General features: G+C 57.8%; 33 protein-coding genes and 5 tRNA genes. 14 read left to right on the top strand and 24 right to left on the bottom strand.

Annotated features, from left to right (window positions below; genetic code table 11):
* Positions 1-720: 720 nt before the first annotated feature.
* The 11 genes from AB5Z14_RS08470 to AB5Z14_RS08420 all read right to left on the bottom strand — a co-directional run bounded on the left by AB5Z14_RS08470 (position 721) and on the right by AB5Z14_RS08420 (position 10,664).
* Positions 721-1,518 (bottom strand): TraX family protein, encoded by a 798-nt coding sequence (locus AB5Z14_RS08470; protein WP_368131046.1) that lies wholly within the window; start codon positions 1,516-1,518, stop codon positions 721-723.
* A gap of 194 nt (positions 1,519-1,712) precedes the next feature.
* A tRNA-Lys gene (locus AB5Z14_RS08465) sits at positions 1,713-1,788 on the bottom strand.
* 28 nt (positions 1,789-1,816) lie between these two features.
* Positions 1,817-3,097: an aminopeptidase gene (locus AB5Z14_RS08460; RefSeq protein ID WP_368131045.1), complete on the bottom strand. Its 1,281-nt coding sequence runs from the start codon at positions 3,095-3,097 to the stop codon at positions 1,817-1,819.
* Positions 3,098-3,190: 93 nt separating this feature from the next.
* Complete coding sequence (locus AB5Z14_RS08455; protein WP_368131044.1) at positions 3,191-3,766, bottom strand: ABC-2 transporter permease; 576 nt, start codon at positions 3,764-3,766, stop codon at positions 3,191-3,193.
* Positions 3,767-4,645 (bottom strand): phosphoribosylaminoimidazolesuccinocarboxamide synthase, encoded by an 879-nt coding sequence (locus tag AB5Z14_RS08450; RefSeq protein WP_035136481.1) that lies wholly within the window; start codon positions 4,643-4,645, stop codon positions 3,767-3,769.
* Between the two features lie 117 nt (positions 4,646-4,762).
* Positions 4,763-6,328, bottom strand: coding sequence for a sensor histidine kinase (locus tag AB5Z14_RS08445; RefSeq protein ID WP_368131043.1), 1,566 nt, complete (start codon positions 6,326-6,328; stop codon positions 4,763-4,765).
* Positions 6,329-6,339: 11 nt separating this feature from the next.
* A complete protein-coding gene (locus AB5Z14_RS08440; protein ID WP_118079985.1) occupies positions 6,340-7,062 on the bottom strand; it encodes a response regulator in 723 nt (240 codons plus the stop codon).
* A 153-nt stretch (positions 7,063-7,215) separates the two neighbouring features.
* Positions 7,216-8,427 (bottom strand): hypothetical protein, encoded by a 1,212-nt coding sequence (locus AB5Z14_RS08435; RefSeq protein ID WP_368131042.1) that lies wholly within the window; start codon positions 8,425-8,427, stop codon positions 7,216-7,218.
* Complete coding sequence (locus tag AB5Z14_RS08430; protein ID WP_055251303.1) at positions 8,427-8,690, bottom strand: TIGR03905 family TSCPD domain-containing protein; 264 nt, start codon at positions 8,688-8,690, stop codon at positions 8,427-8,429. The genes AB5Z14_RS08435 and AB5Z14_RS08430 overlap by 1 nt, the downstream gene beginning before the upstream one ends.
* Before the next feature lie 128 nt (positions 8,691-8,818).
* Positions 8,819-10,165 carry an adenylosuccinate lyase gene (gene purB, locus AB5Z14_RS08425; protein ID WP_055251306.1) on the bottom strand — a complete coding sequence of 449 codons (1,347 nt, stop codon included), beginning with the start codon at positions 10,163-10,165 and terminating at the stop codon, positions 8,819-8,821.
* A gap of 424 nt (positions 10,166-10,589) precedes the next feature.
* A tRNA-Gly gene (locus tag AB5Z14_RS08420) sits at positions 10,590-10,664 on the bottom strand.
* 297 nt (positions 10,665-10,961) lie between these two features.
* Here AB5Z14_RS08420 and AB5Z14_RS08415 point away from each other — a divergent pair.
* Positions 10,962-14,393, top strand: a complete 3,432-nt coding sequence (locus tag AB5Z14_RS08415; protein WP_368131041.1) for a SpaA isopeptide-forming pilin-related protein — start codon at positions 10,962-10,964, stop codon at positions 14,391-14,393.
* Positions 14,394-14,459: 66 nt separating this feature from the next.
* Here the strand turns inward: AB5Z14_RS08415 and AB5Z14_RS08410 are convergent, their stop codons facing one another.
* Together AB5Z14_RS08410 and AB5Z14_RS08405 are read right to left on the bottom strand one after the other, a co-directional pair.
* Positions 14,460-14,678 (bottom strand): hypothetical protein, encoded by a 219-nt coding sequence (locus AB5Z14_RS08410; protein WP_022094153.1) that lies wholly within the window; start codon positions 14,676-14,678, stop codon positions 14,460-14,462.
* Between the two features lie 21 nt (positions 14,679-14,699).
* The gene (locus tag AB5Z14_RS08405) at positions 14,700-17,897 is read right to left on the bottom strand and encodes a hypothetical protein (RefSeq protein WP_368131040.1); all 3,198 of its coding nucleotides are present in this window, start codon (positions 17,895-17,897) and stop codon (positions 14,700-14,702) included.
* Between the two features lie 198 nt (positions 17,898-18,095).
* Here AB5Z14_RS08405 and AB5Z14_RS08400 point away from each other — a divergent pair, with 198 nt between their 5' ends.
* Positions 18,096-19,118 carry a helix-turn-helix transcriptional regulator gene (locus AB5Z14_RS08400; RefSeq protein WP_368131039.1) on the top strand — a complete coding sequence of 341 codons (1,023 nt, stop codon included), beginning with the start codon at positions 18,096-18,098 and terminating at the stop codon, positions 19,116-19,118.
* Entirely contained in the window at positions 19,105-20,022 is a 918-nt protein-coding gene (locus AB5Z14_RS08395; protein ID WP_099432401.1) for a helix-turn-helix transcriptional regulator, read from the top strand. Before AB5Z14_RS08400 ends, AB5Z14_RS08395 begins: the two co-directional genes overlap by 14 nt.
* Here the strand turns inward: AB5Z14_RS08395 and AB5Z14_RS08390 are convergent.
* Positions 20,019-22,913, bottom strand: coding sequence for a helicase C-terminal domain-containing protein (locus AB5Z14_RS08390; RefSeq protein ID WP_368131038.1), 2,895 nt, complete (start codon positions 22,911-22,913; stop codon positions 20,019-20,021). The two genes, AB5Z14_RS08395 and AB5Z14_RS08390, sit on opposite strands and share 4 nt — an antisense overlap.
* Positions 22,907-23,872 (bottom strand): D-alanine--D-alanine ligase family protein, encoded by a 966-nt coding sequence (locus AB5Z14_RS08385; RefSeq protein WP_368131037.1) that lies wholly within the window; start codon positions 23,870-23,872, stop codon positions 22,907-22,909. Before AB5Z14_RS08385 ends, AB5Z14_RS08390 begins: the two co-directional genes overlap by 7 nt.
* Positions 23,873-23,957: 85 nt before the next feature.
* On the opposite strand from AB5Z14_RS08385, the gene rlmN reads away from it, so the two are divergent.
* Positions 23,958-25,010, top strand: coding sequence for a dual-specificity RNA methyltransferase RlmN (rlmN, locus tag AB5Z14_RS08380; protein WP_368131036.1), 1,053 nt, complete (start codon positions 23,958-23,960; stop codon positions 25,008-25,010).
* Positions 25,011-25,209: 199 nt separating this feature from the next.
* On the opposite strand, the gene AB5Z14_RS08375 is transcribed toward rlmN, so the two are convergent.
* The 9 genes from AB5Z14_RS08375 to rpmH form a co-directional block, all read right to left on the bottom strand.
* Positions 25,210-25,464 carry a hypothetical protein gene (locus AB5Z14_RS08375; RefSeq protein ID WP_117817403.1) on the bottom strand — a complete coding sequence of 85 codons (255 nt, stop codon included), beginning with the start codon at positions 25,462-25,464 and terminating at the stop codon, positions 25,210-25,212.
* Positions 25,454-26,359, bottom strand: a complete 906-nt coding sequence (locus tag AB5Z14_RS08370; RefSeq protein ID WP_199408188.1) for a ParB/RepB/Spo0J family partition protein — start codon at positions 26,357-26,359, stop codon at positions 25,454-25,456. The genes AB5Z14_RS08375 and AB5Z14_RS08370 overlap by 11 nt, the downstream gene beginning before the upstream one ends.
* Positions 26,352-27,152: a ParA family protein gene (locus AB5Z14_RS08365; RefSeq protein ID WP_022093800.1), complete on the bottom strand. Its 801-nt coding sequence runs from the start codon at positions 27,150-27,152 to the stop codon at positions 26,352-26,354. Before AB5Z14_RS08365 ends, AB5Z14_RS08370 begins: the two co-directional genes overlap by 8 nt.
* A 134-nt stretch (positions 27,153-27,286) precedes the next feature.
* On the bottom strand, positions 27,287-27,952 hold the full coding sequence (rsmG, locus tag AB5Z14_RS08360) for a 16S rRNA (guanine(527)-N(7))-methyltransferase RsmG (protein ID WP_368131035.1): 666 nt from the start codon (positions 27,950-27,952) through the stop codon (positions 27,287-27,289).
* A 168-nt stretch (positions 27,953-28,120) separates the two neighbouring features.
* Complete coding sequence (locus AB5Z14_RS08355) at positions 28,121-28,690, bottom strand: Jag family protein (RefSeq protein ID WP_022093802.1); 570 nt, start codon at positions 28,688-28,690, stop codon at positions 28,121-28,123.
* Positions 28,691-28,734: 44 nt separating this feature from the next.
* Entirely contained in the window at positions 28,735-29,505 is a 771-nt protein-coding gene (locus AB5Z14_RS08350) for a YidC/Oxa1 family membrane protein insertase (RefSeq protein ID WP_055251326.1), read from the bottom strand.
* Positions 29,506-29,534: 29 nt separating this feature from the next.
* On the bottom strand, positions 29,535-29,759 hold the full coding sequence (yidD, locus tag AB5Z14_RS08345) for a membrane protein insertion efficiency factor YidD (protein ID WP_022093804.1): 225 nt from the start codon (positions 29,757-29,759) through the stop codon (positions 29,535-29,537).
* Positions 29,756-30,094: a ribonuclease P protein component gene (gene rnpA, locus AB5Z14_RS08340; RefSeq protein ID WP_082435526.1), complete on the bottom strand. Its 339-nt coding sequence runs from the start codon at positions 30,092-30,094 to the stop codon at positions 29,756-29,758. Before rnpA ends, yidD begins: the two co-directional genes overlap by 4 nt.
* A 20-nt stretch (positions 30,095-30,114) precedes the next feature.
* Positions 30,115-30,249 (bottom strand): 50S ribosomal protein L34, encoded by a 135-nt coding sequence (gene rpmH, locus AB5Z14_RS08335; RefSeq protein ID WP_019127408.1) that lies wholly within the window; start codon positions 30,247-30,249, stop codon positions 30,115-30,117.
* A 345-nt stretch (positions 30,250-30,594) separates the two neighbouring features.
* Here rpmH and AB5Z14_RS08330 point away from each other — a divergent pair, with 345 nt between their 5' ends.
* The 10 genes from AB5Z14_RS08330 to AB5Z14_RS08285 all read left to right on the top strand — a co-directional run bounded on the left by AB5Z14_RS08330 (position 30,595) and on the right by AB5Z14_RS08285 (position 42,323).
* Entirely contained in the window at positions 30,595-31,947 is a 1,353-nt protein-coding gene (locus tag AB5Z14_RS08330) for an ATP-binding protein (RefSeq protein ID WP_368131034.1), read from the top strand.
* Positions 31,948-31,962: 15 nt separating this feature from the next.
* Positions 31,963-33,687 (top strand): DnaA ATPase domain-containing protein, encoded by a 1,725-nt coding sequence (locus AB5Z14_RS08325; RefSeq protein WP_368131033.1) that lies wholly within the window; start codon positions 31,963-31,965, stop codon positions 33,685-33,687.
* Positions 33,688-33,925: 238 nt separating this feature from the next.
* Positions 33,926-35,029 (top strand): DNA polymerase III subunit beta, encoded by a 1,104-nt coding sequence (gene dnaN / locus AB5Z14_RS08320; protein ID WP_099432409.1) that lies wholly within the window; start codon positions 33,926-33,928, stop codon positions 35,027-35,029.
* Positions 35,030-35,038: 9 nt separating this feature from the next.
* A complete protein-coding gene (recF, locus tag AB5Z14_RS08315; protein ID WP_368131032.1) occupies positions 35,039-36,145 on the top strand; it encodes a DNA replication/repair protein RecF in 1,107 nt (368 codons plus the stop codon).
* Complete coding sequence (locus tag AB5Z14_RS08310; protein WP_368131031.1) at positions 36,132-36,695, top strand: DciA family protein; 564 nt, start codon at positions 36,132-36,134, stop codon at positions 36,693-36,695. Before recF ends, AB5Z14_RS08310 begins: the two co-directional genes overlap by 14 nt.
* 103 nt (positions 36,696-36,798) lie before the next feature.
* The gene (gene gyrB / locus AB5Z14_RS08305; RefSeq protein WP_117769723.1) at positions 36,799-38,829 is read left to right on the top strand and encodes a DNA topoisomerase (ATP-hydrolyzing) subunit B; all 2,031 of its coding nucleotides are present in this window, start codon (positions 36,799-36,801) and stop codon (positions 38,827-38,829) included.
* A gap of 185 nt (positions 38,830-39,014) precedes the next feature.
* Positions 39,015-41,726: a DNA gyrase subunit A gene (gyrA, locus tag AB5Z14_RS08300; RefSeq protein ID WP_368131047.1), complete on the top strand. Its 2,712-nt coding sequence runs from the start codon at positions 39,015-39,017 to the stop codon at positions 41,724-41,726.
* Positions 41,727-42,025: 299 nt separating this feature from the next.
* Positions 42,026-42,102: transfer RNA gene (locus tag AB5Z14_RS08295), tRNA-Ile, on the top strand.
* Between the two features lie 67 nt (positions 42,103-42,169).
* A tRNA-Ala gene (locus AB5Z14_RS08290) sits at positions 42,170-42,245 on the top strand.
* Between the two features lie 4 nt (positions 42,246-42,249).
* Positions 42,250-42,323, top strand: a tRNA-Ile gene (locus AB5Z14_RS08285).

Below are 42,323 nucleotides of genomic sequence, written 5' to 3'. Positions count from 1 at the left end.
GGATGCGACACATCTGGTGTGTCCATCCTCGCAGTATCCGGTTCTCAAGGTGCACGCCCTCGCGGCTCATCCGGTTCGACCGGGCCGCGCGGCAAGGAGATATATTGCCAGACCGGAGGGGCGCCGGGGGCGGGAATCCAGCACTCCATATTTTGTTCACAAATAAATAGAACCCTCAGTTGCTTCACTGAGGCCGTATTCGAAGCAGCAGCTTCTGATATTGGCGATGACCAGCTGGTTTAAAGGTGTTAAGGCATCGGTCATCTCTGGAGCGCCACTTTACTCCAAAAGCATCAGCTATTTGTTTCCCGTCGGTAAAAGGCAGATTTTGTTCGCCAAGCGTTCTTATATATAGAGAAGTTCGGGTTCGAACCCGTGCCGCGGCAACAAAAAAGCGACCAACCGGAGTCGATCGCTTTCTATTCTATGGTGGAGCATCCAGAAGATGCTTCCGAACTCGTTTTCTCGGTGCCATTCATGCTTTCGAAGCATCGTTCGACCTTCGCAGCCTCATGTTTTGAGGATCTGCCGTGTTTATCACTGTTATTAATGAGTGTGCGGAAGTGATCCTCATACAGATACGTGCGATCCGCCAGAGAACTGAGAAGCATCTTTCTGCAGCCCTCGTTGTCTATCCTCGCATCTCTCAGGTCTTCCGGAAATTCACAAGCAGTCTTAGGGTCAGTTTGTTTCTGCTTTCATAGACTTGTTTGAGAGTTATTAAAGACAGTTCAAAACAATAAGTGAGACACCATAAAGCAGAGCAAGATGTGCCGGATAGAAAATGTAGAAGAAGTATTTCAGCTTCAGCCCTCGCTTGCCATTATAAAGATTGATAAGCAGCAACGAAACGACCGCGGCAGCAACATCAGGATTAAATACATTAGCTGTAGCAAACTCAAATCCGCCGCCAACTATATGGCATGACGAAAGGAGCACTGCGCATACTGCAGCAAAGAACATCTTGGCCTTGCTGTCGTGGAATAAATAGAATGCAGCCACAAGCAGAATGCCATACACGCCGCCATCTAGTTTAGTGTATTCAGCTGCCAGTGCTGTCAAAACAATCAGAGCAATTTCTGCGATGTGCCTCTTCCATTTTGAAAGACTTTGTATCTTTTCCAGAATAATCAAAAAGACCAAGGAAAGCAGGAGCTCGCACATAACATTTTGTTGCCGAAGGTCAAAGAGTTGCCCGGTTTGAACGAAATCGTATATGGGCTCCGCAATGATTGCGAAGACAAGCATATTTCGCAGGTACTTCTTTATGTCATGAGTATGCAAAAATCCCTCAACTATCAAAAAGCAAAATAAGGGAAATGCAATTCTGCCAAGAACATGAAGCACATCCGAAGCCTCGCTTAGAATCGCCCACTGCTCGTCTGATATCTGATTGTACGATGCGTGAGTCATGATTCCATTGGTCAGGACGATCCTGCTTACATGATCGAGAACCATCGAAATGGCCGCTATTATCTTTAATGTGCTGCCGCTAATTCCGTATCTATCTGTTTTCATTTCGTTTTCCTTTCTTTGGGTGGGCCGTCAGGGGTTCAGCCTGCTTCGCAGGCGGCCGCTGCGTTGCTTTCGCGCCTTGCGCGCTGCGCTGGCAAACGCTCACGCGTTTACTCAGCTCCGCGCCCCGACGGGTTCGAACCCGTGCACCGGCAACAAAAAAAGCGACCAACCGGAGTCGATCGCTTTCTATTCTATGGTGGGCCGTCAGGGGTTCGAACCCTGGACCTTGGGATTAAAAGTCCCCTGCTCTGCCAGCTGAGCTAACGGCCCGCGGGTGGCATTGTACCACGGTCTGGGACTATTCCCAACTCCATTGGCCGTTCTGGAAAATCACAACTTCACGTCCATCAGGCGTAATGCCCTTAATATCGATGTCGTCCGTGCCGATCATAAAATCGACGTGCGCGCTCGAGACGTTAACGCCATGCTCCAGGAGCTCTTCCTTGGACATGTCGTACCCACCCTCGATGCATTCGGGGAAACCGACACCTAGCGCGAGATGGCAGCTAGCGTTCTCGTCATAGAGCGTGTCATAGAACAGAACGCCGCTTTCGCGGATCGGAGTGTTCTTGGAAATGAGCGCGACCTCGCCCAGATGAGCGGCACCTTCATCGGTGTCAATAATGCTCGCAAGCGTCGCCTTGCCCACACGGGCATCGTAGTCCACTACGCGGCCGGCCTCGAACTTAATCCAAAAATCGTCGACCTTGTTGCCGTGATGGATGAGCGGCATTGCGGAATAGACGATTCCGTCAGCACGCATGCGGTCGGGCGAGGTGAAGACCTCCTCGGTGGGGATGTTGGGGAAGAAGGGATGACCGTCGGGAGTCTCACCCTTACCGCCGGCCCACTCATGCCCCTTCGTCATACCAATTACCAGGTCGGTTCCATTCGAAGCGGTATAGCGCAGGCAGTCAAAACGATTTTCGTTCAGAAAGCGCAGGTTCTTTTCAAACGCCGCATCGTGAAGCTCCCAGTCACTCTCCGGATCTTGACCGTCAGCACGGGCGGTATGCAGGATCGCATTCCACAGCTTGTAGACTGCAACCTCATCCGGATCACCCGAGAATACCTCGCGCGCCCAGGCAACAACCGGCGCACCGGCAATGCACCACGGGTTGATGTTGTAATCCAGTCCGCGGCGGAAAATCTTGCACTGCGTGTTCCTCGCCTTGGATGCCGCGGCAGGCTTAGCGGGGTCAATACCCTTCAAAGCAGCAGGGTCAGCACCCTCGATAAAGATAAAGCAGGCACCGTCCTGGGCCAACGAATCCAGCTGCATGCGCTTCCACTCGGGAGTCTGCTCAAAATAGCTTTTCTCGACATGCTCGTACGTAAGCCTCGTCACGGCGTCGTCGGCCCAGATGACCGTCACGTGGCCGGCGCCGGCGTCATAAGCCTCCGCAACCACCACGCGCGCAAACGAGGCGCACTCGACGGGAGACTGAACGACGACTTCCTGGCCGGGCTTAACGTTTACGCCCTTGCGGACAACCAGGCGCGCATAGTTTTTAATCTTAGGCTCAAGGGACTTCATACCCTCCAGAGCCTCTTCGACCGTCAGGGCAGCTCGAATCATGTGCCACTCCATCTATCTATAGGACAGTAAAAAGGCGCGCCGCAAAAAACGACGCGCCTTATATCTTAGCGATATCTATAGGTTGTAACGCTGCTACTTCTTCTTGGAGGCCTTCTTGTCCTCTTCGGCAGCCGAGCGCTCGATAACAGCGTTGAGCTTGTTATCGGACATGCCCTCGGCCTGCGTGCGATACATATTACGCAGGGGACGGATGCGCACGAAGTCATAGATGAAGTCACCCAGAATGACGACGTAGGACAAAACAATGCCGACCATCTGGACGGGGCTGGACACCATGCCAGCGGGAGCGAAGTACAGCGAAGCCCAAATGGCCACGACGAGCACCATGCCGATAGCGAGCACGGCCCACCAGATGCGGCGGCGCTTGGTGTAGTCCTCATCCTGCTTGAGGAGGATATTCGACACCGTGTAGATGCGATCCTCCTTGGCGCGCTGCTTAGCCTTGCGGGCGCGCTTCTCCTCTTTAGAAAGGCCTTCGAGGCTCTCGCCCTTCTCGAGCTCCTTGCGGCGTGCCTTGGATGATGCTGGCACGACGTGAACAGAGCTCGCTGCCTGACGAGCGGGCTTGGCGGATGCGGCGGACTTGCGCGCAACCCCGGTAACCTCGTGGGATTGCGTGCGCTTGTTCGTGGCGCTGCGGGTACTCACTTACGCGTTCTCCTTCATGCTTGTGAACTGGGAGCCCGTGATGATCTGGAAGGCCTCGCGATAGCGCTCGGATGTGCCATCGATGACCTCGGCGGGCAGATGCGGGGTCTCCCCCGTCATATCCCAGTTGGCCTTGAGCCAATTGCGGACAAATTGTTTGTCGTAGCTAGGCTGGATCTTGCCCTCCTCGTAGCTGGCGGCGGGCCAGAAACGGCTGGAGTCGGGCGTGAGGCACTCATCGATCAGCGTGACCTTGCCATCGATAACACCAAACTCAAACTTGGTGTCGGCAATGATAATGCCACGGGTCGCTGCATACTCGGCGGCAGCCTTGTAGATCTTAAGAGACAGATCGCGGATCTGCGTGGCGATGTCCTCGCCAACGATCTCGCAGCAACGCTCAAACGAGATGTTCTCGTCGTGATCACCGATCTCGGCCTTCGTGGACGGGGTGAACAGCGGCTCGGGGAGCTTGGAGGCCTCGGTTAGGCCCTCAGGCAGCTGAATGCCGCAGACGGTTCCGTTCTCGTCGTAGGTCTTCTTACCCGAACCGGTCAGATAACCGCGGACGATGCACTCGATAGGAATCGTCTGGGCCTTCTTAACCAGCATGGCGCGGCCTGCGAGATAGTCACGATACTCGGCAAACTCCTCGGGAAAATCCGCCGGATCGATGGAAACGAGGTGGTTAGGAACAATGTCGGCAAACTTGTCGAACCAGAACGCCGAGATGCGATTGAGCACCTCTCCCTTAAACGGAATCTCGTCGGGAAGAATAAAGTCGAACGCAGAAATGCGATCGGTGGCGACCATTAACAGGTTTTCGCCGGCATCGTAGATATCACGAACCTTGCCACGGGAATCCGGACGACGCTCCATCGTTGTCACGTGAGTCACTCCTTACCTAAATACGACAGAAATGCGGGTTTTTCCCGCACGTTTTCGCAAACGCGGAGCGGCAGGGACGAGGCCCCTCCTTCACCGAATAGCGAAAAGCTAGTGCTCCATTGTAGTAGATGCCGCGTCCGCCGTGTGCTCGCGGGGCAGATGAATCGTAAAAGTCGTACCCTTTCCAAGCTCCGACTCCACGGATATGTAGCCATGGTGACGCTCGACGATCTGCTTGGTCACGGCGAGGCCAACACCCAGGCCGCCGGCTTCGCGGGCGCGACTGGCATCGGCGCGCCAAAATCGTCCGAAGATGCGCGACAGATCGTCCTTGGCAATGCCGATACCGGTATCCGAAACGGCAATACTGACATGTTTGCGGTCACTGAGTACCGACACCACGACCCAACCGCCCTCGGGGGTGTAGCGCATGGCGTTGCTCATGAGGTTGATGACGCACTGCGTGATCATGTCGGGATCGGCCTCGACGACATCGTCGTGACCTTGGGTTTCATCTGCAAAGCGAAGGCGAAGGTCGCGGTCGGCAAACAGACGCTCCTGGCCGTTCACAATCGATCGCACAAACGGAACCATGTCCACCGGTTCGAGATTGAGCGGAGCCGTGCTGTTTTCCATACGCGATAGGTCGAGCATCTGCTGTACTAAACGAGCCAGGCGACGCGTCTCGGAAGCGACCGTCTCCAGATGCTCGTCGTCGGTGGGGTACACGCCGTCTTGCATGGCCTCGACCGTTGCAAGCATTGCCATGAGCGGCGTGCGCAGCTCATGAGCCACATCGGAAGTCAGGCGCTTTTCGTGCTTCATATCCTTCTCGAGCGAGGTGGCCATCTCGTCAAAGGTCTCGCCCAGCTGATCGATCTCATCGTCGCCGCGCAAGCCGGTACGAGCGGACAGATCGCCGTCGCGAATTTGCTTGGCCGTGCTGGTAATACGATGAATCGGTCTGGTAAGCATGCGCGACACGAACGATCCGATAACAACCGAGATGCAGACCGCAACAACCGCGGCAAGAGCCATGGCGTTAAAGGTCTTCTCCCTAAACGCAGAATCTGCCTTGGTGAGCAGGGCATCGGAGCCGATGGCCCATAGCTTTACCTGTCCGACATGCTCGCCGGAAGACGTTATGATTTCGACGTTGGCAACGCTGTCGGAGTCGGTGGGCGCCGACGAGACCGGACTATGCGATGCTTTTTTCCCACTCGAGCTGCTAGACGCCGATTCGCTCTCGCGCACATCGGCGGTCGCGCTTGCCGAAGGCCATGAGTCGTCATAAACGACAACGCCTTTCTTGTTGACGACCTGCATACTCAGGTCGTCGGACACCAAACTCGATGTCGCGACCGTGCGCAGCTCGCCCGCAGTCCAATTGCCGTTTTCCTCATACGACGTCGCAAGCTTTTCGGCAGCAGAATTGGCGATCTCGACGATATTGGAGCGCGTGTAATCCGAAAAGACGGTGCCCCACACAACGGAGACAACGCCCACCAGCACCAATACCGTCATGAGCGACGTCAGGGCAAAAGCCAATGCCATGCGCGAGGGATAGCTCATCGCTGGCCGTGAATCGGAACGAGGCGTGTTCCAACTTGCCTTGGAACCCGCCTCGTTCTCCTGCTTGTGCTTTTGTCCGATTTCAAAGCGCGCAGGTGTCATATGTGATTTCCCTATTTCTCGTCCGACTTATCGGTCTTGGCCGGAGCCTCGAAGCGATAGCCGACACCGTGAACGGTGTAGAGCCACTTAGGCTTCTTGGGGTCATCGCCCAGCTTGGCGCGAAGGTTCTTCACGTGGCTGTCGATGGTGCGCTCGTAGCCCTCAAAGTCGTAGCCGAGCACCTTCTCGACCAGCTCCATACGGTTATAGACGCGACCAGGATGGCGAGCAAGCGTGGTGAGCAGCTTAAACTCGGAGGCAGTCAGGTCTACTTCCTTGTCCTCGACCAAGATCTTGTGGCCCGAGATATCAATGACCAGATCGCCAAAGTCGAGCACCTCAACGGCAGGCTCGTCTGCCTGGTGAGCACGACGGAACAGGGCGCGTACGCGGGCGACAAGCTCGCGCGGCGAGAACGGCTTAATCAGGTAGTCGTCGGCGCCGAGCTCAAGACCGATAATACGGTCCTCGATCTCGCCCTTGGCAGTCAGCATGATGATGGGAACATCCGAGGTATCGCGAATGGTGCGGCAAACGCGCTCGCCGGGGATCTTGGGGAGCATAAGGTCGAGCACGACCAGGTCGAACTGATGCTTCTCGAACTCCTCGATCGCGGACTGACCGTCGCCGACGCCCACAACCCAGTAGCCTTCGCGCTCGAGATAGGCAGCGACGGCGTCACGGATTGCCTTCTCATCCTCGACCAGCAGAATCTTTTTTGCATCTGAAGCCATAACACGGCCCCCCTGTCTCAATTAGCTAAGAACAAGCCCATTTTAACGCACCTGAGCCCGCCGGATGCCGCTATGACGTGGCAGCTCGGCGGGCGGTACTCACAATTACAACGCGTTTATTCCCCTGTTGGCGCCTTTTTAACCCCTCTAAGCTTAAAGAGAGAATAGGCGTGCGGTGACCGTCTCGGGTATACCCTGGCTGTTGCGCACCGTGGCGTACGTAAGGAATGAGTCCGATTTTCCCGCCGTAGCTGGATAATCGCCATACTCCAAAGCGCGGTCGGGCGACAGCAGCGAGCCATAGGTCTTGGCAGAGGTGTCGATGAGAAAATGCGATGCTTGCACCTTAACGAGATATTTATTCTTCTTGCCGGCAGCACATGCGAGCGGCTCGCGTGACAGAAAGAGGTACGGCCCTCCCTCATTACCGATATACGTGCCCATGTTGCCCAGACTGCCCACGCCACTATAGGTCGCCTCGATAGAAAACACGAAGGTATCGCCCATATATACGGCCTCGAAAGGCGAGACTGACGAGGGAAGGACTAGCTGGGCACGTTTGGTGTTGTTGCCATCGGTCAGATCGATTGCCGTTATGCCGTAGTAGACGCCCTCGTCGTTGCGGACACGCGGCGAGATGGTCAAAATGCCGTCGCTCGCGCGTGGGGCCGACGCAAAGCGGCCCGTCGATTTCCAAATTGTCTCGGCCTTAGATTCATCAAGCGAGCGACGATAGCAAAACGAATCGTTACTCGTTTTATTGCCGCCTGCCGAAGGCATTTTATACCAGATGACTGATGACCCGAACGCCGTAAACAGTGGCGGATCGTAGTCCTTGCCACCTCGATCGAGCTCAACCACGTCGCCAGAGAGCGAAGCGCCCGACAGATTTTGAGCGTAGAGCTTCCACGATGAATTGGCGAAGTTCATCTCAACCCACGCAAACACGCCATCGCCGGCACGAACATCGTAAAAAGCATATCCCGTGCCCTCGATAGGATCCTCAATTAATGTGGTAAGTGAGCCATCGCCCAGGTTGAGCACACCGAGTGTGTTGGCGTGCAGTGCCGATGCGGGCGCCATCATTGCCGCAGCATAGTCACCCTCGCAGTAGTACAGCAATGTGCCCAGCGGCAGCGTCCACGATGCCACCGGCTCAAGATCGATGTCGACTGCCTCGTACTCATCCGTAATCGAGATGATCTTGGAATCGTCCTTGATAACCTGCGGCTCGCCAGCGGCATCATCACTGGTGCCTGTTTTTTTCGAACATCCGGCAAGCACCGTGGCAGCGCCCGCGGCAGCTCCACCGAGTACAAAACCGCGGCGCGATATTCCGTTCTTGATGTGGTCGACGATACCCATTAGGCGATCTCGGCGCGGGCGGCCTCGATAGCGCGCGTAAGCTGATCGGCGCAAGAGGTCTTCTTCATGCCGCAGGTATTGCCGGCAAGAACCTCGATCACACGGTCGGCAGGAGCGCCCTCGACCAGTTTGGAGATGGCCTTGAGGTTGCCATCGCAGCCGCCGGTAAACTCAACGCCCAGCACCTTGCTGCCGTCATCGGAAAGGTCAAGGTGAATATTGCGAGCACACACGCCCTGAGGCTTGTAATCAAACGAAATCATGCGATCCCCTCTCAGAATGTTATTCGAGACGACTATTATCCCCGTCTTTCCCTAAATGCAACGAGGCGCTTTGCCGGCAACACACATTACCAGCAAAGCGCCCTAAAAAGCTAACGTTATGCCCGAACCTACTCGAAGCTCAGCTGCTCCAGACGATCAAAGACCGTGTCGATACGGGTGAGGAAGTCCCACGGATCAAAGATCTCGTCGAGCTTCTCCTGACTGACGGTGCAGCGCGGGTCGGCCTCGAGACGTTCCTTAAAGGTGGGGCCGGAGACACAATCCTGCACCTCGTGCCAAGTTGCCATGGCGTTCTCCTGCACAATGGCGTACGCGTCCTCGCGGGTGATACCCGTGTCGACGAGGGCCAGCAGCACCTTGGAGGAGAAGATGAGGCCGCGGGTCTTATTGAGGTTGGCCATCATGCGGGCAGGGTACAGCTGCAGGCCGTCGATAACGCGGATGAGGCACTGGAACATGTGGTCGAGGGCGATGAAGCTGTCGGCCTGGGCGACACGCTCGGCAGAGGAGTGCGAAATGTCACGCTCGTGCCACAGGGCGACGTTATCGAAGGCAACCTGGGCGTTGGACTTCACGACGCGCGACAGACCGCAGACCTTCTCCATGGTGATGGGGTTGCGCTTGTGCGGCATGGCGGAGCTGCCCTTTTGGCCCTTACGGAACGGCTCCTCGGCCTCGAGCGTATCGGTCTTCTGTAGATTGCGAACCTCGGTAGCGATGCGCTCGCAGGTGGCCGCGGTGGTGGCGAGAACGCCGGCGAGATAGGCGTGATGGTCGCGGCTGATAACCTGCGTGGACAGCGGGTCGTGAACCAGACCCAGGTGCTCGCAGACATACTCCTCGACAAACGGCTCAATGGAGCTGTACGTGCCAACAGCGCCCGAGATGGCACCGAAGGCAACGTTCTTGCGGGCGTCCTCAAGACGATCCAGATCGCGCTTGAGTTCCCAGGCCCAAGAGCCGAACTTCATGCCGAAGGTCATCGGCTCGGCGTGGATGCCATGAGTGCGGCCGGCACAGAGCGTGTTGCGCTCCTCAAAGGCGCGACGCTTGCAAATCTCGCCGAGCTTCTTGACGTCCTCGATGATCAGGTCGCAGGCCTGGGTGAGCTGGTAGCACAGAGCCGTGTCGCCCAGATCGGAGCTGGTCATGCCATAGTGAACCCAGCGGCTGGGCTTGGGGTCGCCCTCGGGAACATCGGCGTCGATGTACTCCTTCATGTTGGTCAGGAAGGCGATGACGTCGTGGCGCGTGACCTCCTCGATCTCGTCGACCTTTGCCTTCTCAAAGTTGGCATGGTCGCGGATCCACTGGGCTTCGTCTTTAGAAATGCCGATCTTGCCGAGCTCCGCCTGGGCCTCGCAGGCCAGGACCTCGATCTCCTGCCAAATGGCGTACTTGTTCTCGAGGGAGAAAATGTGTCCCATCTCCGGGCGGGTATAGCGATCGATCATAGCGGCTCCTTTTTGGTTATTGGCACGTTGGTCGTAACCCAACCATTGTACCGTGCGCGCGTGCCAGTATGGGCAGCAGGCATTAACCTAACATTTTGGAATTGGAGCAAGCAACGGGACGTCTGCGCATTTGCTTCGCAAATCCGCACCGGCTGCGGTCGATCTCCTCGGATTCACGGAGACGATGGGGAAGACTTTGTTGAATTGGCCGCCCCAAAGTCTCCCGCGCTCGATGGAGCGGGCAACGGGACGTCCGCGTATTTGCTTCGCAAATCCGTACCGGCTTCAGGCGCCTGCCGGCGCCTTCGCCTGCTCGCTACAAACGCTTCGCGTTTGTTTTACGCTCGCACCCTGGCGGGTTCGAGTCCCGGCGCTTTATTGAAAAAAGCACGGCACCGGAACGGTGTCGTGCTTTTACTTTTTCTGGAGCGGGCAACGGGACTCGAACCCGCGAGTGTCAGCTTGGGAAGCTGATGCCTTACCACTTGGCGATGCCCGCTTGTGTGTTGGCTAGTATAACGCGGTTGTCTTGTTCGATACAAGGGTGGCGATACTTGTTTTAGCTGTGGAGATTCGTTTGAAAATCGCATCAATTGTGGAGACGAGGACCTTTGGCCTCCTGTTCTCCTTATCTTCTACCTGCGCTTTTGCCTGATTGTTGTATTTGAGCTCATTTTGTCAGGAATTGGGCAAGCTTTTGGTCAGGCTCCGGTACTTACCCGCATGAACCTCGGGGGTAGCCTCATCCTACGCGTCGCAACCTCCCCATGCGGCGCATGAGGGATAAGGAGCAGCCATGTCCAACGCACCCACGCACTCTGTCCACAGCGCAATCGCAACAGGTCCGCTGCTCCTGCTCCTCTTCCTGCTGTTCGGCTGCCTGGCACCGGGAGCCGCATTTGCCGTCGATGGCTACGACCAGCTCGGCTTCCGTACTATTAGCGATGATTGTGGGCCCTTCTTCATCGGCAAATATGAAGCTCAAGACGCCTCGATTGCCTATTGCATGAACCAGGAACGCCCCGGGCCCACCAAGCCGGGCGGCCCATGGCTCAACTTTGATCAAGGCTGGGTGTGGCTCGACGACGAGTTCGCGGCAATCGTTTGTCACGGATATCCTACCGCCACGTCGTTTGGCGGTTACCATCTTTCACCCGATCGCGCCCGCGCCGCCACCCAGCTTGCCGTATGGATGCTCAACGGCACTACCCATGTCGACGGCACCTACTCCTACACGACCGCTCAGGGCAAAACCAAGAGTGGGCACTTTACCGCCGACAATGAAGTCGTGGCGGCTGCGCGATGGCTCCACGACAGCGCAAAATCAGGAAGCATCAAAGCCGCTCCGCACCGCGCGCGGCGCTATCTAGGAACCGTATCGGGCGGCAGCAAACGTCAAGACATGCTCTATGTACTACCGGCGGTCTCTGTTTCCTTCCAAAAGCAGTCTGCAAACGCTGCCATTACCAGCGGAAACAATACTTATCAGTTTGATGGGGCAACATTCGATGTTTTTGAGAGCGCCAGCGGCGCGCGTGTCGGCACCGTCCAGATGGACAGCAACGGTCGAGCGCAGGCAACACTCCTACCCAACACGGCATACTACCTAGTTGAGACAACAGCGCCAGCTGGTTATATCCCCCGGCACGATCGCATTGCCTTTACCACGACGGATAACGGCGGATACGTCACCATTGATGAACAACCCGGCACCATTACCTTGCGCATTGTAAAGCTCGACGCCGCAACGAATGCAGGCCCCCAAGTTGGGGCTTCGCTCGCAGGAGCAGAATTCGTGTGCGTATCGCAATCAACCCCTGGATGGACACAAACTCTCAGGACCGATGAAAGCGGTCGAGCTACCCTCACCGATGTCCCCCTGGGAACCTTTACCATCTATGAATCGAAGGCGCCCGAGGGCTATTTGCCCTCCGGTGACAGTTGGTCTTACACCGTTGGAGCCGACCAACTCGGCGATTCAGGCGTGGTCGAGATCGAATCTCGCATTTCCGATATCCCCATTGCGTTTAACCTTGAGATTTCAAAATTCAAGGACTACGGCAATAACGATCAATCCGGCCTGGAGCAGCCGGCAGGAGATGTTGTCTTTGAGGTTGTCAGTAACAGCTCTCAGCAGGTTGTTGGCACACTGACTACAAACATCTATGGCTTTGCCTCCACCAAAGACCAGCCCGAAGCATGGTTTGGCACAGGCAAGCGACCAGCCGGTGTCCACGGAGCCGTCCCATACGACCGCGCCGGCTACACGGTTCGTGAGGTTCCGGAAACCGTCCCCGAGGGTTTTAAACGTGCGGGGGAATGGACCGTCGAGGCTAATCAGATTTCCGACGGCACCGAGCTTCAATATATCGTGGACAACCACGCTCTGTCGACGCATCTCCAGATTGTAAAACGCGATGCCCAAACAGGCGCTTCTGTTCCACTAGCCGGATTCACCTTCCAACTACTCGACAGCAATCACAAACCTGTCTCACAAACTTGCTGGTATCCAGCACATAACGTAATGGACACCTTTACGACTGACACGACCGGGACCGTCACACTGCCCGAATCGCTCGTGCCGGGCACCTATTATGTACGCGAAACCTCGGCCAAAGAGCCCTATCTTGTCGGCGAAGAGATCGAGGTAAACATACCCGCCGATATAAACCTAACGCCCGTTGCAATCGCCTCGTATTATGACCACGCCGCGATCGGAAACATCAGGATCGTTAAAACCGATGCCGTAGACGGCAGCAGCCTCGCGGGCGCCATCTTTGAGATCCGTGCTTCGGGTGATATCGTGCGCCCCGACGGTAGCATCGCCGCGCTCGACGGTGAGACTGTCGCTACCGTCACGACGGATGAAACTGGAGAAGCACGCGCGGACGACCTCCCGCTGGGATCTGGCACCGCGCACTACGAGGTTGTCGAGACTCAAGCGCCGGCAGGCTTCTTACTCGATCGGACATCCCATATTGTCGACCTTACTTATGCCGACCAGAAAACACCCGTTGTAGAAGCACGGCTTAACGTATCCGACGATTACACCAAGGTTGATATCTCCAAGGTCGATGCAAGCGGAGAGCAGGAAGTGAAAGGCGCACAACTCACCTTATATGGTCCCGATAAAACCGAAATAGACTCCTGGACCTCATCCGACAAGCCGCACCGCGTCGAACATCTTGCACCCGGCACCTACTCGTTGCGCGAAACGATGTCTCCGCGGACCTATGACCTTGCCGAGGAGATAACGTTTGAAATAAAGGATACGGGAGAAGTCCAATCCGTCGCGATGAAGGATGCGCCCATCGAGATCAAAGGACAGGTCGACAAGCGTCAGGAACTTGTCCAACCTATCGGGAAGGATCTGTTGGCTAACGGCGATGGAAAAAACCGCGCCGCGATGCAAACCAATACGGATGGGCTTTTCTCCTATACCATCGATGCTCGAAACGATTCCGCTACTTGGGTTGATGAGTTTACGATTACCGATGATCTTGAGTGCGCCAAAGACGGCACGACGAGATTCGTCTCAATCGAAACCCCCGTCGCCATCGGCGACCTCAACGGTCTGTGCAACGTGTGGTATCGCACGACGCCGTTGGACTCGACAGACGTCGATGAGCCGGCAAACGCGACGCTTGACGATGGGCACGAAAATCCTTGGCTTGAGTCCGACGAAGTAAAAGAGAGTCTGGGTGAGGATTGCCGCCTCGTCGATTACGACGGCTGGCACCTCTGGAAGGCGGATGTCTCGACCACGGAACCCACCACACTCGAGGCGAAAGAACTCGACCTTGCATCCAATACCGTCGTAACGGGCATTCGCATTGAATACGGTGCGGTAGCCGCCGACTTTACGACTCGAAGCGATACGGATTCTTGGACCCGCGATGATCTCAAAGATGAGCACGACGACCTTGACGATGCCAATGCAATCCTTGGCGCAGACGCTCGAGGCGCAGTCGTGCACATGCAGGCAACGTCGGCATATACGCCCCAAACTGCACTCACCAACAGCGCACGCGTCGATCTTTGCCGCAACGGCGGCGGCGATAAACTTGAGTCACATGACGAGGACCGTGTCATTCAACGCTGTACCCTACCGCAGGACCTACCGGCAACAGGATCAGTTCCCATCGCCGCTTGCATCACCGCGCTCCTGACCTCGGGTGCCGCAGCCCTATGGTTCGCTCGCCTTAGGTCGATCCCAAAGAAGCGCTAGCGCGATGAAAAAGCGGGCGAGCCAGTCCCCCGGCTCGCCCGCTTTCAATCATTTAAATCGCCGTATCTACTCTGCAGACGAAGATCCACCATCAACGATTGCCTGCTCGGACTCAGGAATCCCATCGGCACCCGTGCTCTGTTCTTGCTCCACCTCTTCGCTGATTGCGGAGGCGGGGGTCGAGCCCTTCGCGCCCACGATGTAGGCAGCCCCAAATCCTAACGCAATGGCGATCAAGGTCAAAATCACGTAGACAGGCCAATGGCGCTTAATATACGAAAACACGTTGACTCCTTAGAGCTCCGTCTACGAACGGCGGATAACCTCGGTCACGACCTCGGATACCGTGGCAATATTCGTCGGATTGACATTGTGGGGCAGGTCGTCCTCGGTACGAGCGCAAGCCAGACGCGTGCCGTCCACGCCGGCGATGGTGAGGGCTCGGCGGCTCGCCTCGAGCGCGGCATAGGCATCGGTCTTGGCATAGGGCATCTCGAGCGCGCCACAATCGACATGGAACGACTTGCACACCTTGCTGACCAGATTCATGATGCGGCGATCGCCCTTGAGCAGCTGCTGTTCGCCCTCAACCGTCACCACCGAAAGCCTACCGGCGCCGACGGATTCAAGATTGATGAAGAAGACGCCGCGGAGCTTATCGCGATGCGAAGCCAAGAAGGCCTTCATACCGGCGCCATCACAATCCGAGGCGCCCGTTGCCACAAACCAGATATCGTGACCGAGCAGCTCATCATCGCCCATAGAGGCGACAGCCGAGAGCATATCTTCGGAAGAAGCGCCGTCGGAAGACGTAGCGCCGCCCTTCCAGCCATCGTTATCGTCCTCGAAATTATCCCACGAACCGATGCCGCGACCGGACTTCTTGGCATCGTAATCGTCTTCGACGCCCAGCCAATCACTCATGCTGTCCTGTTCGTTTTTCTTTTTACGACCGAACAGGCCGCCCAGGCCACGCTTGCGAGGCTTGGGTGCCGCCGGGGCGGGAGCCGAAATGGTCTCGATCGGCTGAGCGCCCGACGCAACGGGCATAGGAGGCGCAACGGGTGCCGATGTGGGCTCGGGACCCTGAGCGGTAGCAAAGGGGTCGTTGACCTGTGCAGAGGGGTCGGGAAGGTCGAACAGCGACGTACGAGACGCAACGTTTGCCTGCTTCATCGACGGCAGCGACGGATCGGGGATCGAAGCCAGCGGAGACGAGGAAGGCGCGGGCGACGGAGCCGACGCCGGATCGGGAACATTCATCTGCGGACGCGGTGATGCCTGGGAGGAAATCTGGGCCATAAGGGAATCGACCGTTTCGTCCTGGGTGGGAGCAACATCGGCAACCGTGGCACCGGAACCACTCGGGGTCGGCATGGTGAAAATCTGCGTGGAGTAAGGCCTCGACTCATCTGTCTCGGGAGCCTCGGAAACCGCAGGCACTTCCTCCTGCTCGACCTCGGCCGAATCATCTTGCTCGGCTGCCGCGTATTGCTCTTCGTCAGGGTTGGCCTCGACGGCCTCGTCCTCGGCGGCATCTTGGATTTCGGCAGCATCAATAGGCTCGTCATCGTCCACCGCGTCGCCCTGCTCATCGGAAACAGGAAGGGGCTCGGCAATCGCGGTGCCTTGCTTTTCAAACGTTATCGTGGAATCGAACTGCGCGGCATCAAACGACATGGTGCTATCGACGTGCTGCTGAGCCTCGAAAGACGTCGTCGCCTCAACAACATCCGTGGACGCCGGTTGCTGGGACTCAAAGGACGTTGTAGCTTCGGCAGCGTCGACGGGCACGGACTGCATAGCCTCGTTCTGCTCGAACTCTTGCGCCGCGCGCTCGCGTGCCGCCTCGGCTGCCTGCTGCTGAGCGATAGCCTCCTGCTCGGCAGCCTCGCGTGCGGCAGCGCGCTTCTCCTCGAAATCGTCGACAAATTTCTTGCCCTTTGCAAGCGCACCCTTAAAGAAGTTGGAAGCACTGGCGCCAATCGAAGAGAACGCGGATGCAATATCGGCATGGGGCGTTGCCGCGGGAATCTCGGCCGAGAAATCAGTATCGCTCTCGTAAGACACGCGCCTCGGCTGTTCAACGTAATCGTCGTCAGACTCGTCCGTAACGTCTTGCGCCGGCGCGGCGGGAGCCAAAATGTCCAGTCCTGCCGCGGGATCGATCGCGGACACCGCCTCGGGCTCGGCAACGGCAGCGGTAACCGCGGCAGACTCATCATCCATGGCGACAACGGGCGCAGGTGCAGTCACGACGGGGGCAGGCTCGGGCTCAAACGTCGGCTCCTCGCCTTCCTCGTAATCGAGCGTGCAGGACTCGGGAAGCATTCCGAGCGCACGGATGGCATCCGAACCAAAGCGGATGTTGCCGGCGGCATTGCGATAGAGCTTGGGCTCGGGCTCGGCCGCGACAGGCTCCTCCGCCGGCTCGGCAGCGGGAACCTCGTCATTGAACTCTTCGGCCTGGACAGCCTGATTCTGATCCTCGGGCACGATGGCGCCAATCAGCGTCTCGTCGGCAGACGCACCCTCAAAACCCTCGATCTGCTCGTCGAAAGCCTCGCCCTGTTCGGGCTCGGTCTGAGCGTCGGGAGCAATCGGCTGACCGAACTCGTCCTCGGCGTAGGTAGGCTCTTCATACTCGATGGTGTTGCCGTAGTCGTTTTGCTGTTGGGCCGCGGCATACTCCGCTGCTGCGCGCGCCATCTCCTCGGCACGACGTTTCTGCTCCCCAAAATAGGTATCGAACGGAACATCGTCGGGAAACTCGTTTTCGCCCTGGAAGGGAGCAACGTTGTCCATAACGCCGAGCATAGCGGCGACAGAAGACTTGTTGCACACCGCGCCGGACGTATAGGGAAGAATGTGGCGGTTAGAGATGATGTTTGCCGCGTTGGCGAGCGCAACGAGGGAAGCGAGGATCGCGACAATCCACAGCAGAACCTTGAGCGCGCCGGGGAGCGGCAGGATACGCAAGATGGCAACGGCAGCAGGGGCAACCGTGGCAACGGGCAATAGCTTGGCGATGAGCGCACGATAAGAAGCATAGGGCTCGCGGGCGAGCAGCTCAGCACGGGGAGAGTCGTAGTGTGCGACAACGACCACCGGGCGGTTGCGCGGAGACGCGAGCGGGCCCGAGGCCTTGTGGTAGGCGATGACATTTTGGCTCACGCCCGTCTTGCCCAGGCGCGAAACCACGGGGTGGCCCGTGCGTTCGAGCACGTAAAGAACGGCGCCGGCAATGGCCAGCAAGGTGCCGACCAAGCCGATGCCGCCGCCGATGCCCATCAGTAGGGCGCCGGCAAACGCAAGAATACCGGTAACGGCAAATGCCAACCTACTGGGCGCCGGGGCATTGAACTCCTGAACCTCGGGATCAAAGCCGTGGTTGCGGAAGATCTGAGCGATATCCTCGGCAGCCAAGCGCTCTTCTTCGCTGCATGCCGGCGTAATGCCGGTGTTCTGCAGCAGGTGGTTAATATAGTTCTGGGTGTTCGCCATGTGCGCTCCACATCCATAATCCGACAAATAGGCCCAATGCATGCACATTAGAACCGTATATAGTCGAAAGTATACCCCGAGCGAGCGCAAACGACCGAATTCGGGCCATCTTAACGCCCCGAGCGGACAAGGATATAGCCTAATCTCCATATCGGACTAAAATCATGGCAGCAAACCACCTTCTCATGCGAGGACTCTATGACGGCAAGCGACGCGACCGCGACAATTAAAAAGGGGAATTCGGAGCCCAGTTTCGATAAAACGGCTCAGCGCATCCTCAATCTTTTCTTTGTGCTCAACAGCTCCCCCGAACCGCTGACGACCGAGCAGATCGTCTTGGATTCTGACCTGGGATATGGCTCGGGCAACATCGACTCGGATAAGCGCAAGTTTCGGCGCGATCGTGACAAACTGCTCGAGCGTGGCATCTTAATCAAGGAGGTTCGCCCCGCCGGTGCGCAGGAGACCGAGGAAAGCTCGTGGACAATCGACCGCGAGCACACGTTTGCAGCAGGCGGCCTCATCACCGCAGACGACGCCGACATCCTACTCAACGCCATCGACCAGACGCTAGCGGCCGGCTCTTCCACCTTTGCCGCGCCGCTTTCCGATATTCGCTCCAAAATTGCCTACCTCACCGGTAGGACGGCGGTGGACGAAGTACCGATCCGCCGCTCTCCCACCGTCGATGCGGTTTGGAGCGCCTTTGCCGAGCGATGCGCGCTGCGATTTTTATATCAGAACGGACGCGGCGAGCAGAAAGAGCGTACCGTCTGCGTCTACGGCATGTTCGAGCGCGAGGGCGTGGCGTACTTCTGCGGCCTCGACAATACCACCGACGACATCAGGACATTCCGCTGCGACCGTATCGTTCGCGCTTGGCGTCCTTCGAAGGCCTACACCATCCCTGCGGACTTCAACCTCAACGACTACCTGTTCTTTGAATTCGATTTTGCCGACCGACCGCCCGTTGCAGCTACGTTCTCGTTCGCCCCTCAGACGCAGATCGATATGATCAACGGTCTCACGCGCGGGCGAGGTAAGCTCGCGCACACCGATGCGGGATGGATCTGGACCGTTGACGTGCGCGACCTTGAAGCCGCCGCTTCATTTTGCATGGCCCACGCCATGGACGGCATGAGACCCATGGCCCCCAAATCGCTCAAACAGGCGTGGAACCACCTCATCGAAAGGACGGTGCACGAGCATGCCCGTGCGTAAACTCACCAGCGAGCAGAGGCTCTCGCGCGCCATCGACCTCATGGAGGCCCTCTACGCCGCCGGCGAGAACGGCATGACTCGAAACGAGATTTGCAGTCGCTTTGACATCACGGGGGCGTCGCTCGACGAGATTCTCGAGATCGTCTCGACGCTCGCGGACCGAGAATCGGGTGCGCGTATCATCTGCGAATGCCACGGCGAGCGTGTGGTCCTCACCGGTGACGCCGGACGTGTGCTACCGTTGCGCTTGAGTGCCGCCGAGGGCGCCGTGCTCAACCACGAACTTGAATCGTTGGGGATCGAGCCGCAGACGGCAGCTCGGATTCGACACGCTCTTCTACCCGAAGAGCTCGGCTATAACCAGCGCGTCTTTGACACCGTCAACCACGGGTCGCACTGGCAGCAGCTGAGCTGCGCCATTCAGGACGGCGTTCGCTGCCTCATCTCGTATCGTTCGATGGACGATGCACGGCCACGCGAGCGTCTGGTCGACCCCTTGCGCATTACGGCAAACGGCGACCAAACATACCTGATTGCCTGGGACATCGCAGTCGATGAGCAGCGCACCTATCGCATGGATAAAATCGAGGGACTCACCTTGACGGAAGACTCCGTCGTGCCTCACGCACCGGACGTTGCATCCCTCCACGATTCCCTTGCCCGGACGCAGCGTAGCGCAAAGCTCTTGATGCCATTCGATATGGCGGAGCATCTGGACTGGGCCGGCATCACCCTCATCGAGCGCAGCGGGGCAGACATGGCAACGGTAACCGTGCATTACGGCTCCGAGCGTTGGCTACTGAGCCAGATAATCGCAGCGGGCGGAGCCATCCGCATCTTGGATGACCCCACCCTGTCAAAGCGTCTGTGCGATATGGCAAAAACCCTCGTCTGTCCGCTTTAGCGCCGCCGCTCGTGGCGTGCGCGCCACAGTTGCAGATAGTGACCGATCTGCGCCGATTCGATGCGCTGGTAGGAGCTCGTGGGCAGCGACGTTAAGAACTTCTTTCCGTAGCCCTTCGTCACCAGGCGCGGGTCGGCCAGAATCAGCACGCCGCAGTCGGTCGACGAGCGGATAAGGCGGCCGGCCGCCTGCTTGACCTCGAGCACTGCCTCGGGCAGCGAGTAGCGCGCCCAAGCGCGGTCTTCGCGCAGGTTGCGCTCGCACGAGAGCGGGTCCGTGGGGCTCGAGAACGGCAGCTTGGGAATGATGACGCAGCGCAGCGTCTCGCCGCTGGCGTCAAACCCCTCCCAGAAGGCCTTAAGCGCAAAAAGCGACGAGGTTGGCTCGTTGATAAACCGGTCGCGTAGGCGACGAGGAGATGAGTTGCGCTGCTGGCAGTTGAGCTCCAGACCCGCACGGGCCATCTTGGGCTCAACGCGGGCGTACAGGTCTTCCATGTCGCGCCGATTGGTGAACAACGTGAGCACCGATCCGCCCATGGCAAGATGGGCGTCGACCAGCACGCGCTCGAGCGCCGTAAGATAGCTCTCACGATCGCGCGGATCGGGGATATCGCCCGCAACGACTACAGCCATGTTCGAATCGAAGTCGTAGCTCGAGTCCAAGTGCAGTGATGAGGATGTTGAAGCACCGATGCGATCGAGGCCGACCGCGTGGTTAAAGTGTTCAAAGCTTTTGGACACCGTCATGGTCGCCGAGGCAAAGATAGCCGTGTGAACCTCGGGCAGCCACTCGGTTGCCAAGGCCTCGCCAATGTCGATGCGCTCTGCGGTCATAGACTCTCCGCCGGCACGCAGCCTGTGATTGACCTGCAGCGAATACACGTAGTGTTCATCGGTACCATCAATGATGAGTTTGAGGTTCTCGGCCAGCTCGTGCAGGCGGCGCGAGATATCACCCAGGTCGACAACAACCTCGGGCTTGTCGGCGGCGACGGCTTGCACCAGCGCGTCGACGCTCTTGTCAGCTTGTTCCAATGCGTCGATGCCAGTGTAGGCCGACGGTAAGAAATCATGCCAGTCGTCAGATTCGCGCAGCTCGGGGCCAATCCATAGATTGGCATTGTCATAGCCCCCACGGGCACGGCGACCGAGCTCGCGAACGCCATCGAACACGCCGGCGATCGCCATGCTCGCGCGCGCAACCGTCGACGTCGCCTTGGCAGTAAGGCCCAGATAGAGCGTAGAACCCTCGGAGGTTGCCAAATCACGGGAAACCTGGCTTAGCGCGCCGGTGCTCGAGCCACCCAGACGCTCAAACAGAACGCGTGATTCGTCCGCCGACACCACACGCGCCCACTGACGGCGCGCCTCGCGCTCGATGGAATGGGCCTCGTCGATTACCCAATGACGAATCGGAGGCAAAATCCTGCCCTCGGCCGCGACGTTGCGGAACAGCAGGGAATGGTTGGTGACCACCACATCGGCATGCGCCGCACGACGGCGAGCGCCGTGGACCAAACATTTATCAGGGAAAAACGGGCAGAGGCGACGAGCACACTCGCGCGAGGCCGTCGTAAAGTCGGGACGGTTGACGCTGCGCCACCGAATGCCGAGCGAGTCGAGGTCGCCATCGGCTGATTGGCAGACGTACGCCATAATGACCGCGACCGCCGTGAGCGTGTCCGCCGGATCGCGCTTGGTGGTAATCTCGACCTGGCCGCGGCTCATGCGCTCAAGCTTGCGCAGGCACGGATAGTGGTCATACCCCTTGAGAGCGCAAAATGACAGACCACCGTCCAGTTGCTCGGCAAGTTTTGGCAGCTCATGGTACATGAGCTGGTCGGTAAGATTGTTCGATTTGGTCGCAATACCAACCGTGATGTTGTTACGGCGTGCTGCCTCGGCAAAAGGCACCAGATAGGCCATCGATTTGCCGACGCCTGTGCCTGCCTCAATTACTCGATGAGTGCCCGTGACCAGCGCATCGCGGACCTCGAGCGCCATCGCGATCTGCTCATCACGCGGCTCGTAGGTGGGATACATGCGATTGACCAGGCCACCTGGCGCATAGTCTGCCTCAATCTCCTCACGACTCGGCATCTTGAGAACCGGCAGTTCATCGGCGTCCACCCGATCGTCGGCGCGATCGGCCTTGAGAACGTCAGCACGAGCGGCGCTGAGAGAGAAGATAGAACCAGGGTTCTGCCCCGCCAAGAAAGAGAAGATAGGACGATAGGACCAAGGCACGTCCGGATGCATGTCGGCTAGGCGCGCCATGAGGCCCTGGGGCAAGTCGGTGAGCGCCACGAGCAACACGCGCCATACGCCACACAGGGCGTCGACGTCGGCATTGGCACGGTGTGATACCGAGTCGCAGCCAAACAGATCGGCCATAAAAGACAGCTTGTGCGAGGCCAGGCGCGGAAGCGCGATGCGAGACAGCGCCAGCGAATCGATCCAAATATCGCTCACGTTGACGCCGCCTTTGACCGACTCGATAAACGAGCGGTCGAACGTGGCGTTGTGTGCGATCACCGGGCAGCCACCGACAAAATCGGCGAGAGCGGCGACGGCCTCAACCGCCGACGGGGCATCTGCCACATCGGCATTTGTAATGCTCGTGAGCTCGGTAATCTCGGCGGGAATCAGCTGCTTGGGATGCACGAAGGTATCGAAGCGGTCGATGATCTCGCGGCCCGAAAGACGGGCCGCCGAGATCTCGATCAGCTCGTTGTCCTGCACCGAAAGACCTGTGGTCTCGGTATCGAGGACAATCACATCTTCCTCGATAAGGCCGAAGGACTGCGTTTTGGCGCGTTCGGCAAGCGTGGCATAGGAGTCGATGACAAACTGCGGCGTTCCTGACGAAACCGCGTCCTCGATTAGCATGCAATGCCCGCTCGACGAAGGCCCATACGGATCAGGCTGTCACAGACCTGCGGGAACGTCATGTCGTCGGTGTGGCGGATCTCATCCGGATACAGCGACGTATCGGTCATGCCGGGAATGGTATTGGTCTCGAGGATAACGGGGCCGTCCTCACTCACAATAAAGTCGCTGCGCGAGATACCCAGGCAACCGAGGGCCTTGTGAGCGGCGCAGGCAAGCTCCTGAGCGCGAGCGTAATTCTCAGGCGAAATCTGCGCCGGAATGCGATGGATGTCCGTAGGGTCGACATATTTCACGTCCAGATCGTAGAACTCGCAGTCCTCGGGCTTACGAATCTCGACAATCGGCAGGGCGCGCACGTCATCTTCGCCGTATACGCCGACGGTGATCTCGGTACCCTCGATGCACTTCTCGACCAGCACTTTGTCGCCGTACTCAAACGCCTTGGCGATTGCCGCGGGCAGCTCGGAGGGCTCATGGACCAGGGAAATGCCATAGCTGGAACCGTTGACGGCCGGCTTCACAAAGCAGCGCTCGCCACAAACCTCGACGATATGATCGATATCGACTTCATCGCCCACCTCGAGCGCAAGGCCGGGGGCAATGGGAATGCCCGCCTTGGCGTATAGGAGCTTAGAGACCTCCTTGTCGGCACCGCAGGCGCTGGCGAGTACGCCCGAGGCCGTGTAGGGGATACCCAGGGTCTCCATGGCACCCTGCATGGCGCCATCCTCACCGCCGGCGCCGTGCATGGCGATAAATGCCACATCGAATCCGCCGGTCGCCATGGTTACCATAAAGTCATCAGCGGCCGTGTCAAGCAGCTCCACCGAGGTGTAGCCGGCTTCCTTCAGTGCCACCATAACGTTCTTTCCCGAATCGAGCGAGATCTCGCGCTCGGCGGAATGACCGCCCGCCAAGACCGCTACGTGCATGTTCTCTAGGCTTTCACCCGGCATGGGCAGACTCCTCCTCTATAATTTCTGCAGCTGATACCATATTGTAGCGATACCCTCTACGTTTCCCCAAAATCGAAAGGCTTCCATGAATCCCAGGACTAAATCTCAAGACATTCGCGACTTGAGCCAAAACGATATTCGCGAGCTCGTGGCCGAGCTTGGCCAGCCCGCCTTCCGCGCGAAGCAGCTCATCGAATGGGTCTTTGAGAAGAACGTTTGTTCGTTTGACGACATGACCAACCTTCCCAAAGCCTTCCGCGAGCAGCTGAAGGAGGCTTTTGCCTTTGAAACGCCGACTGAACTCACCAAGCAGGTTTCCAAAGATGGCTCGCGCAAGTATCTGCTCGAGTACCACGATGGCATTTCCGTCGAGACTGTCGGCATGCCCCGTCGTAACAAGCTTTCTGTCTGCGTTTCCACCCAGGCAGGCTGCGGCATGGGCTGCGCCTTTTGCGCTACCGGTCTCAACGGCCTCAAGCGCTCTCTGACCGCTCAAGAGATCGTCGACCAGGTGCTTCATGTATCCAACGACTTTGGCGAGCGTGCCACAAGCGTTGTCTTCATGGGCCAGGGTGAGCCGTTTGCCAACTACGACGAGGTTCTCAAGGCATTGCGCATCCTCAACGACCCCGATGGCATCGGTATCGGCGCTCGTCACCTCACCGTCTCTACCAGCGGCGTTATTCCCGGTATTCGTAAATTTGCCGATATCCCCGAGCAGTTCACTCTTGCCGTTTCCCTGCATTCCGCCATCCAGTCGACGCGCAATAAGCTCATGCCCGGTGTTAAGAAGTACACGCTGCTTCGCCTTCACGAAGCGCTTCAGCTCTACACCGAGAAGACTGGCCGCCGCCCGACCTATGAGTATGCCATGATCGAAGGCGTCAACGATACGAACCCCGAGATGCAGGCACTCTGCGACTTCTGCGAGGGAACGCTGTGCCACGTTAACCTGATTCAACTTAACGACATCGAGGGCAGCCCGCTCAAGCCGTCACCGATTCATAAGGTTGAGGATCTTCAGCGTCGTCTTGAGTCCCGTGGCATCGAGACCACGATTCGTAACTCCCGTGGTAACGATATTGACGCCGCTTGCGGGCAGCTGAAACAGCGCTTCAAAGTTCAGAAGAACGCATAGGGGAGTCGCACTCCAAAACGTTTCATGTGAAACGTCGAACGGCCCCGGTTGCAGGATATGCAACCGGGGCCGTTTCATTTATCGACCTCAATTTTGGATTAGTTGCCACCTATCCAATTTTTTACGACCAAAATAAGGGGTCCTTGTCTCGTGAATCAGACAAGGACCCATAAAATTATGCTGAGTAATTGTTAGGTACCTAATAACCTACATTTTCCCATTGGTTGCTAACCCAACCTTGATTAATCTTGGGATTCTTCGTTACCTGAGCAGTACGCATGGCAACATCTTCTGTCATTACATCCATTTTCTTCTTGGATGTATCAACGATATCTTGCGCGCCACGAAGCAAACGACCTCGAAGTTCATCGTCTGTCGCGATCTTATAGCCAGCAAAGGCACCAGCCGCGACAGTCGTCACCAATGCAATCGCAGTAAAAATCTTATTCCTCATCTTGGCCTCCTTGATCAAACTGAATCATTTCACCAAGAATACGAGAGAGCTCTTCCTCGTCTTTAAACTCAATCTCAATCTTATTCTTTCCACGCGAGCTCTTCACACGCACGTTGGTATTAAATACCTGACGGAGTACACGCGCAGCCTTTTTAAAAGACTGAGGCGTTGCAGGCCGCGGCGTCTTAGGTGTCTCTCCGGCAGAAAACAATGGAGCAAGATTTTCTGTCGCTCTTACGGAAAGGCCCTCCGCAACAACCTTCTCGGCAAGTCGAATTCGAGCATCCTCATAGGGAACTGCAAGAATCGCACGTGCGTGACCAGCAGTAAGTTTACCCTCAAAAATCATCTGCTGAACTACTTCGGGGAGATCGAGAAGGCGCAGCGAGTTTGTAATTGCAGAGCGTGACTTGCTTACGGCCTTCGACAATGCCTCCTGGGTCATACCGCTAGCATCGATGAGCTGGCGATATCCCTTAGCCTCTTCGACGGGATTCAGATCAGAACGCTGAAGGTTTTCGATAAGAGCAAGCGCCAGCATCTCTTCATCATTAACATCTTTAATGATGACAGGCAGCTCCTCAAGACCAGCAAGCTTTGACGCCTGGTAACGACGCTCACCAGCGATGATCTCATAGCCGTTTCCATGCTTGCGAACCAAGAGCGGCTGCAAAACGCCATGTTCTTGGATTGACTCGCTCAACTCGCGAAGTTCAGTTTCATTAAAGTGAATTCGCGGTTGATTAGGGTTGGGAACGATATCCTCAATAGGTAGTTTTGTTTCAGATGCGGCATTTGAAGCAGATGCAGCAGAACCACCGGTCTCATACTCAGCCTCTGAGACCAAAGCATTGAGTCCGCGTCCCAATCCACCACGTTTCTTTGCACTAGGCACGCTTGATCACCTCTTTTGCAAGGTTCATATACGCTTTTGCACCCTTGTTTTGAGGTGCATAGGTAATTACCGGTTCTCCAAAAGACGGAGCTTCGGAGATTTTAACCGTACGGGGAATCAGTGTCTTAAACGCCTTATCACCAAAGTACGATTGAACTTCCTCAACAACCTGATTCGACAAAGAAGTACGTGAGTCATACATGGTCATAAGCACGCCATAGGTGTCTAGGCCCTTGTTCAGACGTGATTTGACCATCTTCATTGACTCAAGCAGCTTCGTAACGCCCTCGAGTGCGTAATACTCACACTGGATTGGAATCAAAACGCTATCTGCTGCGGTCAAGGCATTGATAGTAAGCAGGCCGAGCGAAGGAGGACAGTCAATGAAAATAAAATCGAACTCGTCCTGAATCGGCTCAAGCAAATCTTTGAGGCGGGTTTCACGAGCAATTGCGCTTACGAGCTCAATTTCGGCACCTGCAAGCTGAATCGTAGCTGGAATTACGAATACCTTTTTGCAATTTGTATCAAGAACAAGCGATTCTGCCGGCACATCATTCAACAATGCATCATAGATGCAGTGATCAAGGTCTTCTTTTTCAATACCAAATCCACTGGTGCTGTTTCCCTGCGGATCAAAATCGACAATCAGTGTCTTACGACCCTGCTCACCCAGTGCTGCTGCAAGGTTTACAGCCGTCGTTGACTTACCGACGCCGCCTTTTTGATTGATGATTGCAATGATACGCGTGTCTTTTGCGCTCTTAGAACGCTTAACGTCGCGAAATCCCACGGTCCCTCCTGGTGTGTATTAAAGCTGTCAAACGGAGGATGTTTCACGTGAAACATTCCGATTCGATATCAACCGCCATGTTTCACGTGAAACACTGCAAGTTGTTAGTATCCATTATGTTTCACGTGAAACATCTAGGCAAGCGGATTCTTCTTTGCCATGCCATTTGCACGAGGCAATGAAACGGATGCTGGATGACTCTTTTTAAGAACAATGAACTCCCTGTGGCCCAAGCCCTCAGGCAAATCGATTGTGTCATTCAGAAGCAAAGTGAAGCCGCAAATCTTAGCTGCTGACATGCCGGAAGCAAGCTCCTCATCCGAAGGATTACCCTTGGTGATAACAAATAGCCCTCCATCCTTGAGGAACGGAGCTGCATACTCAACAAGAATCGGTAGAGAAGCCAGTGCGCGGGCGGTTACGACAGAGAACTGCTTCTTATGGCTTCGAGCATATTCTTCAAGACGATCATGGACCGCATGAGCATGTTTCAATCCAAGAGCATGGACAAAAGAATTGACAGCATCAACCTTCTTGCCAACAGAGTCAATATAAGTAGCTTTACGATGCGTGGTTATGGTTAAAGGAATACCGGGGAAGCCCGCACCTGTTCCCATATCGAGCAAAGCTCCCTCAGGAGCCTTATTGATATAAGGGAGCAAAACAAGAGAGTCGAGGATATGAAGAACCGCAGCATCTTCTATGTTAAGAATACGGGTGAGATTGGTTGTCTTATTTGTTTCCAGAACCAAATCCAAATGCTGAATACATTTCCTCAGCTCAACATCAGTTACGCTCAAGGAATACTCTTTGCAATAGGAAGTTAGACGACTCAACATCTCGTCAGCCTGCTGATCAGTAAGTACTAACAACGAAAGCTCCTTTCTGACAAAAATCAGTGTATCGAGAACTTTTGACAAAAAAAGGGGACGTGGAAACCACGTCCCCTTAGCATAAGCTCGAGTAGATTATCGAGCAACAATCACCACATGGCGATCGGGATCAGAACCCTCAGAATGAGTATCGACGGCGTCATTGCCACGAAGTGCAATGTGAACCAGTCGGCGCTCGTAGGCATTCATGGGCGGAAGCGAAACACTCTTATGAGTGCGGATGGCACGCTCGGCAGCAGACTGAGCCATGGAGGCAACCTTGTCCTGACGGCGGCTCTTGTATCCCTCGACGTCCACTACAACCGGATACCTAAAGCCGAGCTTGCGGCTCACCAGCAATGAGAACATAACCTGAAGGGCATCAAGGGTGCGACCATGACGGCCAATGAGAACAGCAAGGTCGGGAGCCGTTACATCCAAAATCAGCTCACCCTCGTCGCCCTCATACTCATCGATAGGAGAGTTGGCGGCATCGAAGTGCGAAAGGATGGAACGCAGGATGGAAATCGCAACATCGGCAATGGTGTCGAGCTCCTCATCGGTCAGCTCTTCACCGGCCTTGTAGCGCTGTGCAATCTCGGGATAATCGCCCGCGACCTGCGGGGCAACCTCCTCAAGCATATCCTCGATGATCTCTTCAGACATAACGTACTCCAAAGGTTAGGTACCTAAATAAGATTGATATCCCACTACTTCTTCTTGTGCGGGCGCGGCTTCTTCTCGCGACGAGTGACCTCAACCTGCAGCGGCGCGTTCTTAAGACGCTCCTCCTCATCGGCCTTCGCCTTGTCGATGACCTTCTGCGTCACAAAAATCTGCTGGATAACCTGCCAAGCAGACGAGACGTCGTAGTACAGCAGAACACCAACGGGAAGGCTCCAGCCCATCCAAAGCATCATGACCGTCATGACAACGGCCATCATACGCATGCTCTGAGCCTGCTGGCCAGTCTGGTTGCGCGACATATAGAGCTGCGGAATCAGGGTCAGGACAGCGAACAGGATCAGGCAGACCAGCGCAGGCAGCGCGACCATAAAGCCATCGGCAAAGGAGGCACTCGGCGTGGTGGTCAGGTCGGGCAGAATATTAAAGAACGAGAACGTGCCGTCGTTAAAGTAGTCCGGCAGGTTACGCAGCAGCGTAAAGAGGGCGAACAGGACAGGCATCTGAATCAACAGCGGCAGACAACCAGCCATCGGGTTGAACTTGTTCTCGCTGTAGAACTTCTGCATTTCCTCGGCCTGACGCTGGGGATCGTCGGCATAGCGCTCCTGGATCTCGAGCATCTTGGGCTGCAGCACCTGCATACGTGCCGTCGACTTAGTCGACTTGAGCATAAGCGGCGTCAGCAGCAGACGGATGATGACCACCAGGATGATGATGGACAGGCCCCAGTCGACCGCAAAGGTCTGGATGAGCTTGAGCAGCTCGAAAAGGATGTTAACGATCCAATCCCACATGTAAGTTTTCCTCCGATAGCGAGTGCCCGCTAGGGCACAGGGTCATAACCGCCGACGTGCAGGGGATTGCAGCGAGCGATGCGCCTCACGGCAAGCCAGCAGCCTCTCAAAACACCGTACTTCTCAATCGCCTGGACGGCGTATTGCGAGCACGTTGGGTAATAAATGCAGGCGTCAGGCAATAAGGGCGAAATAACCTGTTGATATATGCGAATAGGAGCGATGGCAACACGTCGCAAAACGTGATTGCTCATCGCTCCTCCCCGGCAACGCCGGCGCGTTTCATAAGCGAACGCAATGCATTGTCCATCTCCTGCGGCGAGGAAACCCTCGTCTTGGGAGTTGCGAACAAGATGATGTCATAACCCGCAACGGGAAATCCACAGCTGCGGGCGGCCTCGCGCATCACACGCTTAGAACGGTTGCGCACGACAGCACAACCGAGCCGTTTAGCACCAACGAAGGCGACCCTTCCGGAGTCGCCTTCGCCAACCGATTCACATATGGTCATTCGAATCAGAGGGTGATTGAAACGACGCCCCTGACTGAACACATGCTCGAAATCTTGCCGAGACTTAATAGTCTTCATGCGAGATGTGTGTATCGCTGCTAGACAGTGAGACGCTTGCGGCCCTTGGCGCGACGACGGGCGAGCACGGCACGACCACCCTTAGTGGCCATACGGGCACGGAAGCCATGGGTCTTGGCACGCTTACGCTTATTAGGCTGATACGTACGCTTCATCTTAAGTTCCTCCTGCTGCATTTCGAGTGTCCGCGGGGGCGCGGACGCAGATATAGACACGTGAGCTTGAAGATTGTAGGGAAATCAATGTTCAAATGTCAAGAAATCAAAGGTAAAAGGTTGCGCAGTTCACACGGTTCCCCCATAAGCCGAGCTCGATTTAGCGGTGCATGGCAACTTTTCACGATATTTCATCGAGTTTTCAACAGGTCATGTTGGCAATGTTGAGAACTTTTCGTCCGTTTTCCAAAGTTTTCAACAGGTTTTGAAAAGTTGTCGAAAGATGAGAAACATTGCACGGTGAGCTACTATTTGTTCGAAACCTTTTGAAAGATTGCGAGCGGCATGTCTGACGACTTTTACACCATGGTCGATTCCGGAGACCCGGCACCCGACAACGAGCACATCACCGGCGTGCGCGAAGAGCGTAAGGAAGGCGAGCAGACGACCACGCAGGCGCCGAAAGCCATGTACGCCGCGCGCATCGCCGTCTATGACGACATGCTGTCGACACCGCGTGTGATCGTCATTGATCCGCAAGATGTCCGCACGTATTTGGAAGAGACGACCAACACCGTCTACCAGTGCATGAAAGAGCAAGGTGGCCATATCTCGCTCATGGTCATCCGCGAGATTGTCGAAAACTTTATCCACGCGCACTTTGCCGAGCCCATCATCTCGATTCTGGACGGCGGAGACACCATCCGCTTTGCCGATCAGGGGCCCGGCATCGACGACAAGGAGCGCGCTTTCGACTTTGGCGTTACCAGCGCAAACAGCAAGATGAAGCGCTACATCCGTGGAACCGGAGCAGGGTTTCCCATGGTGCAGGAGTATTTGGAAAACGCCGGCGGGGCCGTGTCCATCGAGGACAACATGGGCAACGGCACCGTGGTTACGGTAAGCCTGGACCCTAAGCGCGTGCAGGAAATCGAACGCGCCGGCGGACGCGGTGCTGCCGTGCGGCCCGAGACGGAGCAGCCCACATATCCCCTGCCGGGAGCTTTTGCGCAGCAGCCCATGGCAACGCAGCAGATGCAGCCCCGCGTGGGACAGATGCAGCAGCCCGGAATGCTTCGTACACAAGAGCCCCAGGCGGCATCGGTGTCGATGCCGCCAAACGTGCCAGAGGCCATGCCGCTGGCGGATCAGGATGCAGCAGCGATGCAGCAGGCGACGGGGGCGCCGGGTGGCCAGCAAATGGGCTATCAGCCGTACCAACAGGGATATCCATATCAGCAGATGCCGCCACTGGGGTATGGCCAGCAGTTCCCGCAGCAGTACCAGCAGGGATATCAGCAGCCGTACCAGCAGATGCCGCAGCAGCAGTACAACCCCTGGGCCCAGCAGATGCCTCCGCAGCCTTACCAACAGTGGCCTCAAAGTTTTCAACAGCAAATGCCGCCGATGCAGAGTTCTCAACAACCAGCAGTTCAAATGATGTATCCTAATGCAGCAAATCAGTATGCGCAGCCACAACCGGACGTGTTCGTAAGCGATCGCGGCAACGCCGCGCTGGGCTATCTGGCGCAAAATCAAGCGTGCGGTGCTACCGATCTGGCGAGGGCGTTTGGAAACTCGGCCCCCACTTGGTCACGCACGCTCAATGACTTGGCGCAGGCCGGCTTGGTCATCAAGCATGGCCAGAAATACCATCTGACCGAACTCGGCGCCGCTCGCGTGCGAGCTCAGAGCTAAAGAACGGGAGAGACAGTGGACGAGGAAGCAAGCATCATCCTGGGGGATGCCATCGCCTTTTGCCAGCGCGACGGCCAAGATGCACGCCTCATCAACATGCTGGGGCAATCGCGCGCCATAAGCCTGACCGAAGATACGCTCACGATCGAGGCCCCCTCGCGCTTTGCCATCGCGCAGCTCAAAAAGCATCAGCCGACTATTGAGGCCTATCTGGAAGAAATCGCCTTTGCACCGATTGCGCTCGACATCGTGGCACCGCAAGGCGCAACGGCCGAATCTGCTGCCGCGACGGCGCCCGCCACGGCTCCCGCTGCTTCCCCGGCGGCGCCGGCCTCCGCAGGCGACGCGCCGACAATCGAGCACCAGCACAGCGATGTTTCCCGTGAAACCATGGCACCGTTGCCGACCGCGGCGGCGACGTCAACGAACGCACCCGTCACGCACATGCCTATCGCTCACGACGCAGCGGCGGGCGCGGATTCGGGAATTGCAATCAAGAACACGCTCTCGGCCGATGATTTTCGTCGCATGATGAACCAGATGAAGGGCGGAGCGCCGACTAAGTCCACGCAAGCCGCGACCCCCGCTTCACCCATGCCAGCACCGACCGTACTGGCCGAGCAGAATACGGATGGAGCCCCGCTCGCCGCGAACTCAAAATTTACCTTTGAGAACTTTGTTTACGGCCCCGAGAACAGCCATGCCTATCGCTCGGCACTCAAGTTTGCCGCCCTCGCGGACGAGCGCGGCACGTGCACATCACTGTTCATCTACGGCAAATCGGGCCTGGGCAAGACGCACCTGCTGCTTGCCATCAAAAACGAGCTCGCCGAGAAGTCGCCCGAGATCAAGGTCAAGTATGCCAACTCCCAGGCATATCTGGACGACCTGATGACCGAGTTCGACCGCCAAAAGAAGAGCAACGCCCCCATCATGCAGGCATACCACGGCGTGGACGTGCTCATCATCGATGACATCCAAAACATCATCGGCAAGCGCGCGAGCGTGGACTACTTTTTCCAGCTCATGGACGAGTTCATCCGCAACAACAAGAAGGTCGTCATCGCGGCAGACCGCGCCCCCAAGGACCTGAGTATGGACGAGCGTCTGACCAGCCGCTTCAACGCCGGCATGCTCTGCCTGGTCGCAGAGCCCAGCTACGAGATGAAATATAAGATCTTGCAGCGCTATTACGAGAACACCATCGTCGCCGCTCCCGAGGCAGGCGACGACTCGCTGCTGGCGGCCTATGGGGGCGACAGCGGGCACCTGACCGACGAGCACTTTAAGCACATGGCAGAGGTGTCGGGCACCAACATCCGCGAACTCGAGAGCTTCTGCGAGCGCTGCGCCGGCGAGGCGGGCGACCGCGAGCGCGAGGGCGGGGAGCTCACCTTTGACGATATCGACGCCATCGCCAGCCAGTACTTCGACACATCGGCCAAAAAGATCAACGTCCAGACGGTTCAGTCCGTCATCGAAGATCAGTACGGCGTGACGCACGAGGAGCTCATCGGCCCGCGTCGCAACGCCAATATCGCCAAAGCACGCCATATTGCCATCTATCTGGCCATCGAGATGTGCGAGATGACGACCACGGCGGTGGGCGCCGAATTTGGCAACCGCAACCACTCGACCGTCAGTACGAGCTACAAAAAGGTCCAGAAGATGATCCAGGAAGACCGCACCGTCACCGAAGACCTCAAGTCGCTGCGCGATAAAATTACACTGCGCTCGTAGGGAAATAGAGACACCTGTTGAAAACTTGTCGAAACCACGGGCATAAGGTGTCTAAAACCCAACCCGCGGTGATGAAAAGTTTTGCGCAGGTTTTGAACGTGGAAAACCACCCCTGTTGCACGCAGGTTGCTGTCGATTCTCTTTCTGGGTCTGACCTGCGTCTTTGGGAGTAATCAACAGTTTCGTCAGTGCTATTACTATTATTAAGATATTTATATCTATAGAAAGGTATTAAAAGATGAAGTTCACCGTCAGCCAGAGCTCGCTTACACAAGCCATCGGCGTCGTTATGAAGGGTGTCGCTTCGGCATCCACCCTCCCCATCCTGTCGGGCGTGCTCGTTAAGGCCCAAGACGGCATCTTGGAATTCCAGACCTCTAACTACACCATCTCGATCCGTCATCGCATCGCGGCGCATGTCGAAGAAGAGGGCGAGATGGTTATTCCCTGTAAGATGCTCTCCAATATCACCAAGACCCTCCCCGATGCCCCGGTCACCTTTGAGCTGTCCGAGCGCCAGGTGCTGATTGGTTGCGAGAAGAGCTCTTTCCGCCTGAACACGCTCGATGCCAATGACTTCCCCGAGTTTCCGGCCTATGCCATCGAGAGTGCCGTGGAGCTGCCGACCGATGTCTTGTCCGAAATGGTCGGCCGCGTGTGGCGCGTCACCTCGACCGACAAGGCTCGCCCCATCCTGGGCGGCGTGCACATGAAGGTCGAGAACAACACCGTACGCCTGGTGGCGACCGATTCCTTCCGCTTGGCCGTGTGCGATACGCAGGTCGAGACCTCGACCCTCGAGGGCTCCTTTGAGCTCAACGTTCCGGCTGACGCCTTTAACGACGCGCTGAACATCATGGCCAGCCAGGCGACCATCATGATCGGGGCTACCGACACCCAGGTCGTCTTCGAGGCCGGCAACACCACCTACGTGTCGCGTCGCATCGAGGGCGTGTACCCCAACTACAAGCAGCTCATCCCCGATTCGTGCGTGACGAGCGTCAAGATCGACGTCGCCGCCTTTAACGCCGCCCTCAAGCGCGTGGCCGTTATCGCGAGCGCCAACCCCGCCGTCAAGTTCGAGATCGATGTCGAGAACGGTCAGATGGGCCTGTCCTCCATTTCCAATGACCAGGACCTTGCGCAGGAGACGATCGATGTCGAGGCCGAGGGCGAGTCGGGCACCATCGCCTTCAACTACCACTACATCTTCGGCTGCCTCAATGCCCTGTCCAAGGAGAAGGAGATCACGCTGGAGCTCAAGAGCTACTCGCAGGCGGGCATCTTTAAGTCCTACGATAAGATCAACTACCTGTACCTGGTCATGCCGGTCCGCATCTAGCGCTGCGCTATGACCATGTTCGCCCGCGATCTTTCCGTCGCGCACTACCGCAGCTTCGATAGCTATCGCCTTGCCCTGGACGAGGGCGTGACGATACTTGCGGGACCCAACGCGGCGGGAAAGACCAATCTCATAGAGGCGCTGCAGCTGCTGACGAGCGGCGCCTCGTTTAGGCATCCGACCGCAGCCGAGCTCGTCCATGACGGCGTGGGCTCGTGCAAGGTAGAGCTGAGGCTCGAGGGCGACGGCCGCGTGCTTGATATGGGATTGAGCGCGGAGGACGGTAAACGCTCGTTTAGTCGCAACGGCAAGAGATGCTCTGCCGCCGGTGTGCGCGGGGTTCTGCCGAGCGTGCTGTTTTGCCCCGACCATCTGGACATGGTTAAGCGAGGCGCCAGTGTGCGCCGCGCCGCCCTCGATGACTTTGGCATGCAACTGAGCGCACGCTATGCCGATCTTGCGAGCACCTATGGGCGCTGCGTGACCCAGCGTAACGCCTTGCTCAAGGAGGCCTGGTGCTGCCGCGAGATGCTCGGCGCGTGGAACGATTCGATTGCCCGCGCGGGCTCGGCCCTGCTCGTGCACCGGCTGGCCCTGCTCGACCGGCTGGCGGGCCATGTGCGCACTGCCTACGGGCAAGTGGCGTCAGGTGAGACCGCCAACGTGACCTATGCGTCCACGCTGGGGGATTTGCCCCAGGTCGAGGATCGCGAAGAGCTGAAGGGTTGGGCGTACGAGCGCATGCTGGCCGCCCTTGACGAGCATGCCGACGAGGAAATTCGCCGCGGCGTGACGTTGGTGGGACCGCATCGCGACGAGATCGAGTTCACCGTGGCTGGTCGCTCCGCCCGTTCATTTGCCAGCCAAGGACAGCAGCGCACGCTGGTGCTGTCCTGGAAGGTGGCCGAGGTTGCCGTGGCTCGCGATGTCCTGGGCACCGCCCCACTGCTGCTTCTGGACGACGTGATGAGCGAGCTCGACGGCGAGCGTCGCGGCGCTTTCCTGCGGCTGATCGGCGATGATATCCAGACGGTCATAACCACGACCAACCTGGGGTACTTTACCGATGACCTGCTTGATCGAGCCAAGGTGGTGAGCATGGGTGAGGCGTGCTAATTACGAGCGCGAGAGCGAAACGGTCGCCTTCAGCGGGTTTTTGAACGCAGAACGTCAGCGCATCCTGGCGGCTGCGACCCCTGAGCGCCGTGCGCAGATGGAGGCCGCCGAGGAGTCGCGCACGGTCTATCGCGCATGGAACGCGGTGTGCTCGGGCACGCGCGAGGGACGGCATGTGACGGGACTGCGCTACCTGCCCGAGTCCAATGAGCTGCTGGTATATCTCGACTCGCCCTCGTGGACGCAGGAAATGACGCTGTTGCGCGAGATCATCCGCGCGCGCATGGAGCGTGCCGGTGCGCATGTGGACGGCCTGGTGTTCAAAACCACCGCGCCCGGTCACACGCCGCCCGCCGCCAAGGAACGCCTGCGCCCGGCGCCGACCGAGCGACCGCCGGCCCCGCACGCCGACCTAAGCGAGGCCGAGCGTACCGAGATCGAGCGCCAAGTGGCGCCCATCGAAGACCAAAAACTGCGCGAGGCCCTCGAGAATGCCATGAGAGCCAGTGCCGAGTGGGCCAAGGGCGTGCAAAGCAAAAAAGAGCCTTAAATCGCATCTGGTGGCCTTGTAGAGCCAAATACCCTCGTTCCCGAGGGTTTTTTTACGATAAACTAGTAAGGCTGTACACATTTTCTTGACTGAAGGAGGACGTGTGGCAAACGAAAACGATTACGATGGCGGCGAGATTAAGATTCTCGAAGGTCTTGAGGCCGTTCGTAAGCGCCCGGGCATGTATATCGGCTCGACGAGCGCCAGCGGTCTGCATCACCTGGTGTGGGAGATCGTTGACAACTCCGTCGACGAGGCCATGGCCGGTTTCTGCACCGAGATCCAGGTGACGGTCCACGCCGACAACTCCATCACGGTCGTCGACAACGGGCGCGGCATCCCCGTCGACGAGCACCCTGTTAAAAAGATCCCGACGCTCGAGGTCGTCATGACGATCCTGCACGCCGGCGGTAAGTTCGATAACTCGGCCTATAAGGTCTCGGGCGGTCTGCACGGCGTGGGCATCTCCGTCGTCAACGCACTGTCCAAGCGCGTGGTCGTTCAGGTTCGTCGCGATGGCAACACCTACGAGATGGAGTTCTCGCGCGGCAAGACCGTCAAGAAGATGGAGGTCGTGGGCACCTCGGATTCGACGGGCACCACCGTCACCTTCTGGCCCGACGACGAGATCTTCGAGACCTGCATCTACGATTTCGATACGCTGCACAACCGTCTGCAGGAGACGGCGTTCCTCAATAAGAACCTCAAGATCGTGCTGACCGACGAGCGCGAGGCGACTCCCCACGTGGAGGAGTTTTGCTACGAGGGCGGCATCATCGACTTCGTCAAGTTCCTCAACGAGGGCAAGGACGTCCCTGAGGCCTTTAAGGAGCCCATCTACATCGAGGGCAAATCGGACCCGGACGCGCCTGTGGCCAAGATGGGCGAGGTCGAGGTTTCCCTGCAGTGGAATAGCGGCTACGGCGAGAACGTCATGTCGTTTGCCAACGACATCTACACTCCCGAGGGCGGCATGCACCTTGAGGGCTTCCGCACCGCGCTCACCCGCGTGATCAACGACTACGCGCGCAAACAGAACCTGCTCAAGGAAAAAGACGCCAACCTGACCGGCGACGATGTGCGCGAGGGCCTTTCGGCCGTTATCTCGGTCAAGCTGCCCGATCCGCAGTTTGAGGGCCAGACCAAGGCCAAGCTCGGTAGCTCCTATATGCGCGCGCTCACGCTCAAGATCGTGACCGACGGCCTCGCCGATTACCTCGAGGAGCATCCCAAGCCCGCCCGCGAGATCGTCAAGAAGGCGCAACAGGCCTGCAAGGCGCGCAACGCCGCCCGCAAGGCGCGCGAGGCGACCCGCCGCAAGAGCCTGCTCGAGACGGCATCCCTGCCCGGTAAGCTCGCTGACTGCTCGGTGCGCGATGCCGAGCTGACCGAGCTCTTCATCGTAGAGGGCGACTCGGCAGGCGGTTCGGCCAAGGACGGCCGTCGCCGAGACATCCAGGCGATTCTGCCCCTGCGCGGCAAGATTCTGAACGTCGAACGCGTTGGTGACCATCGCGCGTTCTCGAGTGACACCATCCAGTCGCTGATTACCGCGATCGGCTGCGGCGTCACGACGAGTGCCGGCGACGGCGGCGACTTCGATATCACCAAGGCGCGCTACCACAAGATCATCATCATGACCGATGCAGACGTCGACGGTGCGCATATCCGCATCCTGCTGCTGACGTTCTTCTACAAGTACATGCGTCCGCTGATCGATGCCGGCTACGTCTATGTTGCCTGCCCGCCCATCTTTGGCATTAAGGTGCGCAACAAGATCCACTACGTGTATCCCAACGGCCGCCAGCCCGAAGACGAGATCCTGCGCGACACCATCCAGAGTTTGGGTCTGAACCCCGACGATAACGACGAAGACGGCAAGGCCAAGGATGGCAAGATCACCAAGAAGCGCAAGGGCTATACCGTCCAGCGCTACAAGGGTCTGGGCGAGATGGACCCCAAGCAGCTCGCCTCGACGACGATGGATCCCAAGACCCGCATCCTGCAGCGCGTGTCGATCGAGGATGCCGTGGTGGCAGACCGCGCCGTGCGCGAGCTGATGGGTTCCGAGGTCGGCTATCGCCGTGAGTACATCGAGAAGCACGCACATGATGCACGCTTCTTAGACGCCTAACCTGTTCGGCTTTCCCAGCCACCGCACCTTCGCCCTCAATCGTCGGTCGCGTACCCAAGTACGCTTCCCGCCTCTTTCGAGCGAATCTGCGGCACCTGGAAAAGCCGTCTCCGTGGCAGGGAACTAATGGACCACGCAAACCATGAGGAGGTAACGTGGCAGACGATATCAACAATAACGAGGGTATGGACGAGGCCGGCGATGCTGGTATGCCCGACGATCTGAAGCGCCTGCTTGCCCGTGCCGAGCAGGGCGAGGACGGCGATCCGGACGCCTATAACCCCGATGCCGATGATGATGAGGAAGAAGACGACGACGCCGAGCTCGAGGAGAGCTTTGGCGAAGTCGACCGTGGCGCCTCGGCCGGCGAGGATATCAACGGCGGCCAGCTCCAGATTTCGGAGTTCGGTCGCGAGATGAAGCAATCGTTCATCGAGTATTCGATGTCGGTTATCACAGCGCGCGCCCTGCCGGACGTGCGCGACGGCTTAAAGCCGGTGCACCGCCGCATTCTGTACGCGATGAACGAGAGCGGCATCTACCCCAACCGCCCACACAAGAAGTCGGCCTGGACGGTCGGCGAAGTTATCGGTAAGTACCACCCGCATGGCGACTCCGCGGTCTATGAGGCCATGGTCCGCCTGGCGCAGTGGTTCTCCATGCGCACGCCGCTTATCGACGGTCACGGCAACTTCGGCAACATCGACGGCGACGGCGCGGCAGCCATGCGTTACACCGAGAGCCGCCTGGCCAAGCCCGCCATGGAACTGCTGCGTGACCTGCAGAAGGATACTGTCGACTGGCAGCCCAACTACGACGAATCGCTCGCCGAGCCCGTGGCACTGCCTGCGCGCTTCCCCAACCTGCTGGTCAACGGTAGCCAGGGCATCGCCGTCGGCATGGCCACCAACATCGCCCCGCACAACCTCACCGAGGCGATCGAGGCCACCTGCTACCTGATCGACAACCCCGACGCCACCGTCGACGAGCTCATGCAGATCATGCCCGGTCCGGACTTCCCCACCGGCGCCATCATCATGGGCAGCGCCGGCATTAAGCAGAGCTACGAGACCGGCCGCGGCTCCATTACCGTGCGCGCCAAGGCTCACGTGGAGTCCACCAAGACCGGCCGCAGCCGCCTGGTCTTTACCGAGATTCCCTACATGGTCAACAAGGGTACCCTGCAGGAGAAGATCGCCCAGCTCGTCAACGACAAGCGCATCGAGGGCATCTCGGATATGCGCGATGAGTCAAACCAGAAGGGCATCCGTCTGGTCATCGAGCTCAAGAAGGGCGTCATCCCGCAGGTCGTGCTCAACAACCTGTACAAATACACCTCGCTGCAGACGACCTTCGGCGCCAACAACCTGGCGCTTGTCAACGGCGTTCCCAAATGCCTGAGCCTGCGCGAGATGCTGCAGCACTATATCGACCACCAGGTCGACGTCGTCACCCGCCGCACCCGCTTTGACCTCAAGAAGGCCCAGGCGCGTGCCCATATCCTCGAGGGCTACCTGATGGCTCTCGACCATATCGACGAGGTCATCAGCATCATCCGCTCCTCGCAGACCGACTCCGAGGCCAGCAGCCGCCTGATCGAGCGCTTTGGCTTTACGCCCGAGCAGACCACGGCCATCCTCGAGATGAAGCTGCGCCGCCTGACCGGCCTGGAGCGCGACAAGATTCAGGAAGAGCTGGACGGTCTGCGCCGCGCCATCGCCTACTACGAGGACCTGCTGGCGCACGAGGAGAAGATCCTGGGCGTCATTAAGGAAGAGATGCGCGAGATCTCCAAGAAGTTTGGCGATAAGCGCCGCACCGAGATCAGCCAGGTCGAGAAGGACCTGGACGTCGAGGACCTCATCGCCGACGAGGACATGGTCGTGACCATCACCCACACCGGCTATGTCAAGCGCATCCCGGTGGCCGCCTACCGCGCCCAGAAACGCGGCGGCAAGGGCGTGTCGGGCGTCAACCTCAAAGAGGACGATGTCATCGACGAGATGTTCATCGCGTCCACGCACGAGTACGTGCTGTTCTTCTCGAGCAAGGGCAAGGTCTATCGACTGAAGGTGCACGAGCTGCCGGTGGGTACGCGCCAGGCGCGCGGTACCGCGATCGTCAACCTGCTGCCCTTCGAGGAGGGCGAGAAGATCGCGAGCGTCATCAGCTGCCGCGAGTTCCCCGCCGACGAGTATCTGATGTTTGCCACCAAGAGCGGCATGGTCAAGAAGACCGTGATGAGCGCGTATGACCGCAGCCGTCGCGACGGCCTGATCGCTATCAACCTGCGTGACGACGACGCGCTGCTGAACGTCCGCCGCGTGCGCGAGGGCGACAAGATTATCCTGGCCACCACCGCGGGCAAGGCGATCATGTTCTCCGAGGAGCAGGTGCGCGCCACCGGCCGCGACACCAGCGGCGTTCGCGGTATCGGTATGAAGGACGGCGTGAGCGTTCTGGGCATGGAAGTCACTAACGGCAACGGCGATCTATTCGTCATCACCGAGCGCGGCTACGGCAAGCGCACGCCGGTCGCGGACTACCCGGAGCAGAATCGCGGCGGCCAGGGCGTCTACACCATCCAAATGACCGAGCGTAAGGGCAACCTCGCGGCCATGAAGACGGTGGGCCCGCAGCACGAGCTGTTCATCGTGACGGAGGGCGCGACGGTCATTCGCGTCAAGACCGATGAGATTAGCCAGACTGGCCGCGCTACCCAGGGCGTCAAGATGATGACCGTCGACGACAACGACCGCATCTGCGCTGTCGCCCGCATGACAGCCGCCAAAGAGAAGCCCGAAGGCGAAGGTGCAGAGGACGGCTCTGCCCCCGAAGAAACCCCTGTCGATCTAGGCGACGGCAACGACATGCCAGAAGATCTCCTAGACGAGTAAGAGGAACTAGCTGGTAGGAAATATCAGACCCCATATATCGGCGGTCGGCGCACTGCGCGCCGACCGCTTTTTTGACAATCTTGAACCTCGCGTCGGCCCCGGCTGCCCGGCGGCATGCGAAGTCGATCGCGAGTTCCGCACGAGCCGGAGAGCACTTAATGTGCTCTCCGTGCGAGCAGGACTGTCCGAGCAGGCGACTTCGCATGCCGCCGGGCAGCCGGGGCCGACACCCCTCAAAGATTTTCAAAAAAGTTGTTGACGCGCGCGTAACGACTCGTCTAATATATCCCTTGCGCGATGGACCTGTAGCTCAGTTGGTTAGAGCGTCCGGCTGATAACCGGGAGGTCACAAGTTCGAATCTTGTCAGGTCCACCACTTTCTTTCGCAATAAACACCCCAGCGAGAGCCGAGTCGCCGCTGGGGTGTTTATTACTGTCTCCGTGGGGGTTTAGCTCAGCTGGGAGAGCGCGGGCTTTGCAAGCCTGAGGTCAGGGGTTCGATCCCCCTAACCTCCACCATGATGGACCTGTAGCTCAGTTGGTTAGAGCGTCCGGCTGATAACCGGGAGGTCACAAGTTCGAATCTTGTCAGGTCCA

The organism is Collinsella aerofaciens, from assembly GCF_040910265.1.
In the GTDB taxonomy this organism is placed as follows: Bacteria; Actinomycetota; Coriobacteriia; order Coriobacteriales; family Coriobacteriaceae; genus Collinsella; species Collinsella aerofaciens_BK.
The sequence above is the reverse complement of the archived record's forward strand: the minus strand, read 5'-3'. Positions and strand labels throughout refer to the sequence as shown.

Excerpts from the sequence above, each read along its gene's own strand:
- AB5Z14_RS08440 (WP_118079985.1), bottom strand. The coding sequence starts at position 7,062 with ATGGCTTCAGATGCAAAAAAGATTCTGCTGGTCGAGGATGAGAAGGCA.
- recF (WP_368131032.1), top strand. The coding sequence starts at position 35,039 with ATGACCATGTTCGCCCGCGATCTTTCCGTCGCGCACTACCGCAGCTTC.
- AB5Z14_RS08430 (WP_055251303.1), bottom strand. The coding sequence starts at position 8,690 with ATGATTTCGTTTGATTACAAGCCTCAGGGCGTGTGTGCTCGCAATATT.
- AB5Z14_RS08395 (WP_099432401.1), top strand. The coding sequence starts at position 19,105 with ATGCCCGTGCGTAAACTCACCAGCGAGCAGAGGCTCTCGCGCGCCATC.
- AB5Z14_RS08385 (WP_368131037.1), bottom strand. The coding sequence starts at position 23,872 with ATGCCGGGTGAAAGCCTAGAGAACATGCACGTAGCGGTCTTGGCGGGC.
- rlmN (WP_368131036.1), top strand. The coding sequence starts at position 23,958 with ATGAATCCCAGGACTAAATCTCAAGACATTCGCGACTTGAGCCAAAAC.
- dnaN (WP_099432409.1), top strand. The coding sequence starts at position 33,926 with ATGAAGTTCACCGTCAGCCAGAGCTCGCTTACACAAGCCATCGGCGTC.
- rnpA (WP_082435526.1), bottom strand. The coding sequence starts at position 30,094 with ATGAAGACTATTAAGTCTCGGCAAGATTTCGAGCATGTGTTCAGTCAG.
- purB (WP_055251306.1), bottom strand. The coding sequence starts at position 10,165 with ATGATCGATCGCTATACCCGCCCGGAGATGGGACACATTTTCTCCCTC.
- AB5Z14_RS08445 (WP_368131043.1), bottom strand. The coding sequence starts at position 6,328 with ATGACACCTGCGCGCTTTGAAATCGGACAAAAGCACAAGCAGGAGAAC.
- gyrA (WP_368131047.1), top strand. The coding sequence starts at position 39,015 with ATGGACGAGGCCGGCGATGCTGGTATGCCCGACGATCTGAAGCGCCTG.
- AB5Z14_RS08375 (WP_117817403.1), bottom strand. The coding sequence starts at position 25,464 with ATGAGGAATAAGATTTTTACTGCGATTGCATTGGTGACGACTGTCGCG.
- AB5Z14_RS08350 (WP_055251326.1), bottom strand. The coding sequence starts at position 29,505 with ATGTGGGATTGGATCGTTAACATCCTTTTCGAGCTGCTCAAGCTCATC.
- AB5Z14_RS08390 (WP_368131038.1), bottom strand. The coding sequence starts at position 22,913 with ATGCTAATCGAGGACGCGGTTTCGTCAGGAACGCCGCAGTTTGTCATC.
- AB5Z14_RS08330 (WP_368131034.1), top strand. The coding sequence starts at position 30,595 with ATGTCTGACGACTTTTACACCATGGTCGATTCCGGAGACCCGGCACCC.
- AB5Z14_RS08470 (WP_368131046.1), bottom strand. The coding sequence starts at position 1,518 with ATGAAAACAGATAGATACGGAATTAGCGGCAGCACATTAAAGATAATA.
- AB5Z14_RS08405 (WP_368131040.1), bottom strand. The coding sequence starts at position 17,897 with ATGGCGAACACCCAGAACTATATTAACCACCTGCTGCAGAACACCGGC.
- rpmH (WP_019127408.1), bottom strand. The coding sequence starts at position 30,249 with ATGAAGCGTACGTATCAGCCTAATAAGCGTAAGCGTGCCAAGACCCAT.
- yidD (WP_022093804.1), bottom strand. The coding sequence starts at position 29,759 with ATGAGCAATCACGTTTTGCGACGTGTTGCCATCGCTCCTATTCGCATA.
- AB5Z14_RS08435 (WP_368131042.1), bottom strand. The coding sequence starts at position 8,427 with ATGGGTATCGTCGACCACATCAAGAACGGAATATCGCGCCGCGGTTTT.
- AB5Z14_RS08460 (WP_368131045.1), bottom strand. The coding sequence starts at position 3,097 with ATGATTCGAGCTGCCCTGACGGTCGAAGAGGCTCTGGAGGGTATGAAG.
- AB5Z14_RS08400 (WP_368131039.1), top strand. The coding sequence starts at position 18,096 with ATGACGGCAAGCGACGCGACCGCGACAATTAAAAAGGGGAATTCGGAG.
- AB5Z14_RS08355 (WP_022093802.1), bottom strand. The coding sequence starts at position 28,690 with ATGTCTGAAGAGATCATCGAGGATATGCTTGAGGAGGTTGCCCCGCAG.
- AB5Z14_RS08450 (WP_035136481.1), bottom strand. The coding sequence starts at position 4,645 with ATGGAGCGTCGTCCGGATTCCCGTGGCAAGGTTCGTGATATCTACGAT.
- AB5Z14_RS08415 (WP_368131041.1), top strand. The coding sequence starts at position 10,962 with ATGTCCAACGCACCCACGCACTCTGTCCACAGCGCAATCGCAACAGGT.